This window comes from [Clostridium] cellulosi (assembly GCF_036762875.1).
GTDB classification, from domain to species: domain Bacteria; phylum Bacillota; class Clostridia; order Oscillospirales; family Ethanoligenentaceae; genus Ruminiclostridium_D; species Ruminiclostridium_D cellulosi.
On sequence record NZ_JBAIZF010000026.1, the window covers coordinates 57,672 to 115,342 of the forward strand.

The 57,671-nt window shown below is 46.7% G+C and carries 54 protein-coding genes, 7 tRNA genes, 1 riboswitch and 1 other annotated feature (2 of these 63 cut by a window edge); of the genes, 42 read left to right on the plus strand and 19 right to left on the minus strand.

Going from position 1 to position 57,671, the window contains the following annotated elements:
- A protein-coding gene (locus V6C21_RS08090; protein ID WP_479268772.1) for a D-alanyl-D-alanine carboxypeptidase family protein crosses the window boundary here: on the minus strand, positions 1–805 show its 5' portion. Its footprint begins 335 nt before the window's first position; only the first 805 of its 1,140 coding nucleotides appear in the window; the start codon lies at positions 803–805; its stop codon lies beyond the left edge, outside the window.
- Positions 806–1,023: 218 nt separating this feature from the next.
- Between V6C21_RS08090 and V6C21_RS08095 the strand changes: the two genes are divergently transcribed.
- A complete protein-coding gene (locus V6C21_RS08095) occupies positions 1,024–2,478 on the plus strand; it encodes an aminotransferase class I/II-fold pyridoxal phosphate-dependent enzyme (protein ID WP_479268773.1) in 1,455 nt (484 codons plus the stop codon).
- Between the two features lie 11 nt (positions 2,479–2,489).
- Here V6C21_RS08095 and V6C21_RS08100 read toward each other — a convergent pair whose 3' ends face one another.
- On the minus strand, positions 2,490–2,903 hold the full coding sequence (locus V6C21_RS08100) for an EamA family transporter (protein ID WP_034836631.1): 414 nt from the start codon (positions 2,901–2,903) through the stop codon (positions 2,490–2,492).
- A gap of 116 nt (positions 2,904–3,019) precedes the next feature.
- Between V6C21_RS08100 and V6C21_RS08105 the strand changes: the two genes are divergently transcribed.
- Positions 3,020–3,922 (plus strand): VanW family protein, encoded by a 903-nt coding sequence (locus tag V6C21_RS08105; protein ID WP_051492266.1) that lies wholly within the window; start codon positions 3,020–3,022, stop codon positions 3,920–3,922.
- A 116-nt stretch (positions 3,923–4,038) separates the two neighbouring features.
- The gene (locus tag V6C21_RS08110; protein WP_479268861.1) at positions 4,039–5,226 is read left to right on the plus strand and encodes an MFS transporter; all 1,188 of its coding nucleotides are present in this window, start codon (positions 4,039–4,041) and stop codon (positions 5,224–5,226) included.
- Here the strand turns inward: V6C21_RS08110 and V6C21_RS08115 are convergent.
- Both V6C21_RS08115 and V6C21_RS08120 read right to left on the minus strand, forming a co-directional pair.
- Positions 5,206–6,477 carry a M14 family metallopeptidase gene (locus V6C21_RS08115; RefSeq protein ID WP_034836624.1) on the minus strand — a complete coding sequence of 424 codons (1,272 nt, stop codon included), beginning with the start codon at positions 6,475–6,477 and terminating at the stop codon, positions 5,206–5,208. The two genes, V6C21_RS08110 and V6C21_RS08115, sit on opposite strands and share 21 nt — an antisense overlap.
- Positions 6,478–6,664: 187 nt before the next feature.
- The gene (locus V6C21_RS08120; RefSeq protein WP_034836621.1) at positions 6,665–7,999 is read right to left on the minus strand and encodes a DUF2142 domain-containing protein; all 1,335 of its coding nucleotides are present in this window, start codon (positions 7,997–7,999) and stop codon (positions 6,665–6,667) included.
- Positions 8,000–8,320: 321 nt separating this feature from the next.
- On the opposite strand from V6C21_RS08120, the gene V6C21_RS08125 reads away from it, so the two are divergent.
- The 7 genes from V6C21_RS08125 (at position 8,321) to V6C21_RS08155 (ending at position 9,858) form a co-directional block, all read left to right on the plus strand.
- Positions 8,321–8,396: transfer RNA gene (locus V6C21_RS08125), tRNA-Val, on the plus strand.
- Positions 8,397–8,400: 4 nt separating this feature from the next.
- Positions 8,401–8,477: transfer RNA gene (locus V6C21_RS08130), tRNA-Asp, on the plus strand.
- 4 nt (positions 8,478–8,481) lie between these two features.
- Positions 8,482–8,557 (plus strand) — tRNA-Phe (locus tag V6C21_RS08135).
- Between the two features lie 5 nt (positions 8,558–8,562).
- Positions 8,563–8,638: transfer RNA gene (locus V6C21_RS08140), tRNA-Gly, on the plus strand.
- Positions 8,639–8,689: 51 nt separating this feature from the next.
- A tRNA-Cys gene (locus tag V6C21_RS08145) sits at positions 8,690–8,764 on the plus strand.
- 65 nt (positions 8,765–8,829) lie between these two features.
- A tRNA-Thr gene (locus V6C21_RS08150) sits at positions 8,830–8,905 on the plus strand.
- Positions 8,906–9,060: 155 nt separating this feature from the next.
- Positions 9,061–9,858 (plus strand): glucose 1-dehydrogenase, encoded by a 798-nt coding sequence (locus tag V6C21_RS08155; RefSeq protein ID WP_034843944.1) that lies wholly within the window; start codon positions 9,061–9,063, stop codon positions 9,856–9,858.
- Between the two features lie 140 nt (positions 9,859–9,998).
- Here V6C21_RS08155 and V6C21_RS08160 read toward each other — a convergent pair whose 3' ends face one another.
- Positions 9,999–11,093, minus strand: a complete 1,095-nt coding sequence (locus V6C21_RS08160; RefSeq protein WP_479268774.1) for a S1C family serine protease — start codon at positions 11,091–11,093, stop codon at positions 9,999–10,001.
- 109 nt (positions 11,094–11,202) lie between these two features.
- Entirely contained in the window at positions 11,203–12,243 is a 1,041-nt protein-coding gene (locus V6C21_RS08165) for an HD-GYP domain-containing protein (protein ID WP_479268775.1), read from the minus strand.
- Positions 12,244–12,495: 252 nt separating this feature from the next.
- Between V6C21_RS08165 and spoIIID the strand changes: the two genes are divergently transcribed.
- Positions 12,496–12,747, plus strand: coding sequence for a sporulation transcriptional regulator SpoIIID (spoIIID, locus tag V6C21_RS08170; protein ID WP_034843941.1), 252 nt, complete (start codon positions 12,496–12,498; stop codon positions 12,745–12,747).
- Positions 12,748–12,968: 221 nt separating this feature from the next.
- Here the strand turns inward: spoIIID and V6C21_RS08175 are convergent.
- The 5 genes from V6C21_RS08175 to V6C21_RS08195 all read right to left on the minus strand — a co-directional run bounded on the left by V6C21_RS08175 (position 12,969) and on the right by V6C21_RS08195 (position 17,292).
- A tRNA-Arg gene (locus V6C21_RS08175) sits at positions 12,969–13,045 on the minus strand.
- Between the two features lie 75 nt (positions 13,046–13,120).
- On the minus strand, positions 13,121–13,831 hold the full coding sequence (locus V6C21_RS08180) for an endonuclease (RefSeq protein WP_479268776.1): 711 nt from the start codon (positions 13,829–13,831) through the stop codon (positions 13,121–13,123).
- On the minus strand, positions 13,803–14,966 hold the full coding sequence (locus tag V6C21_RS08185) for an MraY family glycosyltransferase (protein ID WP_479268777.1): 1,164 nt from the start codon (positions 14,964–14,966) through the stop codon (positions 13,803–13,805). Before V6C21_RS08185 ends, V6C21_RS08180 begins: the two co-directional genes overlap by 29 nt.
- 91 nt (positions 14,967–15,057) lie before the next feature.
- Complete coding sequence (gene trpS / locus V6C21_RS08190; protein WP_034843938.1) at positions 15,058–16,068, minus strand: tryptophan--tRNA ligase; 1,011 nt, start codon at positions 16,066–16,068, stop codon at positions 15,058–15,060.
- Between the two features lie 36 nt (positions 16,069–16,104).
- Positions 16,105–17,292 carry an aminotransferase-like domain-containing protein gene (locus V6C21_RS08195; protein ID WP_034843936.1) on the minus strand — a complete coding sequence of 396 codons (1,188 nt, stop codon included), beginning with the start codon at positions 17,290–17,292 and terminating at the stop codon, positions 16,105–16,107.
- A 192-nt stretch (positions 17,293–17,484) separates the two neighbouring features.
- Here V6C21_RS08195 and gltX point away from each other — a divergent pair, with 192 nt between their 5' ends.
- Complete coding sequence (gene gltX / locus V6C21_RS08200) at positions 17,485–18,948, plus strand: glutamate--tRNA ligase (protein WP_479268778.1); 1,464 nt, start codon at positions 17,485–17,487, stop codon at positions 18,946–18,948.
- A 143-nt stretch (positions 18,949–19,091) separates the two neighbouring features.
- Here gltX and V6C21_RS08205 read toward each other — a convergent pair whose 3' ends face one another.
- Positions 19,092–20,858 (minus strand): phosphoenolpyruvate carboxykinase (GTP), encoded by a 1,767-nt coding sequence (locus V6C21_RS08205; protein ID WP_034843933.1) that lies wholly within the window; start codon positions 20,856–20,858, stop codon positions 19,092–19,094.
- 118 nt (positions 20,859–20,976) lie between these two features.
- On the opposite strand from V6C21_RS08205, the gene V6C21_RS08210 reads away from it, so the two are divergent.
- Complete coding sequence (locus V6C21_RS08210) at positions 20,977–21,168, plus strand: hypothetical protein (protein WP_479268779.1); 192 nt, start codon at positions 20,977–20,979, stop codon at positions 21,166–21,168.
- 30 nt (positions 21,169–21,198) lie between these two features.
- Here V6C21_RS08210 and V6C21_RS08215 read toward each other — a convergent pair whose 3' ends face one another.
- Positions 21,199–21,711 (minus strand): folate family ECF transporter S component, encoded by a 513-nt coding sequence (locus tag V6C21_RS08215; protein WP_052659892.1) that lies wholly within the window; start codon positions 21,709–21,711, stop codon positions 21,199–21,201.
- A 70-nt stretch (positions 21,712–21,781) separates the two neighbouring features.
- Positions 21,782–21,883: riboswitch (THF riboswitch) on the minus strand.
- 238 nt (positions 21,884–22,121) lie between these two features.
- Between V6C21_RS08215 and V6C21_RS08220 the strand changes: the two genes are divergently transcribed.
- Positions 22,122–23,402, plus strand: coding sequence for a glycoside hydrolase family 18 protein (locus V6C21_RS08220; protein WP_045085744.1), 1,281 nt, complete (start codon positions 22,122–22,124; stop codon positions 23,400–23,402).
- Positions 23,403–23,906: 504 nt separating this feature from the next.
- Here V6C21_RS08220 and V6C21_RS08225 read toward each other — a convergent pair.
- Positions 23,907–24,413: a flavin reductase family protein gene (locus V6C21_RS08225; protein ID WP_034843922.1), complete on the minus strand. Its 507-nt coding sequence runs from the start codon at positions 24,411–24,413 to the stop codon at positions 23,907–23,909.
- Positions 24,414–24,649: 236 nt separating this feature from the next.
- Between V6C21_RS08225 and V6C21_RS08230 the strand changes: the two genes are divergently transcribed.
- The 14 genes from V6C21_RS08230 (at position 24,650) to V6C21_RS08295 (ending at position 37,719) form a co-directional block, all read left to right on the plus strand.
- Positions 24,650–25,345, plus strand: a complete 696-nt coding sequence (locus V6C21_RS08230) for a hydrolase (protein WP_479268780.1) — start codon at positions 24,650–24,652, stop codon at positions 25,343–25,345.
- A gap of 245 nt (positions 25,346–25,590) precedes the next feature.
- Positions 25,591–26,802, plus strand: a complete 1,212-nt coding sequence (locus V6C21_RS08235; protein WP_034843921.1) for an argininosuccinate synthase — start codon at positions 25,591–25,593, stop codon at positions 26,800–26,802.
- Between the two features lie 186 nt (positions 26,803–26,988).
- On the plus strand, positions 26,989–28,371 hold the full coding sequence (gene argH / locus V6C21_RS08240) for an argininosuccinate lyase (protein WP_479268781.1): 1,383 nt from the start codon (positions 26,989–26,991) through the stop codon (positions 28,369–28,371).
- 36 nt (positions 28,372–28,407) lie between these two features.
- Positions 28,408–29,361 (plus strand): N-acetyl-gamma-glutamyl-phosphate reductase, encoded by a 954-nt coding sequence (argC, locus tag V6C21_RS08245; RefSeq protein WP_479268782.1) that lies wholly within the window; start codon positions 28,408–28,410, stop codon positions 29,359–29,361.
- A gap of 43 nt (positions 29,362–29,404) precedes the next feature.
- Positions 29,405–30,625 carry a bifunctional glutamate N-acetyltransferase/amino-acid acetyltransferase ArgJ gene (gene argJ / locus V6C21_RS08250; RefSeq protein ID WP_479268783.1) on the plus strand — a complete coding sequence of 407 codons (1,221 nt, stop codon included), beginning with the start codon at positions 29,405–29,407 and terminating at the stop codon, positions 30,623–30,625.
- Positions 30,626–30,661: 36 nt separating this feature from the next.
- A complete protein-coding gene (argB, locus tag V6C21_RS08255; protein WP_034843914.1) occupies positions 30,662–31,525 on the plus strand; it encodes an acetylglutamate kinase in 864 nt (287 codons plus the stop codon).
- 27 nt (positions 31,526–31,552) lie between these two features.
- Positions 31,553–32,731, plus strand: a complete 1,179-nt coding sequence (locus tag V6C21_RS08260) for an acetylornithine/succinylornithine family transaminase (RefSeq protein WP_479268784.1) — start codon at positions 31,553–31,555, stop codon at positions 32,729–32,731.
- Positions 32,732–32,745: 14 nt separating this feature from the next.
- The gene (gene argF / locus V6C21_RS08265; protein WP_034843911.1) at positions 32,746–33,663 is read left to right on the plus strand and encodes an ornithine carbamoyltransferase; all 918 of its coding nucleotides are present in this window, start codon (positions 32,746–32,748) and stop codon (positions 33,661–33,663) included.
- Positions 33,664–33,908: 245 nt separating this feature from the next.
- On the plus strand, positions 33,909–34,199 hold the full coding sequence (yabP, locus tag V6C21_RS08270) for a sporulation protein YabP (protein WP_479268785.1): 291 nt from the start codon (positions 33,909–33,911) through the stop codon (positions 34,197–34,199).
- An 11-nt stretch (positions 34,200–34,210) separates the two neighbouring features.
- Positions 34,211–34,738, plus strand: coding sequence for a spore cortex biosynthesis protein YabQ (yabQ, locus tag V6C21_RS08275; RefSeq protein WP_051492603.1), 528 nt, complete (start codon positions 34,211–34,213; stop codon positions 34,736–34,738).
- A 59-nt stretch (positions 34,739–34,797) separates the two neighbouring features.
- Positions 34,798–35,076 carry an FtsB family cell division protein gene (locus V6C21_RS08280; RefSeq protein ID WP_479268786.1) on the plus strand — a complete coding sequence of 93 codons (279 nt, stop codon included), beginning with the start codon at positions 34,798–34,800 and terminating at the stop codon, positions 35,074–35,076.
- 52 nt (positions 35,077–35,128) lie between these two features.
- Positions 35,129–35,548 (plus strand): RNA-binding protein S1, encoded by a 420-nt coding sequence (locus V6C21_RS08285; protein ID WP_034843950.1) that lies wholly within the window; start codon positions 35,129–35,131, stop codon positions 35,546–35,548.
- Positions 35,549–35,725: 177 nt separating this feature from the next.
- Positions 35,726–36,877, plus strand: a complete 1,152-nt coding sequence (locus tag V6C21_RS08290) for an amidohydrolase (RefSeq protein WP_084228814.1) — start codon at positions 35,726–35,728, stop codon at positions 36,875–36,877.
- Positions 36,877–37,719, plus strand: coding sequence for a fumarate hydratase (locus tag V6C21_RS08295; RefSeq protein ID WP_479268787.1), 843 nt, complete (start codon positions 36,877–36,879; stop codon positions 37,717–37,719). The genes V6C21_RS08290 and V6C21_RS08295 overlap by 1 nt, the downstream gene beginning before the upstream one ends.
- A 54-nt stretch (positions 37,720–37,773) precedes the next feature.
- On the opposite strand, the gene V6C21_RS08300 is transcribed toward V6C21_RS08295, so the two are convergent.
- Together V6C21_RS08300 and V6C21_RS08305 are read right to left on the minus strand one after the other, a co-directional pair.
- Positions 37,774–38,940 carry a cation:proton antiporter gene (locus V6C21_RS08300; protein WP_479268788.1) on the minus strand — a complete coding sequence of 389 codons (1,167 nt, stop codon included), beginning with the start codon at positions 38,938–38,940 and terminating at the stop codon, positions 37,774–37,776.
- A 171-nt stretch (positions 38,941–39,111) separates the two neighbouring features.
- Positions 39,112–39,161 (minus strand) — a sequence feature (sodium ion sensor (DUF1646 type); this cis-regulatory element may regulate processes involved in with the transportation of sodium ions).
- 49 nt (positions 39,162–39,210) lie between these two features.
- The gene (locus tag V6C21_RS08305) at positions 39,211–40,026 is read right to left on the minus strand and encodes a hypothetical protein (protein WP_479268789.1); all 816 of its coding nucleotides are present in this window, start codon (positions 40,024–40,026) and stop codon (positions 39,211–39,213) included.
- A gap of 354 nt (positions 40,027–40,380) precedes the next feature.
- On the opposite strand from V6C21_RS08305, the gene trxA reads away from it, so the two are divergent.
- Positions 40,381–40,692: a thioredoxin gene (gene trxA, locus V6C21_RS08310; protein WP_479268790.1), complete on the plus strand. Its 312-nt coding sequence runs from the start codon at positions 40,381–40,383 to the stop codon at positions 40,690–40,692.
- A 212-nt stretch (positions 40,693–40,904) separates the two neighbouring features.
- Positions 40,905–41,579 (plus strand): orotate phosphoribosyltransferase, encoded by a 675-nt coding sequence (pyrE, locus tag V6C21_RS08315; RefSeq protein ID WP_034841569.1) that lies wholly within the window; start codon positions 40,905–40,907, stop codon positions 41,577–41,579.
- A 174-nt stretch (positions 41,580–41,753) separates the two neighbouring features.
- On the opposite strand, the gene typA is transcribed toward pyrE, so the two are convergent.
- Positions 41,754–43,583, minus strand: a complete 1,830-nt coding sequence (gene typA, locus V6C21_RS08320; protein ID WP_034841574.1) for a translational GTPase TypA — start codon at positions 43,581–43,583, stop codon at positions 41,754–41,756.
- A gap of 645 nt (positions 43,584–44,228) precedes the next feature.
- Here typA and cysK point away from each other — a divergent pair.
- On the plus strand, positions 44,229–45,158 hold the full coding sequence (gene cysK, locus V6C21_RS08325) for a cysteine synthase A (protein WP_034841576.1): 930 nt from the start codon (positions 44,229–44,231) through the stop codon (positions 45,156–45,158).
- Between the two features lie 733 nt (positions 45,159–45,891).
- Here the strand turns inward: cysK and V6C21_RS08330 are convergent.
- Together V6C21_RS08330 and V6C21_RS08335 are read right to left on the minus strand one after the other, a co-directional pair.
- Positions 45,892–46,104 carry a hypothetical protein gene (locus V6C21_RS08330; RefSeq protein ID WP_034841580.1) on the minus strand — a complete coding sequence of 71 codons (213 nt, stop codon included), beginning with the start codon at positions 46,102–46,104 and terminating at the stop codon, positions 45,892–45,894.
- A gap of 146 nt (positions 46,105–46,250) precedes the next feature.
- Positions 46,251–47,402: a nucleoside recognition domain-containing protein gene (locus tag V6C21_RS08335; protein ID WP_479268791.1), complete on the minus strand. Its 1,152-nt coding sequence runs from the start codon at positions 47,400–47,402 to the stop codon at positions 46,251–46,253.
- Between the two features lie 132 nt (positions 47,403–47,534).
- Here V6C21_RS08335 and V6C21_RS08340 point away from each other — a divergent pair, with 132 nt between their 5' ends.
- The 11 genes from V6C21_RS08340 to pgsA all read left to right on the plus strand — a co-directional run.
- Positions 47,535–47,864, plus strand: a complete 330-nt coding sequence (locus V6C21_RS08340) for a YabP/YqfC family sporulation protein (RefSeq protein WP_052659891.1) — start codon at positions 47,535–47,537, stop codon at positions 47,862–47,864.
- A gap of 66 nt (positions 47,865–47,930) precedes the next feature.
- Positions 47,931–49,145, plus strand: coding sequence for a sporulation protein YqfD (gene yqfD, locus V6C21_RS08345; RefSeq protein WP_034841586.1), 1,215 nt, complete (start codon positions 47,931–47,933; stop codon positions 49,143–49,145).
- A gap of 122 nt (positions 49,146–49,267) precedes the next feature.
- Positions 49,268–50,227, plus strand: a complete 960-nt coding sequence (locus V6C21_RS08350) for a PhoH family protein (RefSeq protein ID WP_034841588.1) — start codon at positions 49,268–49,270, stop codon at positions 50,225–50,227.
- 1 nt (position 50,228) lies between these two features.
- The gene (ybeY, locus tag V6C21_RS08355; RefSeq protein ID WP_034841591.1) at positions 50,229–50,735 is read left to right on the plus strand and encodes an rRNA maturation RNase YbeY; all 507 of its coding nucleotides are present in this window, start codon (positions 50,229–50,231) and stop codon (positions 50,733–50,735) included.
- The gene (locus V6C21_RS08360) at positions 50,728–51,210 is read left to right on the plus strand and encodes a diacylglycerol kinase family protein (protein WP_045085732.1); all 483 of its coding nucleotides are present in this window, start codon (positions 50,728–50,730) and stop codon (positions 51,208–51,210) included. The genes ybeY and V6C21_RS08360 overlap by 8 nt, the downstream gene beginning before the upstream one ends.
- A 38-nt stretch (positions 51,211–51,248) precedes the next feature.
- Positions 51,249–52,133 carry a GTPase Era gene (era, locus tag V6C21_RS08365; RefSeq protein ID WP_034841593.1) on the plus strand — a complete coding sequence of 295 codons (885 nt, stop codon included), beginning with the start codon at positions 51,249–51,251 and terminating at the stop codon, positions 52,131–52,133.
- 322 nt (positions 52,134–52,455) lie between these two features.
- Positions 52,456–53,217: a DNA repair protein RecO gene (recO, locus tag V6C21_RS08370; protein WP_479268792.1), complete on the plus strand. Its 762-nt coding sequence runs from the start codon at positions 52,456–52,458 to the stop codon at positions 53,215–53,217.
- Positions 53,218–53,258: 41 nt separating this feature from the next.
- Positions 53,259–55,640: an endonuclease MutS2 gene (locus V6C21_RS08375; protein ID WP_034841598.1), complete on the plus strand. Its 2,382-nt coding sequence runs from the start codon at positions 53,259–53,261 to the stop codon at positions 55,638–55,640.
- 102 nt (positions 55,641–55,742) lie between these two features.
- Positions 55,743–56,006 (plus strand): hypothetical protein, encoded by a 264-nt coding sequence (locus V6C21_RS08380; RefSeq protein WP_045085731.1) that lies wholly within the window; start codon positions 55,743–55,745, stop codon positions 56,004–56,006.
- A gap of 255 nt (positions 56,007–56,261) precedes the next feature.
- Positions 56,262–57,605: a 30S ribosomal protein S12 methylthiotransferase RimO gene (gene rimO, locus V6C21_RS08385; RefSeq protein WP_479268793.1), complete on the plus strand. Its 1,344-nt coding sequence runs from the start codon at positions 56,262–56,264 to the stop codon at positions 57,603–57,605.
- Between the two features lie 2 nt (positions 57,606–57,607).
- Positions 57,608–57,671 carry the 5' portion of a CDP-diacylglycerol--glycerol-3-phosphate 3-phosphatidyltransferase gene (gene pgsA, locus V6C21_RS08390; protein WP_034841606.1) on the plus strand. The gene runs 476 nt beyond the window's last position, so the window shows 64 of its 540 coding nt (coding positions 1–64); the start codon lies at positions 57,608–57,610; its stop codon lies off the right edge, out of view.

A 57,671-nucleotide genomic window follows, 5' to 3' on the forward strand; every position in this document is an offset into this window, starting at 1 on the left:
GGAAAAGGGGGCGCGGTTTTAAAACGCTGAAGCCGTAATCCAGTAATGCCTTGTGCTCGTCCAGATCGTCGTGGCAGTTCAGCGTTGCCGCGATGAGCGTTACGCCGTTGCGTTGGGCGCATGAGACAAGGCACCGGCCGCTTTTTTTGATATAACCCGTTTTTATGCCGATTGCCCCTTCATAGGTTCTGAGCAGGGCATTGTGGTTATATAAAACCCGTCCGTCTTTGACGCCGTTTAATGTGACATATTTTTTAGTTGTCGATACGATTTTCCTGAACTCCGGGTTATGCATGGCATAGGCGCCGAGCCGTACCAAGTCGAGCGAGGTTGTATAGTGGTCCTTGCCGTCCAATCCGGAAGGTGTCGCAAAATGGGTGTTGTAAAGCTTTAGCTCCGCGGCCTTTTTGTTCATTTTATCGACGAATGCGTCAACTGAACCGGAAAGGCAGATTGCAATAGTATTCGCCGCGTCATTGCCCGATTCCAGCATAAGGCCGTATGTCAGATCCCGCAGCGTTATTTTTTCGCCGGGGATAAGATACATGGACGACCCTTCGACCTTAGTTGCCTCCTCCGGTACAGTGTATATCTTATCAAGATTGCCCGATTCACAGGCGAGAATGCCCGTCATAATCTTTGTGGTCGAAGCCATTGGCAGCCGTTGATTGATATTTCTTCCGTCGAGCATCCTGCCGGTTTCCATTTCAATAAGGGCATAGCTTTGTGCTTTATAGTTATATGCGTTGCAAGGTATCGTAAAAATCATGGCTGACACAATCATCAGCGCGAGTTTTTTTAACATAAAAAACACCTGCTTTGCAAGTTAAGCTGCAAACTTCATTATTTGCACTGCGTTTTTAAATATGAGTTTAAAAATTTTCTATATAAATTGCTTTATGGAATCAGGGTATCATACAAAAATTAACAAATAAACAGGAAAAAATATATAATGTATTGCTATTGCCTCACCGACAGACATTTGCTGTCGAATAGCAGGCTTGACTACTTTTTGAAAGGTCCATGATTCCATTGAATTTAGATCAGAATTCAACACCACTTTTTGACGCCGTAAAGAAGTATGTTGATGATAAGGTCATACCGTTTCATGTGCCCGGGCATAAGCAGGGAGCAGGGCTGCGCGAATTTGCAGCTTACATAGGAGACCGGATTCTGCAGATGGACGCCAACGGGATGGACGATCTGGATTATGCCAACAATCCATCCGGCGTTATCCTTGAAGCGGAAAAACTGATGGCCGACGCCTATGGGGCGGGCAACGCGTTTTTCCTTGTCAACGGGACTACGTCCGGGGTGCAGGCGATGATACTTGAGGCTTGCAAGCCCGGCTCAAAGATATTGATACCGCGCAACGCCCACAAGTCGACAATCGGCGGGATTATACTGAGCGGGGCAATCCCATGTTATATTCAGCCCCAGATCAATAAGGAACTGGGAATCGCCATGGGTGTCACATTGTCGTCGGTCAAAGAAGCCATTAAGAAGAATCCCGACGCCGAGGCGCTGTTCTTAATTAACCCCACCTATTACGGCGCGGCCTCGGATTTAAAGGCCCTTGTGCGGACAGCCCATGCGAACGGGATTAAGGTGCTGGTCGACGAGGCCCATGGCGCCCACATGCCGTTCCATGAGGATTTTCCGCTTGCTGCTATGGAAGCCGACGCGGACATGAGCGCAGTAAGCCTCCACAAAACCGCAGGCTCCATGACCCAGAGCTCGGCCCTTCTCACAAATAAGAGAATAGACAGTGAGCATGTCCGACAAGTCCTGAACCTGACATATACGTCCAGCGCGTCATACATACTGATGTGTTCCCTTGACATAGCGAGGAAACAGCTTGCTACACGCGGCAATGAAATGCTAAGCAAAGCTTTGCGCCTGGCGCGCGCCGCGCGCGAAGAGATTAATAAAATAGAGGGGCTTTATGCCTTTGGCAGGGAACTTATCGGGACGCCCGGGTGTTTTGATTTTGACGAGACAAAGCTGGGCATAAACGTCAGAAAATTGGGATACACCGGGTATCAGATGGAGAGGAAACTGCGCGAAGGATATAACATTCAGGTGGAGATGGCGGATCTGTATAATGTACTGGCGCTGGTGACGCTGGGCGACAGCGAATCTAACCTTGACGCCCTTGTGTCAGCGCTGAAGGATATTGCGAGAAAGACATATGTGCGGGAGATAAAAAACAATACGATTATCCCTGTGAACCCGGATTTAATTGTCCCGCCACGGGAAGCGTTCTACAGCCCTAAAAGGTCGGTCGGGCTTGATGAGTCGGTGGGCGAAATTTCCGGTGAGATGATTATGGCGTATCCTCCGGGTATTCCTGTAATTGGCCTTGGGGAGCGCATAACGCGGGAGATAATTGACTACATAAAGATTTTGAAGTCGGAGAAATGCCAGCTTCAGGGCGCGTCCGACCCGAATGTTGAGTATATAAAGGTGATTAAATAATGCTTATGTAATTAAACAAGGATAATTATGCCGATGATAATAAGCGCCGCGCCAATCATGTTTGAAACGGTCAGCCTTTCACCGAGAAGAAACACCGAGGTGATTATGGTGACGAGCGGGGAACAGGACATAATCAGCATGACTATGGAGGCCGAGCCCCGCTTTAAAGCGGCGAAATAGGCAAGGTCGCCGATAACGGTCGCCATAATGGCCTCGGTGATGATAAGAAGAACCGATTTCACGGGTATAGTCTGGAGGGTTTCGAGATTTCCCTTAAAGCACAGCCAAATGAATATGACTACAGCCGTAAAAACTGTCCTAACGAAAAGTCCCGCCAGCGGGTCAATATCCTTAAGGCCCCATTTTGCAAAAAGCGGCGAAACACCCCAGCACACCATCCCGATAAGGGCAAGAATATAAACCATCGCATATTCCTTTCTGATTTTAAAAAATTTGGTTTTTATGGATTACTTTCATCAGCTTAAATTAAAAACAACTGCAAAATATAAATGGCAGGATAAAAAAAGAAGGAGCATGAAAGTTGAAAAAGCATTTGAAATCTTCAATAGCTTTTATCCTGCTAACACTTTTTGTACTCAGTTGCGCAAGCGCCGCTGCACCGTCAAAGGGGACAAGCTCCGGAAATGAGAACACTGAATTTGACCCATTTATGAAAAAGACATTGGAGTCAGGCCCCACAACGGAGGTTCCCTGGGAAAACGACCCTGCTTTTTTGGCGGCCAAAGAAAAATATGACTGTCCGATTTTGATGGCCGCCTATAAAACGGTGCTCCACGACCCGCTGCCCGGCGAGGAATTCAATGTTCATCTCGCCGCAAAATATATCTGCGGTTGCGTTGTTGAACCCAATAAGGTTTTTTCCCAGAACAATACCGCGGGCCCATATACAAAGGAAAGAGGATATCAAAGCGGCCCTACTTATAAAGGCACAGAGGTCAGCGAAACGGTGGGCGGCGGGGTCTGCAAAATAGCTTCAACGCTGTTCAATACGGCGATTTTGTCCAATCTTAAGATAGTCGAGCGCCATACCCACAGCATGCCGGTGCCTTATGTGCCTTATGGTCAGGACGCGACGGTGTATTACGGAGCCAAGGATTTTAAGTTTATGAACAACACAAGTTCACCGGTGCTTATCTGGGCGAAGGGCATTGACAATATCCTTTATATCGGTTTTTACGGAAAAACAAAGCCGCCTAAGGTCGAGTGGAAACATGAAGTAATAAGTGTGACCAAAGCGCCGGTATATACGAAAAAGAATCCAAACCTGCCGCCAAATACGGAGAAAATAACGCATGAGGGTATGGACGGCGCGGTTATCAACTCGTGGATTATCTTGACTTATCCCGACGGCAAAACGGTAAAGAAGGCTATGGGAAAAAGTTATTATAGCCCGTTACCATATATAAAAGAAATAAGCGGGTAATATTACCCGCTTGTATACTTTTTTTAAAACTTTTTCATAAGATTAACTATATAAAGCTATAATCGCAGACCTCAGAACAGGGGGCGGAGTATATACATAACCGAAACAAGCTGTTCATAAACAGGAATTTCTTTATATTTTTCATAAGTCAGGTTTTGCTCAACTTCGGCGCGTCAGTGCAGCTTATCGCCGTTTCATCGCTGCTTATAAAGGTTACAGGCTCCGGCACTGTAACCGGGTTCAGCATTGTATGCGCACCGCTGCCCGGCATAATTTTTTCGCTTTTCGGCGGGAAAATCGGCGACAAGTTCCGGGCAAAAAGGCTGCTGGTCGCTTTCGACGTAGCAAGAGGGCTTACAGTTAGCTTGTTTATTTTCTGCAAGTCTGTAGTGACGGCGTTAGTCCTGCTCCTGATTTTAAGTATAATCGAGACGCTGTACTATCCGTCGAAAAACAAGATTATTGCGATGATTCTTAAAAAAGACGATTTGGTTTCCGGCAACGCGCTGCTGAGCGGCGGCATCGGCGTCGTCAACCTGCTGACGCCCGTTCTTGCCGGGGTTGCCATCAGCTTTTTGGGTGTGAATGCCGCCTTTTTGGCAATTGGGGCGTCTTATCTGCTCTCCGCCGCCTTTCTGTCATGTATCAAAACGAAATATTTTAAGAACCGCACAGTTAAAACCGGCGGCAGGAAATCAGACGCTGCCGAGAGTTTCAGAATCTGCTTTAATAACAAATTGCTCAGGAAGGTTATCTTGACGGCGGCGGTCATTGACTACTGCACAATTGCCGTAAATATCGCCTTTTACTCCTTTGCATTTGATTATATGAAGGTTTCCAGCGGCTATTGGGGCGCTTATCTGTCCATCCTCTACGGGATGAATATTGTTTCAATGCTTATTTTGATGAGATATAAGAGTTTTTTCAGGAAAAAGGAGATTGCCTCGATAAATGTTCTGCTATTCTGCCTGTCGGCCGTATGGCTTTTTTACAGCGCAACGCAAAGCAGAATATTTGTGCTGGCGGCGGGCGCAGTTGAGGGCATCTGCAATTCGCTGTGCGTCACGCTGATAACCACCTGCATACTGGAAAACAGCAAAAAGGGGTATACGGCGAGGATATTCGGCGTTCAGTATGTCCTGTCAAGTTTTGCAAAGCTCATTGGCGCAGTTTTTACATATACCCTGCTGCGACGGTTCAGTTTCAGGTTTATCTTCATATCCAGTGCGGCGATTATCGCCGCCTATGCGTTCTGCGCTATCCTGACGCCAGCGGAAAGGCTGTCAGACCAAGCTGCCAAGTAGTAAAATCTCCTCGTTGTCTTCATAGATTTCGGGGAACTGGGTAACCGGCAGCGGGTTTACGCCAGAGCCCAGCTCTATCGTAAACCCAGGCCTGTTGTAGGTCTGGATGAACCAGTCCTTATACCCGGCATACGAGGCTTCTCCCGGGTTTTCCGAGATTGTGTAACCGCTTACATCTGAAAATAGCTGCGCGATTCTCTCGGCGTCCGGGGGATTGTAGTCGCTGAACCTGTAGAATATTAGTTTGCCCTGGGTATGATAGGCGATGACGAGCCGGAAATTGTGCTGGGAAGTGAAAGTGACCATCGCGTTTGATTCTGGTTCCGTAAGGGGTGCAGTGCCGCCGAAATCCCGCGGCGCCGGCGCAGTTATGCCCTGTTCAATCTCCAGTTGGTGCTCCTTCTCCCACTCTGCGGGATAGTTGAGGTTTAGATCCACCCCTCTTATGTTGGCCTTCCAAACCCGCGGCAGGGGCAGGCCGGTTCTGTTGAGCTGGGCCGCCTGCGTATAGGCGTCGTTTGTATATACAGGCCAGTAGTTTACCAAGTTGACACCGTCGGGATTGACCATCGGTATAAGATATATGCTGCTGCGGTTCCAGATCTCGGTTGTGCTATAGCCCCTGATGCTGCCGCCCACCGAATAGGCTTTTGAGAAATTCTCAATGAATTTCATAAGCAGCATGGTGGTTATCCACTCGTTGGCGTGGTGCGAGGCGTTATAGGATACCTCGTTCGGGCCAGTGCCTATTCTGATCGAGAATAGATTTTTGCCCATGACGCTGTTGCCGATACTGCCAACCTGCAAAAACGGATAACGGGCCTTGAGCCCTCTTATCTGGCGTTCCATGATTTCGTATGTATAATCAATGTCGGTAAAAATAAGGTCGTACCCAAACGGGATTATAATCCTGCTGCCCACTGTAAGGTTGTTCGGGTCGACGTTTGGGTTCGCTGTGGCAATGGCAGTCGGAGTCGTGAAATAGCGCCTTGCCAGATTGTAAAAGGTGTCGCCATTTCTTATCGTATATGTAAAATATCCGAGCAGCAACCGTTCAAGCACATTCCAGGTCGCTGGGCCCACGATACCGTCTGGAACAAGGCCATAGTCTCTCTGGAATGCCTGAATGGCGGCATAAGTTGCAGCTCCGAAGATACCGTCGACGGCGCCGGCGTTGTACCCAATCTTGTTGAGCAGGCTTTGGATGAGCTTGACGTTGGGGCCGGTTGAACCAAAAAATAGTGTTTCCATCTTATCCCCTCACTTTGTCACTTATATACTATTTAAAAGCGCAGGGGAGTGTGAAAAACCGGACTGACCAGAACGTTTTGGTCAATCCGGCAAGATTTTGCGGGTCAAAAACCAAAGCCGCCCCGGATAATACTACAGCACAGCAGTACAAAGGGCGGCCATTTTATTAAATCAAAAGTAGCTCAAGTTATTTTATCAGGTTGACCGAGCCGATAAAAATAAACGAATACAGTGACATCAACCCGGTTATAAGGATAATTGCGTTAAATGCGGTGTTTTTAAGAATCCGTTTGTCGAGTGTAAAGCAGTAGGCAAAGGGAATGAGCATAGGCAGTAGGTACCTGCCCTGGGGCTGAAAGTCGACAAACCATGAATTATAAACTGAAAGCCCAACCGACAGCAGCAAAATAGCGTTCATAGCAATAAATTCGATAATGACCCGCCGGTTTCTCGACTTTACGCAGTAATAAAAGATTATCGCATACAGGGCAAGATAGAGAAACAGCATTAAATTGATATAAGCAGCCGGGCCCATATACTGAAGATACCCGTAACTGCCGATAAACGATACAAAGGATTTCTGGAAGAACTGCTTTTCTGTCAGGATGGTTTTTAAGGACACATTCCTGTCATGCAACTGCATGGTGCTCCACTTTTCGTTCACAGGGGTTGACGGCTTAAATGCCTTATCCGCTTTTTCTTCTTTCAGTTCCTGCACAATCTGCGCTTTGTTGAATCCGTATTGGGCGAGGTCAACGCCTTTCCTTATGCCAAAAATGGCGAAAGTACATAAAAGCAAGGCAAGGCATTTGATAAAGAATTCTTTCTTGTTTATTTTGTCGTCGGAAACGAGCCTTATCAGTAAGATAATAAAGGCCATGACAAGGGTGACGAAATAGTTCGGCTTAGACATCAGCTGAAGTGCAAAAAGCAGGGAGGCCAATAACCCGAAAAGAACGCTCTTTTTTGAGATTGATGTACCCAAATATTTGTTGAGCATGCTGTCAGGATTTACGATTTGATAGAGAATAAGTATTGAGAGGAATAAGTCCCAAGCGTCAGATGTCCCATAGGAATAAAGGTACCAGGCTTGAGGAGTGAGCATCAACATCGGCAGCAGAATTCGGGCTTTTTTATTGCGGCAGGCGGCAAGGCCTATTATAAACGCCAAAAGCAGCAGGTTGAAAATCCTAAATTCAGTCTGGTAATTTAGAACCCATGAAAACAATGCCCCCACTTTGCCTGCAATGTAGTAGTAGGGATTGAGTTCAGCCATCCTTGTTGTGCCGTATATGGAGAAATAAACAAGAGGGTCGCGGATATCAGCTATATTCCAATGCGTATAGTAATACTGTATCGCTTTATATGTTTCCTGCTCATCGGGGTGGGCATTGATGCCGCTGAAAATGCTGATAAGCGATGCAACGATAAATGCGGCGGCAAGGATGGCCGCAAAAAATATGCCTGCCGTTTCAACAGGGAATCTGTTCGTTTTTCCTATCGTGCCGTTTCCTTTTGCCATAAAAACTCCTTTTGCTTTACTAAGTATCAATTATACAGTATTATAATAAATATTACTATAAATCCGTCGGCGGGAAACTGAAGCTATAATCTTATCGGTACGTGCCATATCAAAGTCTTAACCGTCAACATCAAAGGGGCGCCTTAATTAATTATTGGGCAGGCGCGGGCTTTTTAAGCAGCAGATTGTTGGGCATTTACGGTTTTGCATTTCCAAAAACATGAGGATGAAAAAGAAAAAATTTTTTAGAACAAAAGGTTGACAAAAGTACTATAGATGTAGTAAAATAATCAAGCGCCGTGAATACTGCGCAACACAAATGGGAGCATAGCTCAGCTGGGAGAGCACATGCCTTACAAGCATGGGGTCATAGGTTCGAGCCCTATTGTTCCCACCAAATTGGCCCGGTAGTTCAGCTGGTTAGAACGCTAGCCTGTCACGCTAGAGGTCAGGGGTTCGAGCCCCCTTCGGGTCGCCATTTTGCCTCTGTAGCTCAGTCGGTAGAGCAGGGGACTGAAAATCCCCGTGTCGGTGGTTCGATTCCGCCCGGAGGCACCAATAATGCGGATGTAGCTCATCTGGCAGAGCGCCACCTTGCCAAGGTGGAGGTAGCGAGTTCGAGCCTCGTCATCCGCTCCACTTTTATGACGGAATGCTTTATAGCATTCCGTTAATAATATTACTATTTTTGGCGCCATAGCCAAGCGGTAAGGCCAAGGTCTGCAAAACCTTTATTCCCCGGTTCGATTCCGGGTGGCGCCTCCAAGCTTATTTAGGGGAGAGCAGCGCTGATTGCGCAGCTCTCCAGTTATAATTTTTAAGATCTTTAGGCTGGTGTAGCTCAGTCGGTAGAGCAGCTGATTCGTAATCAGCAGGCCAGCGGTTCAAGTCCGCTCACCAGCTCCAATTAAAACCTGTAATCGTTTGATTACAGGTTTTTTATTTTGCCTGCCTGTGCGTCTCTTCCTATGTGATGATTGCCCAAACGATCCTGTCCTAATAATCCGCCTAAAAAAGGGAATTCTAAAAAAGCAAAAATTTGATAATGAGGGGATTTAAAAATGGAACTCGGATTACGTGGACGTACTGCCGTTGTCACCGGGGCTGCAAGCGGCATAGGAAAGGCCATCGCGACAGCATTTGCTTCAGAAGGTGCAAATCTTGCAATATGCGATATAAACATGGCAGGCCTTGAAAAGGTTGCGTCTGAGCTGAAGCAGAAAGGCATTAAGGTGCTTGCGGAAAAAGCGGACGTGACGGTGCAGGCGGAAACGGATAGCTTTATCAATCATACCGTATCGCAGTTTGGACGCGTTGACATCCTGGTCAACAATGCGGGCACAGGGCGCCTCTGCGATATTATGCAGTTGCCGGAGGAAGAATTCAGACGGAATATGGACCTCATGCTTTATGCGACAATAAGGCTTATTAAATCGGTTGTGCCCCATATGCAAAAGGCAAAGTGGGGGCGGATAATCAATATCTCATCGATATTCGGCAAACAGCCGGGAGGCCTGCTTGACTATGACTCAATCAAAGCCGCAATTATCATGATAAGCAAGGAGTTTTCGAATTACCTTGCAAAAGACAATATTTTAGTAAACTCAGTATGCCCCGGTCCTATCCGCACGCCGCTTTGGGAGGCGCCGGGACAGTTGGGTGACCAGTTGTCCCAAATGCTGGGGAAACCCATTGATGAAGCAATCGATTTTTACGCAAAAACCAATATTCCTCTCGGACGTTATGGCAAACCGGAAGAAATAGCCGATATGGTGGTTTTTCTTGCTTCCGACAGGGCTAATTATATCACGGGACAGGCCATAAATGTCGACGGCGGCATGGTCAAGACGGTAATTTAGTGAAGTTGCTGTCATCAAAATTTTAAGTGAGTATTGCTTTTTTAGCTTACAAAATTTTAGAACAGAAATTGTTTTGCCACTTATAAAAAGAGGCGGGCGCCCTATGGAAAGCGCCCGCCTCTCTTTATAGGATTCAACTGTTACCAACCGGCTGTATCCTCAGTTTCAGAGGCATACCCCCTGTCCTCCATAAGCCTTACGTTAAAAATGAGGGTCCCGCTGGTTCTGCGGCGGAATACGGTAAGAGTAACTATATCTCCGGGCTTATGCTTGTCGCGTTCCGTTAAAAGCGCACGTGTGGATGTTACTCTAACGTTGTTTATAGATGTAATGATATCCCCTACCTTTATGCCGCTCATTGAGGCGCTGCTCTTGGGATCCACAGACTCCACAAAGGCGCCGACCGGAAGATTATTCGCCTTTGCGGTGACCCCTTCAATCATACGGCAGTTGAGGCCTAACTTGACGCGGCCTTTTACATAGCCGTATTTTATAAGGCTTTCGATGATAGGCCTTGCTGAAGAAATCGGGATAGAAAAGCCTATGCCTTCATATCCCTGACCTGATATCTTTGCGGAATTTATGCCGATAACCTCGCCGCGCATGTTGACGAGTGCCCCGCCGGAATTGCCGGGATTTATCGCGGCGTCGGTCTGCAATAGATTCATGGGGCCGTTTCCCACGTCAATATCACGGTCTATTGCGGAAAGTATGCCCTGAGTAACAGAGCCAGCGAGTTTTAACCCAGACGGGTTTCCGACTGCAACCACCTTTTCGCCGACCTTGCAGGCGTTGGAGTCACCGAATTTGGCTGTGCGAAGCCCTGTCGCGTTAATTTTAATAACCGCGAGGTCGGTGCGCGAGTCTCTCCCCACGGTTTTTGCCTGATATCTTTTGCCGCTTGAATTTACAACTTCAAGTTTGTTTGCGCCTTCAATCACGTGGTTATTTGTCACAATATAACCGTCTGACGAAATAATAATGCCGCTGCCCTCGCCGGATTCAGTAACCCTGTCACTTCTGTACTGAATTACCCCGACGATACAGGGACATATCCTTTCAGCTACCTGTTCTGTAGTCAGTGGCTTTTCGTTTACATAATGAACGGTTGCAGCGCCGGCAGTTAATATTGCTGTAGCTGAAATGACTATAACCGTTGTCTTAAATCTTTTATAGAACTGATTATAGTTTTTTGGGGAAAAGTTGGTTTCATTTTTGCAGGCTGCAGTATCCATACTAACAAGCCTCCTTATGCCGGCACTTTAAGAGGTAATCGGTCTTTCTAATTCTATGTGGAAAATCAGCATAAAATAACGGATTGACCTAAAAACGGCCAACCCGTTATTAAATCATTTCAATAATTCTTATATTGCTTTTTTTCATATCGATGTATTCACCGTTTGAATAAACTATCGGGCAAAGAAGATTATTCGGGGGTATATATACTATTTTCCCATTCTCACCGTTATTCAATTTGACAGAGGAACCTATTAAGTATGTGGCCATATGGTTTATGAATTCTGTTGTAAGGTAAGCATCAAACCCAGAATATCCTTCTGTTATAAACATTTCAAATGTAGTAAAGGGTGTTACTTTCTTTTTGTAAACCCTGTTGGAAGTCATAGCGTCGTATACATCCGCAATTGATACAATACGCGCCAAAAGGCCGATTTTTTCGCCTGATATGCCGAAGGGATATCCAGAGCAGTTTATGCGCTCATGGTGGAGAAGTACGGCGCGTTTTATATCGAGGTCGCTAAATTCACTCTCGGAGAGGATATCATAACCGTAAACTGGGTGCTTTTTAATTATTTCAAATTCTTCATTGGTAAGCTTTGCTGGCTTGTTCAGGATACTGGTTGGAATTCTTGATTTGCCGATATCATGCAAAAGCCCAGCCTGAACGGCTTTTTTTATTTCGTATTCAGACAAGTCGATCCATTTTGCAAGCAGCATACAATAGAACGCTACATTAATGCTGTGCAGATATGTATATTCATCGGTTACTTTAATTCTGTCGAGGAAATTTAATAACATGCAGATATCGTTTTGATGGATATGTTCATAAATCAGTTCTGTAGCTGATGTAACCTTATCAATATTGAGGGCCTTGCCGGTAGATAAATCATTAACTATATCCTTAACTAATTGAATTGATTTCTTGTAGCCATATTCGAACTTTTCGTAATTGTACCTGTTTTTCTTTATATATTCCGGAGGGTAAATTACTTTGACATTATTGATTTCAAATTGCTTGAGTTTTTCTATAATATAATCATTTAAAGTAGTGCCGCGGGATACAAGTTTTACGCCGTCTTTATTTACTATGTCACACGCCAATATGTCACCGCCGCGGCATTCGAAAATGTTTATGTCAATTGTCATTAATATCACTCTCCGATATTATTGCATAAAAAGCATAATCTTGATGCTTTTTGGTACAATAGGAAACTAAAAAAGGTAATTTGCCAAATATAACCCATTATTAATATACACTTTAGTACAATAGAATTCAAGACATCCTCTTTCAATAAAACCATAACCTGGATTTTACCCAAGATAACTGTTTGTCAGCATTACATACCGGACAATAACTTTGCATATACATTTAGCGATACGGTTTTAGGAGGGGTTTTATTGAAAGGGATCGTGGAAGAGCGGGCCGTAGAGCTCGGTGAATATATCATTGCGAATAAATCCACGGTGCGTGGGGCCGCAAAAAAATTCGGGGTCAGCAAATCAACCGTACATAAAGATGTTTCAGAACGTCTAAAAAAACTTAACCCCCAACTTTATGTGGAGGTTAAGCATGTTCTTGATATAAATAAAGCTCAAAGGCATATAAGAGGGGGGATGGCTACCCGCAGAAAGTACAGACATGACGTCTAACTGTGAAAGGGGTGACGTGTGGATAGAGATAGTTTAATGCAATTTAAATATAAGGACAAAATATATTAGGGTAAAATTAATCCCCGCCGGCCTTGACCGGCGGGGATATTATGTTTTACAAAATGAAAAGCCCCATACCCTGTTGGGTACGGGGCTTTTCATATGGTATAAATAAAAACACGAACAGCCCCATGAACTCATGCTTCATGGGGCTGTTAGCTTGGTGACCTCGGGCGGATTCGAACCGCCGGCCTTCCGCTTAGGAGGCGGACGCTCTATCCAGCTGAGCTACGAAGTCGGATATGTGGATAACTGCTATAAATTGCGGTACACCGGTTTCAAGAGAAGAACTTATTATTGAAGCTTTTCTATATTACACTAATAAAGCTGTTTTGTCAACCCTATCATTGATAATGGTTTTATTTTCGCACGTCAGTAATTTATATCTGCAAATGTCGCTGAGCGGACATCCGCTGCAGTCGGGCACCTTTTTGCAGTGCTCTTTGGCAAGCCTGACAATCAACGCATGATATTCGCCGAACAGATCGGCGTCGCGTTCAAGACTATTTTCAAACAGGCTGCGTATTTCTTCATAGCCGTCAGGCAATTCAAAACCCAGCCTTGAGAAAATGCGGCGGGTATATGCGTCGACAACAAAATAGGGAAAATCAAACGCATAGAGCATGATGGAATCTGCGGTCTCGGGGCCTACACCGGAGATTGACAAAAGCTCCTGCCTTATGCTTTCGGGGTCAAGGGACTTAATGCGGTCTATATCGAAATCATATATTTTGAACCATTCTGCGAGGTGTTTTAATCGCTGTGCCTTCTGATTGAAAAATCCGCTGGGCCTTATAATCTGAGCAAGCTCTTCTGTGTCTATGCCTAACACAAATTCTGGTGAGAGTCTGCCGCCAAAATTCAGGATAGCCTTTTCGACGTTTGACCATGCGGTGTTCTGCGTTAAAATCGCCCCGGTCATCATTTCAAACGGCGTTTCTGCCGGCCACCAGTGCTGGGGGCCATAAGCTTTGTAGAGTTTTTCGAAAATGTCTTTAAGATTCATCACGGTTGTTCTCGTCAATCCTTCCAGCCACATTGTCTGTATTGATAATTTCCCCACCCGCCTTGCCATCAGTGTCAGGGACGATGTTACTTTCGTCATTTGCATTTTTGCTATTCGGTATGGCGAGAATGCAGATTTCAGCGATAAGCCCGACTGCACCGAGCAGGAAAAGCCAGCCTGTCGAGGAATCAAAGGCTGCGAATATGATAGCCGAAATACCCAGTATGGCGCTTACACAATACAGCAGACCGACAGCCTGTTTTTGGTCAAGCCCTTTATCGATGAGCTTGTGATGTATGTGGCAGCGGTCTGCGGCAAACGGCGATTTGTGCTCCTTGAGCCGCCGAACCACGGCGGCGCATATATCAATAATCGGCAGTCCCAAGACAAGGATAGGAACCGCGAACGAAACAGCGGTATATGTCTTAAAGAGCCCCTGAATTGAGATAACAGCGAGAGTGTACCCCAAAAATGTCGCGCCCGTATCCCCTAAAAACACCTTCGCGGGGTTTTTATTGTAGGGAAGTATGCCGAGACAGCCGCCGGCAAGGGCTGCTGTCAGGATAGCAACGCTGTATTCATTGGGGTCGACAGACATTTTTATGATGGCTACAATCAACATCGAAATTGAGGCTATCGTGGAAATACCTGCTGCAAGCCCGTCGAGCCCGTCAATGAAGTTTATGGCATTTGTTATGCCGATAATCCACAATATTGTCACCGGGATTGCGAAAGCGCCGAAATGTATTGTGTTAATTCCAAAGATGTTGAATCCGGAAATGGACTCGATGACTATCTTAGGATTGACGGCAATCGGCAGAGCAGCCGCAACGCACTGAACCAGAAGTTTAGGCCATGCGGGAAGAGGGTGTTTGTCGTCAATAATACCGAGCAAAGCGATAATGAGCGCTCCGGGCAATATCTGCCATAAAAGCCGGTGATACCGCATCATTACCGTCGCTGTGATGAGAAAAGCCACTATTATGGCCAATCCGCCCAAGAGCGGGATTGGCTTGCTGTGCATACGCCGGTTGTCAGCCGGAACGTCGACAGCGTCTATTTTGCGGGCGAATTTTATAGCTAAAGGGGTGGATAAATAGGCGATGATTGATGATAGGAATAGGGACGCTAATATAACAATTGACTGCTTCACACTATAACTTAATTGAGCAATAGCAGATAACATTAATTACCACCTTGCGAAGCTTCATATTCGGACATATTTAATGTCCGCTAATTGTCCCTTAAAATTCCCGTTTTACGAATCCAACCTTTTTATAGACTTTATTCAGAGTTTTGGTTGAGATATAAAGCGCTTTTTCGGCGCTCTTGGTATAGACGTCCGCAAGATAGTCTTTGTTCTTCATGTAGTCGTCATATTTTTCTTGAATGGGTCTTAAGAGTTCGACGACGGCCTCACCGACTGCCTTTTTGAAGTCTCCATATCCGCGGCCTTCAAATTCAGCTTCAATCTGTTCAAAGGATTTGCCGGTGGCGGCGTTATATATAGACATCAGGTTGTTTATTCCGGCTTTGTGTTCGCGGTAAGCAACAACGGCTTCTGAATCAGTTACGGCCCTTTTGAATTTGCGCATGATGTCATCAGGGCGGTCAAGCATTGAGATAAAGGCGTTTTGGTTTTCATCAGACTTTGACATCTTTTTGGTGGGGTCCTGAAGCGACATTATGCGGGCTCCAACCTTCGGGATAAGCGGTTCGGGCACTTTAAATGTGTCGCCGTAAATCCCGTTGAATCTCTGAGCCAAGTCGCGGGCAAGCTCAAGGTGCTGTTTCTGGTCAGCTCCGACAGGCACTGCGTCCGCCTGATAGAGCAGGATGTCAGCCGCCATAAGCGTAGGATAGGTGAACAGCCCGGCGTTTACATTATCGGCGTGGGAAGCTGCTTTTTCCTTGAACTGTGTCATGCGGGAGAGGACGCCAAATTGAGTGTTGCAGTTTAAAACCCAGGCAAGCTGTGCATGGGTCGGCACATGGCTCTGGATGAACAGAAGGCTTTTATTCGGGTCAATGCCGCAGGCGAGCAGGAGTGAAACCAGCTCAAGGGTCCTGTGCCGCAAGGTTGCCGGGTCCTGCCTTACTGTTATCGCGTGCAAATCGACAACTGAGTAAATGCAGTTGTAATCGTCCTGAAATTTGCACCAATTCTGAAGCGCGCCGAGATAATTGCCCAGCGTCGGTATACCGGACGGCTGAATGCCGCTGAATATCGTCTTTTTATTTTGAGTTTCTTCCATCGAATCACACCTTAAATAAGAACAAATTTATACCAATCAATAGTAGCTATCAAGAACTTTGCCTAGGATTTCGCAGCCTTTTACTATCTGCTCGTCGGACGGAGTGGAATAGTTAAGCCTTATGGAGTTGCAGTAGTCGTCGGGAGATACGCAGAATGCGATTCCGGGGACGACGGCCACCTTGTTTTCGGAGGCCTTTTTGCAGAAGTCCAGCATCTTTACGTTGTCGGGCAATGTGCACCACAGGAACAGCCCGCCCTGCGGGTGTGTTATTGCCGCCCTGCCGGCCAGCGCCTTTTCGAGGCTGTTTATCATAAGCGAGGATTTGTGTTTATACAGTTTACGTATTTTATCAATATGTGTTTCCATACCGTATTGGGTCATGAAACGATAGGCAGCCATCTGGAAGAACAGGTTGGTATGAACATCAGAAACCTGTTTTGCGACGACCATCTTTTGTATGACTTCGCTTGGAGCAAGGACGTAACCGACGCGGATACCCGCGGAGAGGATTTTTGAGAAGGAACCGCAGTAGATAACCAGCCCTTCGGTATCAAGTGACTTTAAGGTCGGGACTTCCTCACCTTCAAAGCGCAGGTCGCCGTAGGGATTGTCTTCAATAATCATAACGCCATATTTTTTCGCAAGTTCATAGATGGCCTTTCTTTTTTCAAGGGTAGTGGTTATGCCCATGGGGTTTTGGAAAGTTGGTATCAAATATAGAATCTTGACATTTTTTTCGGTTTTTAACGCATTTTCAAGTTTTTCAATATTAATGCCGTCGTTCTCAAGTTCAACGCCGCGCAGGTTAACATTATATGAGCGGAAAGCATTTTCTGCTCCTATGAAGCTTGGATTTTCGCAGAGGACCGTATCACCTTCGTTGCATAAAACCTTGCACGCCAGTTCAATGCCCTGCTGACCGCCGGAGACGATAATGAGGTCGTCAAAATCCCTGCCGGAATTGAATTTTTTCTTCATACGTTCTTTCAGCGCGTCCCTAAGCGGGGTATAGCCCTCAGAAATGCCGTACTGGAGTGCGGTTGTCGCGTCGTCATTAAAAATTCCGTCGGCTATTTCCTTCAAGGCCTTTACCGGGAAAGATTCAGGCGAGGGATTTCCGGCGGAAAATGGGATCACATCGGATCCTGAGGTGTTTTTCAGTATCTCGCGGATAAGCGACGGTTTTAAAGAAGATATGCGGTCGGAAAACCTATAATCCATGCTATCAAGTCCTTCTCATAAAAACTAACATAGAAAACTATGTAAGGAGATTATTAAACATTATTTTATCACATTGGCATTGTCTTGACAATAACACACCCAGAAATGTATTATATTAAGTATGCTGATTTTAAATTGTGAAGTATTAATATCATAATTGCTGTAAAAGAGGAAGATTTCGGAGGGAAAAGAATGTTTAACAAAGACGAGGTGCGAACCAGATTTGCGCCGAGCCCCACAGGCTATATGCACGTCGGCAATCTTCGCACAGCGCTTTACGCATATCTTATTGCAAAGTCAAAGGGCGGAAAATTCATTCTGCGCATTGAGGACACCGACCAGGAACGCTATGTCGAAGGCGCGGTAGACATAATCTACAAAACGCTGAAGGATACGGGACTTATCTGGGACGAAGGCCCTGATATCGGCGGCCCGGTTGGCCCGTATATCCAGAGCCAGCGGCGCGACATCTACAAAAAGTATGCCGAGGAGCTGGTTGAACGCGGCGGCGCTTATTACTGCTTCTGCACAAAGGAACGCCTCGAAGAGATACGCCGTATTCATGAAGCGTCCGGTATGCCGAACAAATACGACGGGCATTGCCGCCACCTTTCAAAAGAGGAAGTTAACGAACTGCTGGCAAAGGGCGTGCCGTACGTTATAAGGCAGAAAATCCCGGAGACAGGCGAAACTACATTCCACGACGAGGTTTTCGGCGATATCACTGCGCCTAATGAAACATTGGACGACAATATTCTTATCAAAACGGACGGCCTGCCGACTTATAACTTTGCAAACGTTATCGACGACCATCTGATGGGCATAACCCATGTCGTCCGCGGTATCGAGTATCTCTCATCGACACCGAAATACAACCTGCTTTATGAAGCCTTTGGCTGGGAGATTCCGACTTATATCCACTGCCCGCCCGTTATGAAGGACGCGACCCAGAAGCTGTCAAAGCGCAATGGCGACGCGTCGTATGAAGACCTTATAAACAAAGGGTATCTCACTGAGGCTGTCTTAAATTATATTGCCCTGCTCGGGTGGAGCCCAGGAGGAGAACGGGAGATATACACACTGCCTGAAATGGTCAAAGTGTTTGATATATCAGGTATTTCAAAATCGCCGGCTATCTTTGACAACAACAAGCTCGATTGGATAAACGGCGAATATATCCGCGCGATGAGCCTCGAAAAGTTCCATGAAATCGCCCTGCCGTGGATAAAGAAGGGCGTAAAGTCCGAGACTGACACAAAATTGATTGCAGAGGTGCTTCAGCCGCGCTGTGTAAAGCTTTCGGACATTCCAGAACAGCTCGACTTTATTGACAAACTCCCTGATTATTCTGCCGACCTTTATGTCAGCAAGAAGATGAAGACCAACTATCAGAATTCGCTTTCCTCGCTCAAGGAAGCAAAGGCTGTTCTTGAAAAGCTGACCGACTGGACGCGTGACAACATACACGAAGCTTTGTTCGGGCTTGCCGCGTCGCTTCAGGTTAAAAACGGCATAGTGCTGTGGCCTGTGCGCGTAGCTCTTTCCGGCAAGCAGTTTACTCCGGGCGGCGCTGTTGAAATCGCCGTCATGCTGGGCAGAGACGAATCCCTTTCCCGCATAGACAAAGGCATTGAGCTTCTTAAAAAAGTGCAGTAATGGACTTTAAAGTGTTGCGCTTGCCGCAGTAAAACCTTATATCGCATAAAATAACGGTCTGTATTATTTTTGGTAATACAGACCGTTATTTTATAAGGGGTTAAGCCTATCTATTTGAGGTTTTCCAGTGATAAGCGAAAGAATTATTCAGCCTTGTTAATTCTGTCTTCAAGGGCCTCGAGCTGTTTTAACAGTTCTTTCGGCAGCCTTGAGCCGAATTTCGCGTAGAACTCTTTGATACCCTTGATTTCTTCTTTCCAGAGGGCGGGATCGACTTTCAAAAGCTCTTTAATCGTATCAGTGCCGATTGAAAGCCCCTCGGTTTCAATGTCCTCAGGCAGAGGCTCATATCCGATAGGTGTTTCGACTGCTTTGGCTTTGCCTTCGCAGCGGTCAAGAATCCACATCAGGACTCTCATGTTGTCGCCGTATCCCGGCCAGATGAAATTGCCCTCGTCGTCGGTGCGGAACCAGTTGACGTTAAAGATTTTTGGCGGATTCGGAATTTTTTTGCCCATTTCAAGCCAATGTGCAAAATAGTCGCCCATGTGATAGCCGCAGAACGGAAGCATAGCCATCGGGTCGCGGCGCACAACGCCGACCTTTCCTGCGGCGGCGGCTGTTGTCTCAGACGCCATTATTGAGCCGACGAACACGCCGTGCTCCCAGTCAAAGGACTGGTAAACCAGCGGGGCAGTTTTGGCGCGGCGTCCGCCGAAAATAATGGCTGAGATCGGAACGCCCTGCGGGTTGTCAAACTCAGGGCTGATGCAGGGGCAGTTGCGTGCCGGCGCAGTAAAGCGGCTGTTGGGGTGGGCGCCCTTTTCGCCTGAAGCAGGATCCCACTTCTCGCCCTTCCAGTTGATAGCGTTCTTCGGCGGGTCTTTGTCAAGGCCTTCCCACCAAACAGTGCCGTTATCGGCGTCATAAACGACGTTTGTGAAAATTGTGTTGCGGCGCGTGGTTTCAAGGGCATTCGGATTAGATTTGGCGTTTGTGCCGGGCGCGACGCCGAAGAAGCCGTTTTCGGGGTTGATAGCCCAAAGCCTGCCGTCAGGCCCGATTCTGAGCCACGCAATATCGTCGCCGACACACCAAACCTTGTAGCCCTGTTTGCGGTATATCTCAGGCGGGATAAGCATTGCAAGGTTAGTTTTGCCGCAGGCAGAGGGGAATGCGGCGCAGATATATTTGACTTCGCCTTGAGGATTCTGGATACCGAGGATAAGCATGTGCTCAGCCATCCAGTTTTCTTTTTTACCGAGGTATGACGCAATGCGCAGGGCAAAGCATTTTTTGCCCAGCAGAACGTTTCCGCCGTAGCCAGAGTTTACACTCCAGATTGTGTTGTCCTCGGGGAAGTGGCATATGTAGCGGTTTTCAGCGTCGAGCTGTGCCTTTGAGTGGAGGCCCTTTACGAAATCGTCGCTGTCGCCGAGTGCTTCAAGGACTTTTTCCCCGATTCTTGTCATTATGTTCATGCTGAGCACAACATATATAGAGTCAGTCAGCTCAACGCCTATTTTCGCAAACGGAGACCCAATCTGTCCCATTGAATAGGGGATTACGTACATCGTCCTTCCGGTCATTGAGCCTTTAAAGAGCTTTCCGAGCTTTTCATAGGCTTCCTTCGGGTCCATCCAGTTGTTTGTAGGTCCAGCGTCATCTTTGCTGCGGGTGCAGATAAAGGTACGATCCTCAACGCGTGCCACGTCGTTTTGTGCAGAACGGTGCAGATAACAACCCGGCAGCTTCTCTTCATTTAATTTTATAATTTCGCCTGAAGCAACTGCTTCGCGGCGCAGAGCTTCGAGCTGTTCTTCACTGCCGTCTATAAGTACAACTTCTTTCGGGTTCGTCAAAGCTGCCATATCTTCAATCCATTTTTTGAGGTAACTGTTCTTAAGCATTCTGCGTCTCCTTTCGAATAGCTGTTAGCATAATTATATATTAACGTTTCACTTTTTGCAAGATTTAATATGCGATTATTCAAAAATTAAACTGATTAGTCGGACTTGTCGGGCAATTTTGATTGATGAGTGCAATAGATATATCATAAATATTCTTTGGATAAAAATTGCAACCTCAAAGAAGTATGCCCGCGGGTTTGCATATATTGACGCTAAAAATGTCGTTCCAAGGCTTGCCTTTGCACCTCTTAATACTGTTTATGCTGTGTTGCCGTTAATATTTACTGAGGGCAAAAAAGATCCGGTTTAAGTTTTAAACCGGACCCGGCAGATATTTTTCTTAAAGGCTGACGCGGCTAAATACCTTTGTCCGTTCTTTAAGCTGCCACATACCGTAGATGACGACCGTTTCAATCGGCGTCATAATGAGGCATTTTATGATTCTTGTGATAAAAAGTGCGGAAAATGTATTTCCCGGGATAGCGAGGTACAGCCAGAACGTTGTCAAAACGCCGCTTATAACGAGCTGGTTTATTGCCGCTGCTGTGAAAGTTCGCCAAAGGGCGGGGCGCTTTTTATGCAGCAATAATCCATAAACTGCGCCTGACAAAAATGAATCGAGGGTTATTCCTGGAATAAAGGCACCTGAGGGGAATAACAAAAACTGCACGACGTCTGCAATCCCCGCACCGATGCCGCCGAGCAGCGGCCCGAATATCAAACCCGTAAATGAAACGGGTATGAACGATGTGCCTATTCTCAGATATGTCATCTTGATGGTCAAAAAAGATGCCGCAATGACATCAAGGGCGATAAGAAGCCCCATTAAAACAATTTTTTTGGTTTTTTTCAAAAAAATAACGACCTCCCTCATCAAAGTGGTAATTACCACAAATAGGAAAGTTGTGCCTATCCTTAATTGTGGCAACGGAATGCGAAAGCTGCACCGCAAATCACGAGGATTTTTCGTCCGGACGGCAACTTCCCGTCCATCCGGCACTTAACGCGCAGCAATCTACTTTGCCTGTGTATTATTATAGGGTTTATTTTTCTATATGTCAAATAAAAGCGCTTTGCCTGAATTTACATAATAAGAAGGTTCGGCAGCAGGAAAGCTGTTTGTAACTATTTGTCGAAAAGTTTTAAAGGCATTTCTGTAGCAAAACCGGGCAGTGTTTCATATGCTACTAAAGACGTATATCATTATGTGCAAATTAAACTGTTTTTTTCATAAAGATTTTTTTGCAAAGGACAGTGATTATTTTGACCGTTTATGTCGTAAGGCCGGGTGACAGTATCTATTCAATTGCAAGGGCATTCGGGGTAACGCCCCAAAGCATTATAGAGCCTAACGGGCTGCTCAATCCGTCACAACTGGTTGTAGGCCAAACTTTGGTCATTCCCACAACAGACCAAAACTATACGGTCCGCAGCGGAGACACAATCTATTCAATTGCCAGAAGATTCGGCGTCACCCAAAACGCAATCTTCAGCGCAAATCCCAATATCGGGGCGGACGGGCGCATTTTTCCGGGGCAGGTTATAGTCATTCCCGGTACCGAGAGAAAACTGGGGACCATTGAAGTAAACGGGTATATCTTCCCCGGCTCCGACGAGAGTGTTGTCAGGCCGGCGCTTCCTTTACTTACATATCTTTCGATTTTCAGTTATCAGGTAAATTCCGACGGCAGCTTAACCAATATCGACGACGAAAAATGGATACAGATTGCGCGTGAAAACAGAGTCGCACCGATAATGGTTATCGCGAATATCAGAGAATCCGGCGGATTCAGCAGCGATATCGCAAGCGCAATCTTCGCGAGTGAAAGCGTGCAGGATACCCTTATAAACAATGTGGTCAATACTTTGCGCGAGAAGAATTACTATGGGCTCAACATAGATTTTGAATACGTTTACCCGAGCGACAGAGAGAATTACAATAACTTCCTGCAAAAAATCACTGAACGCTTGAACGCTTTGGGCTACATAGTATTGACGGCGTTGGCGCCGAAACTGTCAGGGGATCAGCAGGGCCTTCTGTATGAGGCACATGATTATCCGGCCCACGGAAGAATTGCTGACCGCGTTATACTTATGACCTATGAGTGGGGATATCTCGCCGGGCCTCCGCAGGCGGTGGCGCCGCTGAGAGAAGTACGGCGGGTTCTCGACTATGCCGTAACCGTAATCCCGCGCAATAAAATACTGATGGGCATACCGAACTATGGCTATGACTGGGTTCTCCCGTACAGGCGCGGTACCCTTGCCACTACATTCTCGAATATCGAAGCGGTAAACCGCGCTTTCCGCAACCGGGCAGAAATCAAATTCGATGAGTCGGCCCAGTCACCTTACTATAACTATTACGACGACCAGCGCCGCCAGCATGTTGTCTGGTTTGAAGATGCCCGCAGCATAAGGGCGAAACTGATGCTGGTAGACGAATATAACCTCGCCGGAATAAGCTACTGGACAATTGAGCGCCCATTCCCGCAGAACCTGCTTGTACTTAATTCGATGTATAATATAAGGAAGGTAATTTAATTCGACATCTATTGACGATTTTATATGTCAATATTGAATATATTTTTATAACAATTATTGAATTTATTATTGACAAATCACAAATCGAGTGATATTATGGAATCAGAAAAAAGGTAATACAGATTGGTTGGAGGCGAGTCCCATGGATAGTAAAGAAGGCGAGCGAAGAGCCCGTGAGAACATGGAATTTTGCCTGTCCCATCTGTAAATATCAGCTTTTTAAAAAGACTGAAGACAGGGCGGTAAGTACCGCATATACAGGCTAATGTTTGACCGGGCTCTTCGGTCGCAGGCAAATGCGATTAGAAGGAGGTTTAAAACAATAAGCCTGTGTTCTGATTGAACTTGCTGTAGAGGTTGAAGCATTATCGTGAAATGAGGCTCTATTTGAATCCCAAAGGATCAAAATTCAGCGATTTGCGGTAGTGTTTCAACCCATAAGTTAATAATATTAAAGAGCCGCTCCCGGAGGGGCGGCTCTTTAATATTATTAACTGCAATTTATTATTCTTTAATAAGAACCCTTTCAATTTCGCCGATATAGGTACGGTGCAGATCGGTGCCAGAATATGTGCGAGCAATTTCCTTGTCGATGAAATTGTCAAGGGTCAAGTCCTGAGCGTAAAGTTTTCTGCAAATAAATACAACGCTCGCCTCATCAAAGTAAACTGCGTCGCCGATGTCCACCGGGGTAAGGCCGGTTTCCTTGACCTTGTCAGTGTCGCGCCCAGAGCGGGAACCGCATATGTTGAGCGCCTCGCGGTATTCCTCTCCGAAGAAGCTGAGTGTGTAGTGGTTGTACTTTTCCATGAACTGATATGTGTATCTTTGCGGACGAATAAAGCTTATTGCCACAGTTTTTCCCCAAAGTATGCCGGCGCCGCCCCAGCTTGCGGTCATCGTGTTGAAGTCCCCCGGTATTCCGGCTGTTATGAGCATCCATTGGCGGCCTATCATATCAAAAATATTGCCCTGCAGTTTTTGAGGCTTAATTTCGTTAAATATTCCCATTTGATTTTCCCCCAATTATTTCGTATCATTAAATACATTATATGCAAATCTATTAGCGATTTAAAGAATTTATCAGCGAAAATATTTATATAGCCGTGAAAATTCTTTATTTAGCAGACATTTCATGATATAATTAATGGCAAATAATGTATATTGAGCCAAAATTACTCCTGCAGCGCTGTACAGGCATAGCCGGAATTAATCTGAGTATAGGAATAATAAGAAGGAGGAAAGTTATGCAATACGATGTGCCGGAATATGAAGGAAATCTGAGAAAATTCATGTTGAAGGTACCGGAAGTAATCTACCGTGCGTCAGGGATAAAGATTTTTGGCAAGAAAATCAGATCCCTTGTATTTACTACAGATGTTTGCATTATACGGAACGTCAATGCAGACGCAGTTATTGCCGTCTATCCTTTTACTCCCCAGCCCGTTATAACGCAGGCCATCCTGCTTACAGCCGACAAGCCCGTATTTTGCGGCGTCGGCGGAGGCCTGACCACCGGCAAAAGGGTTGTCAATGTGGCGTCCCATGCGGAGTTTCAAGGGGCGATGGGGGTTGTGGTCAACGCGCCTACTACAAATGATATAATTGCGGAACTGCATGACTCCCTCGACATACCCATTGTTGTGACAGTTGTTTCGGAAAACGATGATATAGAAGGAAGAATAAAGGCGGGAGCGGCTATATTCAATGTCTCAGGAGGACAAAAGACCGTCGAGATAGTGCGAAAGATACGCGAGAAATACCCCAAACTGCCTATTATCGCCACTGGAGGCCCAACTGACGATACTATTGCGGCGACGATAGAGGCCGGAGCCAACGCGATAACATGGACGCCGCCTTCAAGCTCTGAAATCCTCGGCAAAATTATGGACCAGTACCGCGAATCCGCGGCTAATAATATGGAACTGAAACTATTCCATTAATGCTGGCAGTATTTTATACTAATTTTGAAGAATCTGTTTGAGGCCTTTTAGGCAAACAAACAAAATATACACAAAAACGAATAAATATACACTAAAAGCTTGATTTTATGCAGATTTAGTGTATAATAATAACATCACATTCAAAAATGGCTAATAATCCGGCATATAAGGGTTTACGCGAAAGTTTTGCGTTGCCGTGCATTTGAGAGTTAATATTGTTAATTAATGGCTGCATGGAGGTTAATATGAAACAGTATAAGAAGGTTGTTTTGGCGTATTCCGGCGGACTTGATACATCGATAATCATTCCGTGGCTGAAAGAGAATTACGGCTGTGAAGTCATCGCGGTTTCCGCTGACGTCGGACAGGGGACAGAACTTGACGGACTTGAGGAAAAAGCGATTAAGACCGGTGCTTCAAAGATTTATATTGAAGATTTGAAAAAAGAGTTTGTTGAGGATTTCATTTGGCCGACGCTTAAAGCCGGAGCCAAATATGAAAATTACCTTTTAGGTACGTCATTCGCAAGGCCTCCGATAGCAAAGCGCCTTGTTGAAATCGCCAAAAAAGAAGGTGCAGACGCAATATGCCACGGCTGCACAGGCAAGGGCAACGACCAGGTGCGTTTTGAGCTTACCATCAAAGCGCTGGCTCCTGAAATGGAAATCATCGCCCCATGGCGTATCTGGAATATAAAGTCCCGCGACGAGGAGATTGATTACGCGGAGAAGCACAATATTCCACTTAAAATTACCCGTGAGACAAACTATTCCAAGGACAAGAACCTGTGGCATTTGAGCCATGAGGGTTTGGACCTTGAGGATCCGGCCAACGAGCCTAAGTATGACAAGATTCTTGAGCTCGGCGTTTCGCCTGAGCAGGCTCCAGATAAGCCTACATATATCACAATCTCATTTGAAAAAGGTATTCCCGTCGCCCTTGACGGAGAAAAGCTTGACGGCGTTACGTTGATTCAGAAGCTCAACGAGCTGGGCGGAAAGAACGGAATAGGCCTTCTCGACATTGTTGAGAACCGCCTTGTGGGCATGAAGTCACGCGGCGTCTATGAGACACCGGGCGGAACGATTCTCTATCATGCACACGAGGTACTTGAGACCTTGACTCTTGACAAAGAGACAGCACATTACAAGGCACTTGTGGCGCAGAAATACGCCGAGCTTGTCTACAACGGACAGTGGTACACTCCGCTGAGGGAGGCTATCGACGCATTCGTCGACAAGACTCAGGAGACTGTTACCGGCGATGTTAAACTGAAGCTCTATAAGGGCAATATTATAAACGCCGGCACTACATCGCCCTACTCACTCTACAGCGAGGATATCGCCACATTCGGCGCCGATGAAGTCTACAACCAGAAGGACGCTGAAGGCTTCATCAACCTCTTTGGACTTCCGCTCAAAGTCAAGGCTATGCTTGACAAGAAAAACAAGCACTGATTAGGATTGCTTGAAATAAGTGGATCAGTCCCATGCGCTCACACACGCATGGGGCTGATTGCAATTTTTAAGGGTAAAAATATAAGGTTATCCTGATGAGCTTTAAGAAGATAAATAAAGCTTTAGGGCAATAAAAAGGCAGATTAATCCGCGTCTTTGCCGCATGCAGTAATAGGGGGTAATTAAGTGAAACTCTGGGCAGGGCGTTTTAAAAAAGAAACAGACGAACGTGTCAATGACTTCAATTCCTCAATTAGGTTTGATTCGCGCATGTATAAAGACGATATCGAGGGCAGTATCGCCCATGCGACAATGCTCGGCGAATGTGGCATTATAGCAATGCAGGAATCGCTTGAGATTATCGGCGGGCTTAAAGAGATACTTGCCGACCTTGAGAGCGGAAAACTCCAGTTTGACCCGGAAGCCGAAGATATTCATATGTTTATCGAAGCGGAGCTGACGAAAAGGATAGGCGATTCGGGCAAACGTCTTCATACTGCGAGAAGCCGGAACGACCAAGTTGCACTTGACATAAGGCTTTACCTAAGGCATGAGATTGCGGATATTAAAAAGCTCCTTGTAAATCTGCTTGAAACCATCCTGCAAAAAGCGCAGGAGCATACAAAGACAGTAATGCCGGGCTACACCCACCTCCAACGGGCACAGCCGATTACATTCGCGCATCATCTTCTCGCCTATGCTCAGATGTTTAAACGGGATATCACCCGGCTCGAGGACTGCGCCCGGCGCATGAATGAATGCCCGCTCGGCAGCGGGGCACTGGCGTCAACCACCTATCCTATAAACCGCGAACGCACGGCGCAGCTTCTGGGGTTCAGCACACCGACGCAGAATAGCCTCGATAGCGTCTCAGACAGGGATTTCTGTATTGAGCTGGCGAGCGCCCTGTCAATTATAATGACCCACCTTTCGAGATTTTCTGAAGAGATTATCCTGTGGTGCTCGTGGGAATTTAAGTTCATCGAACTTGACGACGCTTTTTCAACCGGCTCGTCCATTATGCCGCAGAAGAAGAATCCGGACGTCGCGGAACTCGTCCGCGGCAAGACGGGACGCGTCAACGGCGACCTTGTGGCTTTGCTTACAATGATGAAAGGGCTGCCCCTTGCATATAACAAGGATATGCAGGAGGATAAGGAAGCGATTTTTGACGCCGTAGATACGGTTAAGCTGTGTCTTAACACGTTCATGCCGATGATAGCGACTATGCGCGTCCTGCCGGAGAATATGCGCGCTGCGGCGGCTAAAGGGTTTATTAATGCGACCGACTGCGCCGATTATCTTGTCAGAAAGGGGCTGCCCTTCAGGGACGCCTATAAGATAACGGGACAGCTTGTCGCTGCCTGCATAGAACAGGGCAAAACGCTCGAGACGCTCGAAATCGGGGAATACAAAAAGTTAAGCCCGCTGTTTGATACAGACGTTTACGAGGCTATCTCCCTTGATACCTGCGTCAACGGCCGCAAAGCTGATGGCGGACCCGCGGAAGAACCGGTTAAAAAGCAGATAGATGCGCTTAAAGGCTTCTTGGCAGAAATGAAAGAATAATAATTGACATACAAACTGACAATGGGGATGAGACTTTTGAAATATAAGGTGTTTGTCGACGGTGAAGCGGGAACAACAGGGCTTGAGATACGTTCAAGGCTTTCATCACGGGACGATATAGAATTGCTGCAAATCAGCCCCGAACTGCACAGGGACAGGGACGAAAGGCAGCGGCTTCTCAATGCGGCGGACATCTGCTTCCTCTGCCTTCCCGACGACGCGGCGAGAGAGTCTGCCTCACTTGTTACCAATCCCAATACGCGCATAATTGACGCGTCGACCGCCCACCGGACGAATCCCGACTGGACATACGGCTGGCCGGAGATGAGCAAGGAACAGAGGAAAAAGATAGCATCATCAAAGCGCGTAGCGGTTCCCGGGTGCCACGCAACCGGGTTCAACGCCGCGGTCTATCCTCTTATCGCCGGCGGGATAATGCCCACCGATTACCCGGTTGTCGTGACGTCCGTTTCAGGATACAGCGGCGGCGGCAAAAAGCTTATCGCGCAGTATGAGGACACGCGACGAGGGGATCCCGAAATGCAAAGCCCCCGGTATTACGCGCTGACGCTGCACCATAAGCATCTGCCGGAGATGATGAAGATAAACTCCCTCCGGTACGAGCCGGTTTTCACGCCGCTTGTCGCGAACTTTTACAGAGGTATGATAGTTACGCTGCCGATAAACAGGCGGCTGCTCTCAAAGGATATGGACGCCCACGCGGTATGGGAGTACTACAGCGAATACTATAAGGGCGAAAGGTTCATAAAGGTTATGCCTTTCGGCGGCGAGGATTGCCTCGATGGCGGCTATCTCGGAGCGCAGGGCTGCAACGGCACGAACAGACTTGAGATTTTCGTTTTCGGGCATGATGACCAGATCCTTGTAATGTCGAGGCTGGATAACCTCGGCAAAGGCGCTTCGGGAGCGGCAGTGCAGTGCATGAATATCATGCTGGGACTCGATGAAGGTACAGGACTTGCAGAATAATACAATGGCTAAATCAACTATACAATAACGTAAGGTGAAAACGATGAAATATGAGGAAATAGAAGGCTCCGTTACGGCGGCGCTCGGATTCAAAGCTGCTGGTATCCACTGCGGCATCAGGAAAAATCGCACAAAGAAAGACCTTGGTCTGATTGCTTCCGACGTTCTCTGCAATGCGGCGGCAATCTATACGACAAACAAGGTAAAAGGCGCACCGCTCATAGTTACAAAGGAACACCTTAAAAACGGCAAGGCGCAGGCCATAATCTGCAACAGCGGCAACGCAAACACCTGCAATGCCGACGGCGTATTTATAGCAACCGAGATGTGCAAGGCGACAGGCAAAGCCCTTGGCATCGACCCGACAGATGTCGTCGTCGCGTCCACCGGCGTAATTGGGCAACCGCTTCCGCTTGAGCCGATAACAAATGCCATCCCGGTCCTTTCCGAAAAGCTTTCAAAAGAGGGCTTCGACGACGTGGTCGAGGCGATAATGACGACCGATACCCGCAAAAAGGAAACAGCGGTAAAGTTTAATTTAGGCTCAAAAGAATGTGTCATCGGCGGAATCGCCAAAGGCAGCGGCATGATAAACCCGAATATGGCAACAATGCTCTGCTTTATCACGACTGACGTCAACATAAGCTCTGAAATGCTGCATGAGGCCCTTTTGGAGACTGCCGCGGAAACATTCAATATGGTGAGTGTCGACGGCGATACCTCTACAAACGACATGGTGGTTATTTTGGCGTCGGGCTTGTCAAAAAATGATGAAATAAAAACAAAGGGCGCCGACTATGAAACCTTCAAAGAGGGGCTAAAGATAGTTATGACCTATCTGTCCCGCGAGATCGCCCGCGACGGCGAGGGCGCGACAAAGCTCATCGAAGCTGTGGTGAACGGCGCGCCTGACATTATAACCGCAAGGACGGTGGCAAAGAGCGTTATCTCTTCCTCACTTTTCAAGGCCGCGATGTTCGGTGCGGACGCAAACTGGGGACGGGTGCTCTGCGCAATCGGTTACAGCGGCGCCGATGTGGATGTAAATAAGATTGACGTTGAATTCGAATCCACCGGCGGCAGGATACTTGTCTGCAAAAACGGCGCAGGCGTTGAGTTTTCCGAGGAACTTGCGCGGCAGATACTTGTTCAGGATGAGATAAAAGTGATAATCAGCCTTAATGACGGCAACAGTTCTGCCACGGCGTGGGGCTGTGATTTGACATATGACTATGTAAAAATAAATGGAGATTATCGTACTTAAAGCAGAAGCAGTGAACAAGGCGGAAGGGGTGCAATCATGGGACAAATATCAAATCTGGATACGGCAAGGGTACTTGTCCAGGCACTGCCATACATCCAGAAGTATTATAACAAGACCATTGTCGTGAAATACGGCGGAAACGCTATGGTTGACGAAAAGCTCAAAAACGCTGTTATGACCGACCTTGTGCTGCTTTCTCTGGTCGGAATCCATGTTGTGCTGGTACACGGCGGTGGGCCGGAAATAAGCGAAATGCTCAAGAGATTAGGCAAGGAGAGCCGTTTCGTAGGCGGGCTCCGCTATACCGATAAGGAGACAATAGAAATAGTCCAGATGGTGCTTGCCGGTAAGGTCAACAAGGACCTTGTCCGTCACCTCCAGCAGAACGGCGGCCAATCAATCGGCTTGTGCGGCCTTGACGGCGGCATGATAAAAGCAAGAAAACTGTGCAAAACCGGTGCGGACTTGGGGCTTGTAGGTGAAATAACACAGGTCAACAGAAAGCCTATCGACGACGCCATCGGAAACGGATATATACCAGTTATCGCCACCATTGGATGCGGCGAAAACGGGGAAGTCTATAACATAAACGCAGACACGGCGGCCGCGCGCATCGCAGCGGCAATCGGAGCGGAAAAGCTCATGGTTCTTACAGATATAAAAGGCCTGCTTAGGGACAAAAACGATGAAAGTACGCTTATACCTGTGGTCAATGTAAGCGATGTCCCGAACCTGATACGGCAGGGCATTATTTCAGGCGGCATGATACCTAAGGTGGACTGCTGTGTCGAAGCAGTGCGGCGTGGGGTCAGCAGCGCGAGTATCATAGACGGCAGGGAGCCCCACTCGATACTCGTTGAGATGTTCTCCGACGAGGGTATCGGCACAATGTTTCAGTAATAAAATTAAAGGCGGAGGTGTTCGGGAATGGATTTCAGCGCGGTTAAAGAAAAAGTCGACAAATACGTTATGAACTCTTATTCACGCTTTAACGTAGCTCTGGAGTCAGGCAAAGGCGCAAAAGCATATGGCTGCGGCAAAAGCTATATAGATTTTGGAAGCGGAATCGGGGTCAATGCCCTCGGTTACTGCGACGACGGATGGGTCAAGGCGGTGTCGGAACAGGCGGCAAAGCTTTCCCACTGCTCAAACCTCTATTACACACCGATACAAGGGGAACTCGCCGAGCTGCTCTGCAAGCGCACAGGTTTTAAAGGCGTATTCTTCTGCAATTCCGGAGCAGAGGCCAACGAGGGCGCGATTAAACTCGCCCGCAAGTACAGCTTCGATAAGTACGGCAGCGGCAGGGCGACGATTGTAACGCTGAAAAACTCGTTCCACGGGCGCACCGTAACTACCCTTTCGGCGACAGGACAGGATGTCTTTCACAACTTCTTCTTCCCGTTTACTGAAGGCTTTAAGTTTGCCGAAGCGGGCAACTTTGACAGCGTAAAAGAGGCCTGCACAAAGGACGTCTGCGCAGTTTTGATGGAACCTATTCAGGGTGAAGGCGGGGTTTTGCCGCTTGACACCGAATTCGTAAAGAAAGTCGCTGACCTGTGCCGGGAGAAGGACATACTCCTGATGTTCGACGAGGTACAGACCGGCATAGGGCGTACAGGAAAGTTTTTGGCCCATGAACACTTTGGGGTCAAAGCGGATGTTGTCTCCTGCGCCAAGGCCCTTGCGGGCGGGCTGCCGATGGGCGCTGTGCTGTGCCGCGGCGGGCTCGAAAACGTCCTCTCGGCAGGCACGCATGCCACTACCTTCGGCGGCAACCCGATAGCCTGCGCCGGGGCGTTAGAGGTTGTAAAGCGCGTCAGCGATGAAAAGTTTCTTAAAGAAGTTACCGAAAAGGGAGAATATATTAAAGCCCGCCTTTCAAAAATAGATGGTATCGGAGAAATCCGCGGCAAAGGGCTTATGCTGGGCTTTGACGTCGACGGGGTATCGTCAAAAGACGTCGCCGCAAAGGCGGCAGAAAACGGCCTTCTTATACTGACGGCAAAAACCGCGCTGCGCATGCTGCCTCCGCTTACCATAACGAAAGAAGAAATTGACTGCGGTCTCGATATCCTCGAAGACACGATTAAAAGCATGAAATAAGAGGGGGATTTCCAGTGAAGCATTTATTGAAAATGCTCGACCTTACGAGTGAAGAAATCATAGAGATACTCAACCTCGCTGACCAGCTTAAGTATGAAAAGAAACATAATATTCCTCACCCGCGCCTTGCCGGCAAATCTCTGGGCATGATTTTTGAGAAGTCATCAACGCGTACGCGTGTTTCGTTCGAGGTCGGCATGTATGAGCTGGGCGGCCATGCGCTGTTTTTGAGCTCGCGTGACCTCCAGATTGGGCGCGGCGAACCGGTTGAGGATACCGCCCGCGTACTTTCACGTTACCTTGACGGCATAGAGATTCGTACATTTTCTCAGGAAGAAGTGGAAAACCTCGCAAAGTACGCTACTATCCCGGTAATCAACGGCCTTACCGATTTTGCCCACCCCTGTCAGGTTCTCGCGGACCTGATGACCATTCGTGAGTTCAAGGGACGCCTCGAAGGTTTGAAGATGTGCTTTATTGGCGACGGCAACAACATGATGAACTCCCTTATCGTCGGCGGCATAAAAACCGGCATGACAGTATCTGTCGCCTGCCCGAAGGGCTATGAGCCGGCGCAGCAGGTGCTGGATTTCGCAAACGAGGCGAACAAGAAAAAGCCTGTGTTTACACTTTGCCACGACCCGATGGAGGCGGCAAAGGACGCCGATGTTGTATTTACTGACGTTTGGGCATCTATGGGGCAGGAGGCGGAGGTCGAGAAGCGCCGCCGCGATTTCAAAGGCTTCCAGGTCAATGCCGAGCTTATGAAAGTCGCAAAGCCGGACGCTATGGTTCAGCACTGCCTGCCTGCGCACAGGGGAGAAGAGATTACCGCCGAGGTTTTAGAGGCGCATGCAAACGAGATATTCGAAGAGGCTGAAAACAGGCTCCATGCTCAGAAAGCGGTTATGGTAAAGCTGATGGCGGACTGATATCGCGAATATATAAAAAATCCTGCTTCTATTATTGAAGCAGGATTTTTTTGCGCAGTTTTTCTTATTGCCTGACTTGTGATATTAAGCTATATTTATTTTTCTTAATCAACGGCCGTCAAATTGAAATACAACCTTACTAATTGCATACTCGCCGTAATATTTTGTCCATGAGCGGCATATAGTCTGATAGAAAGAAGCCGTTTATGAGAACATGCCGCGTTGCTGCGGCGGGAGGGATTGCAATGCCGATGCAGGATGATAAAAATACGGTCAAAAAGGTACACAACATTATACTTGAAGACAGACGGTCGCTTACTGTCTCGGGCGTTTCCGATGTCGACAGCTTTGACGAGCAAACCGTCATGCTGTATACAGAGCTTGGTGAGCTTACCATCCGCGGAACCGACCTGCATATGAACAAGCTCAATGTAGAAACCGGTGACGTCAGCATAGAGGGCAATATCTCCTCACTGTCGTATCAGGATGAGGTTCCTCGCGGCTCTGGCGGCTTTATGGGCAGACTTTTTAGATAGGATGAACATTTATGGGGATAACGATTTCGGGACAGACGGGGCTGCTTATTTCGGCGGCCCTTCTTGGTTTTATGCTCGGCGGCCTGTACGATGTATTCCGGTTTATAAGGGTGGCTACTAGGTGCGGGCGCGTGGGGTTGGTTTTTCTCGATATTTTTTACTGGCTCATCTGTTCTATTGCGACATTTGTTTTTATCCTGCTGGAAAATGAGGGAAAAATCAGATTTCTTGTTTTATTGGTTGAAGCATTGGGAGCGGCGCTGTATTATTATACAATAGGCGCTATTTTTATAAAAAGGGCTGAGGAAATCGACAGGGCTGTAAAAAGACATGTAAAACAGGCGGGCAAGGCAGTTATGGGGCCGGTGCGCAAGTATGGCGGTGAAGCGTTTTCTAAAATATCCAATAGTTGTAATAAGGCATACAGGAATATTAAAAAAGATTCTAAACTTTTGAAAATACGCTTGAAAGTTAAGTCTAAGATGATGTATAATTTAATACAACCAGCAAAGAAGCCCAAGCCTCATAAAAAACGATAATCTTCAATAAGAAGCGGGGCTCTTTGAAACTACCGCTTTTTTGGTTGGAGCGTGACTTGATGAAAAAGCGCAGGAATAGTTTGATATTAAAAATAGCTATCCTTTCGTTCGCGGTGTATATCGTGGCGACGCTTATCTATCAGGCAGTTCAAATCAAAGAAAGCAATAAAAGGCTGGCTCAGGTGAAATCCCAGTATGCGGCTACGCGAGCAGAAAATGAAAAGTTAGAAGCACTTCTGAACGAGAGCGACGAGGAATTTATGGAAAGTGTCGCAAGAGAAGAGCTGGGATATTCAAAACCTAATGAACGTATTTATGTCGACGCATCAGGAAACTGATTTAACCTATAATCACGCAGAGTAACACTTTTTAGGAGGATTATTGTTTTTTATGCAGCTTGAGGTTGGTGCTGTTTTAGAAGGAAAAGTCACCGGCATAACCAAATTTGGGGCTTTTGTCGAACTTCCAGGCGGAAAAACGGGTATGGTTCACATATCTGAAGTTGCGCCGACATATGTAAAAGAAATTAAAGATTATGTCAAAGAAAATGAAACCGTAAAAGTCAAAATTCTCGGCATTACGCCCGAAGGCAAGATAAGTCTTTCAATGAAGAGGGTTGAGCCTCAGGCAAAACGCCAGTTCGGCGGAAGACCGGATAACTTTGAATGGCAGCCGAGGCGTAATGAGAACATGACGTTTGAAGAAATGATGAACAAGTTTAAACAGTCGAGTGAAGAAAAGCTGTCAGATCTTAAAAAATATATTGATCCGAAACGCGGAAATCTTTCAAGACGCGCTTCTACAAGGTGAAAATTTAGAACGGAGTGTAGTGTTACACTCCGTTTTCATTATTGGTTGCATATGCTTTAATGCGGCAAATGAAAGGTTACATTTAAATAGAATCCAAAAATACTGCTTATTGCTGAAAGACAGACAGTACATACTGCTGACGAACAAGTCTAAAATTTCAATTGAAGGGTGAATAGGTTGCTTATTAAGAATGCGAAAATTTATACTATGGAAGGCCGTCCGATAGAAAACGGATGGCTCAGAACGGAAAACGGCATTATACATTCTCTGGGGGAGGGTGAAGCCCCAGATTATTCAGGGGAGATAATAGATGCAGGCGATGGGGTGTTGCTGCCGGGCCTTATTGACGCCCATACACATATAGGGATGTGTGAAGACAGCCTTGATTTTGAAGGCGAAGACACAAATGAGGATACCGACCCCTCAACCCCGCAGTTGTCTGCTGAGGACGCGATAAACCCTATGGACAGGTGCTTTGACGACGCGCTGTCGGCCGGCGTCACTACAGTCATCACAGGGCCGGGCAGTGCCAACCCCATCGGGGGACGCCTTATCGCCATGAAAACCTACGGCAAGCGTGTCGACAAAATGGTGTTCAAAAATCCTGTCGCTGTGAAATTCGCCTTGGGCGAAAACCCAAAGACCTGCTATCATGCAAACCATGAGACGCCGGTCACTCGTATGGCCACTGCGTCGATTATCCGCGAACAGCTTTATAAAGCTCAGAAATATATGGACAAACTCGAAAAAGCCTCTCAGGATGAGGATGAAGAAGAGCCGGATTTTGAATACAAGTGCGAGGTGCTCATCCCTCTGCTCAAAAGGGAGATACAGGCGCATTTTCACGCCCACAGAGCCGACGACATATTCACCGCTATCCGCATTGCAAAGCAGTTTAACCTTGATTATGTCATAGTCCACGGAACTGACGGGCACATTATTGCTGACGAGTTGAAAGAAGACGGCGCAAGGGTGCTGTCCGGGCCTTTCCTTTGCGACAGATGTAAGCCCGAATTGCATAACCAGACGCCGAAAGGCCCCGGCATTATGTCAAAGGCCGGGCTTGAAGTCGCTATTATCACCGACCACCCGGTCATTCCGATTGAATATCTGTCGCTTTGTGCTGCACTGGCGGTCAAGAACGGGATGGATTATGAAGAAGCGCTGAGGGCTATAACGATAAATCCCGCACGCATAACGAAAATTGACAACAGGGTTGGTTCGCTGAAAGCCGGCAAAGACGCCGACCTCGTAATTTTTGACGGCGACCCCTTGCAGCTTTATACGAACGTCAAATTTGTTGCAGTAGGCGGAAAAAGGGTGAAATAATGCGCGAAATTAAGGTGGGTTTAATAACCGAAACAGTAAAGCGGCTCTGCATTGACGCAAACCACGAGCTTTCATGCGACATGGAGGAAAAGCTCCGGGGCAGTCTGGAAAAAGAAAAATCGCCGCTCGGAAAAGAGGTTCTGAGCGACCTTTGCCGCAATCTTGACGCCGCGAGGGAAATCAAGGTGCCTATCTGCCAAGACACCGGCATGGCCGTCGTCTTTGTTGATGTGGGACAAGATGTCCATATTGTCGGCGGCGCACTGAACGACGCGATTAACGAGGGGGTTCGCCGCGGGTATGTCGACGGGCTGCTGCGGCTGTCGATTGTGTGTGACCCGCTGCGCCGTGTTAATACCGGGGACAATACCCCGGCGGTCATTCATACGCGTATAGTCCCCGGCGATCAAATCAAGATTACCGTCGCACCGAAAGGATTCGGCAGCGAGAACATGAGCGCCATCCGTATGTTTACCCCTGCCGCTTCCCGGGACGATATTATTGATTTTGTCGTCTCGACGGTTGAAAAAGCCGGCAGCAAGCCCTGCCCGCCCGTTGTGGTGGGAGTAGGCATAGGCGGTGACTTTGAATATGCAGCGCTGCTGGCAAAAAAGGCCCTTTGCCGCCCCTTTGACACACCCCAACAGGATGAGTTCTACAGGCAACTTGAAGAAGATATCTTAAGCAAGATAAACGCTTTGGGAATAGGCCCACAAGGGTTCGGCGGAACAGTAACGGCGCTTGCCGTCAACATCGAGTTTTTTGCGACCCATATCGCCGGACTGCCGGTTGCCGTAAATATGGGCTGCCATGTGACAAGGCACAAGACTGCGGTAATTTAATACACCCACAGTATTTGATGACCTGTAAAGCGCAAATAAAAACGGCTCGGAATTTTACCCGAGCCGTTTTTCAATTTTGCGTGAGAAAGAGAATTTCAAAAGCACCGGCGTGATAATGGTAGTCAAAATAACCACAAGGATGATGGAAGTAAACATGCCGTTTGAGATTATCCCGTTTTGAAGCCCGATATTTGCGGTTATTATAGCGACTTCGCCGCGGGAGACCATTCCGACGCCGATTTGCAGCGCCTCGCTTTTCTTCATCTTAAAGAAGCCGGCAGGCGCGCCGCAGCCGAAAACTTTACCGATGACGGCTATGACGAATATGACAATGATAAAGAATATGTTGTCCGGCGATATACCTTTAAGATTTGCCTGAATCCCGACACTTGCAAAGAATACAGGGGCGAGGAATCCCGAAGAAATCGCCTTGACATTGCGTTCAAGCCATTCTTTGTGGCCAAATTGCGACAGCAGCAGGCCGCACAGGTAAGAACCGGTTATAGCGGCGATGGAGAGGCTTTCGGCTGCAAAGGCGCACAGCAGCACAAGGGCAAGCGTCAAGGACAGCAGCGCCGGGCTGGGCTTTAGTTTGTCAACGTACTTTTTTGCGAATCTCGGCAGGAATGCAATCACCAGAAATGATACAACGCAGAATACCGCAATGCTGATTAATGTCACAGGAAGGGAGGCGCGTTCCGCACTTTTCGTGCCTGATAATGCAAGCGTTATTGAAATTATAATTAATCCCAGAATATCGTCGATTACGGCGGCACCTAAGATGTTGATACCGGCTCTGGTGTTGAGCTTACCCATCTCATTGAGCGTTTCCGCGGTGATACTGATACTTGTAGCCGTAAGTATCACGCCGATGTAAACGCTTTCAATAAGATTGGGGTTAAACAGGTTGGCACAGAGAGTCCCAAGCATGAAAGGCAGCGCTATGCCTCCGCAGGCGATGGCGAATGCGGAAAGCCCCGCTTTTTTCATTTCATCTAAGTTTGTTTCAAGCCCGGCCAAGAACATCAGCGTTATGACCCCGAGTTCGGAGAGCAGTTTAATGTTATCGGTATAATCAACAAAGTGGAGCACAGTCGGGCCAATTAAGACACCTGCTGCTAGCGCCCCGAGCACTTCGGGCATTTTTATCTTCCGGCTTAAAGCTCCGAGCAGTTTTGTTGCGATGAGTATAAGTGCGATTTGAAGCAGTATTTTTTCCACTGTTGAACCTCCATAAATATTGTTTCCAGATGCTGTTTTGAAAATTAATCCGCGACAGGCAAGGTGCATTGATGGTTTTGTGATAATGTAAGCCGCGGCCTGACAGCAGATAACTTGCAAACAGCTTCTTGAAATAGCAATATTGGACATAAAAAAGAGAAGCCTCAAAAAGGCTTCCCACCCAAGAAGCAGAATCTTGAAAACGTATAAAACGTCCAACCGAACTGCGATATTGTCTATATTATACCATATTTACGGGGGATTTCGCAACTATAAAAGCCCTACGCGCTGCAGTTGGCGCAGCAAAAGCGTTCTCAGTTCAGACGGCACCTGAATTTTAAACAGGTAACGGGCGCTGTTGGGTATCCTTTCGATGGCAAGAGCCTGCGGGCTGTTCGGCGCGACAGTAAACATTCTTTTTTTCCCGTTGTTATCCATTGCCGTCACAGCAAACGGCGAGTTGGCGCCAGCGGAGGTTCTGTCCGAGCTGCCGAACAGGGGAGCTATTTCGGCGCTTAGGGCCTCGGGAACATGTAAGGCGTCGGACAGCTTTTCCGCTGCGGCACGCAGCGCCTCTGGAACATGTAAAGAGTCGGACATCTCAATTGACGCTGCGCGGTTAAGGCCGAGGGGGTCAAGGGCAAAAACGGTTGCAGGTAAATTGCTGTTTGTATTGCTAAGGGCGTCATGCAGCGCTTTAATTGAGTTTGTGGACCACTCAAGGAGCCTTGTCGGTATATTATGAAACGCCATCTGCAAAAGGACTTCCGGATAGGCATATGCCCGCCCCGCGCCGATACCTGCGACAAAGTTCGATATGTCTGCAGTCTCGTCAAATGGGTTACCGGAGCTAAGAACCTGAGGCAAAAGTGTCGGAATATCAGTGGTTAGTCCAATAAACCAGAGGGTATTTTCCGAGTTTCCAAAAACGCTCCTGTAAAAGAAATCTATGGCGGTTATGTATTCCTGTACGTTATGCACGATAAAGGCGGTGCCGTCAGCGTCAGGGTAATACCATCTGGGATAGGGACGTGAAGGGTCATCTTTGCCTGCCGGGCCGCTGTAAGGATAAAAGCCTCTTTTCATATCTTAAGCCCCCAATTAAGACATCTTTTAAAAGTCAAAAAGTCAGAATTTAATTAAAACATCAGTATATTATATTCAAAGTTTTAAAAATGAGCATAAATTTTCAAAATTTATTAATTTTACTTTTTGGTTTACGCAAAAAATTTTTAAGTCACAGCTTTTAAGCGGATAATTTACACAGTTAAAAATTTGTGTTATAGTGATAACTGAAATAAGTTGGGGCAGATAGCTATAAAAGATGGTTTAGTATTATTCAGTACATTTGCGTTATATTAATAAAGGCCTAATGTAATAAAAATCACAGATATTTTGCGCGTGGCAGTGTAGTATATAATCAAAAAAGGGGGACTGAAAATGCCATTAACTATTACTTCAGAAAATTTTGATACTGAAGTTTTGAATTCAGATAAACCTGTTCTGGTTGACTTTTGGGCGACATGGTGCGGCCCGTGCCGTATGATTGCGCCGGTTATCGATGAAATAGAAGCCGAATACGGAGATAAAATCAAGGTCGGCAAGGTCAATGTTGATGACGAGCCGGAAATCGCGTCCAACTTCAACATCATGAGCATACCCACGCTTCTGTTTTTCAAAGACGGAAAGGTTGCCGCTTCATCTGTCGGGGCCCGTCCAAAAGAAGATATCATTCAAATGCTGGGGATTTAACACAAAAGCTGTCGTCGTTCTGACGGCAGCTTTTTTTAATAGTGTATGCCGAAAATAAAAAGTAAATTCAGAATAACTTTATTTTGCCGCCAATTGATTGAACTTTTCAGCACGGTATTAATTGTATATTGCTGTAAACACCATCAGCACTTGCTTTACAAAATTTTTCATGGGGGTTATAATTTTAACAAAAACAGCGAAAGGGTAATCATATGGAGGCCTATAAAAAGGAATTTATTGAATTTATGGTGAGGTCCGGAGTGCTCACTTTCGGCGACTTTGTGACCAAGAGCGGACGCAGGACGCCTTACTTTGTCAATACAGGGAATTATGTTACTGGTGAGCAGATGCAAAAGCTCGGCGGATTTTACGCTGAGTGCATAAAGGCAAATATCAAAGAAAAAATTGACGCGCTGTTCGGACCGGCATATAAGGGAATCCCGCTGTGCACTGCGGTTTCTATGGCTCTATACTCCAAATTCAATGAAAACGTAAACTATTGCTTTAACCGCAAAGAAGCCAAGGACCACGGAGAAGGCGGCAAAATGGTCGGATATAAGCTGAAAGACGGCGACAACGTCGTAATAATAGAGGATGTCGTCACAGCCGGAACGTCGGTGAGGGAATGTCTGCCGCTGCTGAAAGAACAGGCGGACGTAAATATTGTCGGACTGATAGTTTCCGTTGACCGCATGGAAAAGGGGACGGGCGATAAAACCGCGAAACAGGAGCTTTTTGAGCAGTATGGCATTAAGACATACCCGATAGTCACTGTCAGAGAGATTATCGATTCAATCTACAACCAGCCGATCGACGGCAAGGTCTATATCGACGACGATGTAAAACAGCGCATGGAAGAATATTTTGAAAAATACTGCGTGCAATAAACAGCAAAAAAGGACGGATTATTTCCGCCCTTTATTATTAAGAAGCAGCAGGGCACCGAAAAAAGTTTGTGAAAGTGTATACTTGCTGTATAAAAGTTACACTATAGAACAAAATGGAATAGGATTCGACAAAATAAAAGGCCGTCCTCATTTCGAGGGCGGCTTTTAAAATCATTACTGATTTTGTTGCTTTTTAGCGTTTGCCTTCATACGGGCGGCGTGGTCAAGAATACGCTTGCGCAGACGCAGGCTCTTCGGAGTAACCTCGAGCAGTTCGTCGTCAGCCATATATTCGAGCGACTCTTCAAGGCTTAACTTATGCGGCGGCACAAGGCGGAGCGCCTCGTCACTTGAAGAGGAACGCATATTGGTTACATGTTTCTTTTTGCAAACGTTGACGACGATATCATCGCCCTTAGGTGAACAGCCAACCACCATACCGCCATATACCTTTGTGCCTGGTTCAATAAACAATGTCCCGCGGTCCTGTGCATTGAAAAGGCCGTAAGTAACAGCTTCACCGTCTTCAAATGCAATCAGTGAACCGTAACTGCGGGATGGGATTTCACCTTTATACGGCTCGTAGCCGTGGAAAACCGAGCTTATAATACCTTCGCCCTTTGTATCAGTCATAAATTCGCTTCTGTAGCCGAAAAGGCCGCGTGAAGGAATAAGGAATTCAACGCGCATGCGGCTTCCTTGCGGCTCCATGTGCTGCAATTCGCCCTTGCGCATGCCCATCTTTTCCATGACAGAACCCATGTAGTCTTGAGGGACGTCGATTACTACTTCCTCAATCGGCTCGCATAAAACGCCGTCAATTTCCTTGAAAAGCACACGCGGTGTGCTTACTTGGAACTCATACCCTTCCCGGCGCATTGTCTCTATTAATATGGAAAGGTGCATTTCACCGCGTCCGGATACCTTGAAGGAATCCGGCGATTCAGTTTCCTCAACATGCAGTGAAACGTCCTTGAGAAGTTCTTTGAACAGTCTCGCGCGGAGATGGCGGGAAGTTACATACTTGCCCTCGCGGCCGGCAAACGGGCTGTCGTTAACCGAGAATGTCATTTCGATTGTGGGGTCGGAAATCTTGACAAACTTCAGTGGCTCAACGGTTTCTGGATCGCAAATCGTATCGCCGATAGTTATGTTTTCAATTCCGGATAAAGCGACTATGTCGCCGATTGTCGCAGTTTCGACAGGAACGCGCTTTAATCCTTCAAACTGATAGACATTTGTAATCTTGGCTTTATACGGGGTATATGTGTTGTGATAGTTTGCGACAACTATGTCTTGTCCCTGCTTCAAAGTGCCGCGCTCAATACGGCCGATAGCTATGCGCCCGACATAATCGTTATAGTCAATTGAAGAAATGAGCATCTGAAGCGGGCCTGTTTCGTCGCCCTCAGGCGCCGGTATATATTCGATAATTTTCCGGAAAAGGGGAGCAAGATCCTTGCCTTCCTCGTCCGGATTCAATGTAGCAGTTCCATTTCTGCCGGAACAGTAAACGAAAGGACTGTTCAACTGCTCCTCGTTTGCGTTCAGATCAAACAAAAGTTCAAGTACTTCGTCTTCAACTTCCTTAATTCTTGCATCTGGCTTGTCTATTTTGTTAATGACAATGATGACCTTGTGGCCGAGGGACAATGCCTTTTGAAGCACGAAGCGCGTCTGCGGCATAGGCCCTTCTGCGGCGTCGACGAGAAGGAGAACCCCGTTTACCATTTTGAGAATACGTTCAACTTCGCCGCCGAAGTCAGCATGGCCAGGGGTGTCCACTATATTTATCTTAACGCCGTCAAACTTTGCGGCGGTGTTCTTAGCCAGAATGGTTATGCCGCGTTCACGTTCAAGCTCGTTCGAGTCCATAACGCGCTCCTGCACAACCTGATTTTCTCTGAATACGCCTCCTTGTTTAAGCATTTCGTCGACCAATGTTGTTTTGCCGTGGTCGACATGGGCAATTATTGCGATATTGCGGAGATCGCTGCGTACCAATTAAACCTGCTCCTCCCGAGATCGGGCCGCAAATGTATTATGCGGCTAAAATTATATATATTTTCGTAAAATTCCATAACATTATTATTTTACGCTTTTATTGATATGCTGTCAAATTAAAAAAGCAATATTAATCTTTCTTTCATACTAATGTGAGAATAGTGTCGGTTTTGGTCTATTGGTTGTATAAATTTCTGCTGAATGAATTTTTTCAAATAAAAAACCGCCTGTAAAATCAGGCGGCCAAACAGCGCTTATACTTATTTGAAACTTGGCAATAATAAGCGGTGCCTGTGGGGGGCACCGCTTTCTAATTACTTTTTCTGCGTTATTTAATCATTCTTTTGAATTGCCTGCAATACAATTAAACATAAAAATATGCTGACAGCATGAACATAATTAAAAATTAAATCATAAAACTGAGTTCCAAAACACAATAACGCTTAAATATTCTTGAAAAAAGCTCTTTATAAAAGTATATTCGTCTGCCGCAGAAAATGTGAAAGTAAATATGTTTATAAAAAAATATTATTATTCCTATCAGAATTAGTATAAATTTTTGTTGACAAACGGCTATACTGGGAATATAATAAAAGCATAGTAAATATGTATGAATAATATGGATTAACGATTGGAGGAATAGATATGGCGAAAATCGCAAAGAATTTAACGGATTTAATCGGAGGCACTCCGCTGCTTGAACTTTCAAACTACAATAAAAGCAGAAATCTCGGGGCTACTCTCGTAGCAAAACTCGAATATTTTAACCCCGCAAGCAGCGTAAAGGACAGAATCGGGTATGCGATGATAAAAGACGCTGAAGAACATGGACGCCTTAACAAGGACAGTGTTATAATAGAACCCACCAGCGGCAATACCGGCATTGCGCTTGCATTTGTCGCCGCGGCAAAGGGTTATCGGCTGATACTTACAATGCCTGACACGATGAGCATTGAACGCCGTAACTTGCTGAAAGCTCTTGGGGCAGAACTGGTTTTGACCCCCGGGTCAAATGGCATGAAAGGTGCCGTTGAAAAGGCAGAGGAGCTTGCAGCTTCCATTCCGAATTCAATAATACTGCAGCAGTTTAAAAATCCAGCGAATCCGGCTATTCATAAAGCGACGACCGGACCTGAAATCTGGAACGACACCGACGGAAAGGTGGATATCTTTGTTGCCGGTGTCGGCACAGGCGGCACAATAACGGGCGTTGGCAAATTCCTTAAAGAAAAGAACCCAAATGTCAAAATAGTTGCAGTCGAGCCGTTCAGTTCACCTGTCCTTTCAGGCGGAAAACCCGGCCCGCATAAAATTCAGGGTATTGGCCCCGGCTTTGTTCCGGATGTTTTCGATCGCAGCGTTGTCGATGAAATCATTACTGTAAAAAATGAGGATGCCTTTGAAACATCCCGCAGTATTGCAAAGAGTGAAGGGCTGCTTGTGGGCATATCTTCCGGCGCTGCCGCATTCGCTGCAACACAGGTTGCTGAAAGGCCGGAGAACAAGGGCAAATTGATTGTAGTTATGTTCCCGGATTCCGGTGAAAGATATCTTTCAACTACACTTTTCGGATAAGAACACGTGCTCTGCAGGACTGCCTTTGGTTGAATTAAATCAGAGGCAGTTTTGCTGTTTAAGTACTCAATTTGCAAGCAAGCCGCTTATATGTAAATCTAACGGGTAATGACAAAAAAAGAAACCAAAATTTAGGTAAAAAGGCAAATATTAATGGAGCCAATTGGAATAATTCTCTTGATTTTTACATCTAATTGGTGTAAAATAACATAAAGGCAAAGGGTATTTAATGGGCGGTTAATCACTCTCCTAAGATGGGGGGTGATATTGTGGAGTACTTGGCGGCAATTATACTTATACTTATATTTGCCACAGGATACGTAAAAACAATAAAAAAATAGCCGCCCCGTGCTCAATGGATGCGGCTATTTCGCGGACATTGGGTTAACCGCTGATGCGGGTACCCTTTGCCTTACCTTTTAATTATATAAAATAAAAAAAATTAAGTCAATAGGTTAATTTAGGGAGAGACAAAAATTAATATAAATTAGAATAAACCACCAAATATACATTGATTTTTATGGTGCGTGTTATTGAAAAAGCCAGTACATGAGCATTGAGAAGTCGCATAAAAAGGAATTGAGAACAAACGAAATGAATGTTATGGCATATGCAAAAGCCGGAACAACCAAAACCAGAAGGTCAGGTTGTTCCGGCTTTTTTGAACCAGCTTCTCAGCAGAAGTTGATTTTTAAACCAAAAACTGCCGCAGTCACATCTGTTCTGCGGCAGTTTATAGTTCAAAGTCGCTTTTATCAAATTCCGGAAGAATAGGCGCGTGTGAAGGGACGCGTTTTAAAGGGTCATATTTGTAGCTGCGGCAGCAGAACGAGGCATCGACCACGCCTTTTTTCTTGCAAAGAATCTTGATTCCGTCGTTTGCGGGTCTGCCGTGCATACAGATTGAACAGTTGCCGTCTTTTGTCTTTGAAAACAGGCTTTTCAAAACAGTTCCCTCCGATTAGATAACCTACTTGCCGCTTATAGGTAGCCATACCAGAAAAATCGATTTATTTCACATATAAGTATAGCAAATAAACGGCAAAAATCAATCTTCGGAGTGGCTTGGCTGAACATATATAATTTTCCAGTTCAGACATTTGCAAGAGACAGGAGCAGAATAGCGATAATGAACAGCATTGCGCAGACGGCGGGTATGCTGTGGCATGAAACTATCAGGTTGTTTTGGTATGTGGCAAAAGCAGTTACCACGCTGCTTGTCGGTATGGCGGAGGGGAATATTTTAAACAGCACAAGGGCAAACACTGTGGAAAAGAATACATGCAGGATTCTGGTTAGAATGAAAAGTTTTGCGGAAATACCGGATTCCTTTATCAAGGATATCACCTGAAACTGGACAGATAATCCCGAAAAACCGAGGATTGCTGCTGTGAGCAGTATTGCCGGCAGCCCAACAGAGCCAGAAGCGGCGGCGCACCCGTTTGTCACTTCAAGCAAACCGACGGCTGCGCGGCTGTAGAACGATGGGTCGGATGCCGGAGGCGGGATTATATGTGACACGGTGTCGGCCAGAAGCTGTATGGTTCCTGTGTAATTCAAAAGGCTGTTCAGCGCGGAGAACAGGATGACAAAGGCACAGATTGTGACTATGCTTTGGGCAGAACCGGTCACAGACTTGACAAAGGCCGCGGACAGATTGTCAGTTCTCCTTGTAACATGGATATGTTTGCCCCTGCCCGATTCCCTGCGTTTTTGCCCTATACGCATGACAAGCCCTATTGTAAAAGAGGCCAGCAAATGTACGATATAAAGCAGTATGCCGGCCTGCACATTCTTGAAAAAGCCTGCCCCAACTGCGCCGATGATAAACGCCGGACTTGAATTTATGGCGAAACACAAAAGCCTTTCGGCCTCCCGTTTTGTAAGCGACCCGTTTTGGCAGAGCTTAGCCACTGCGTCCGCCCCGACAGGGTAGCCGCCTATTGCCCCTAATACAAGTGCAGCTCCGGAGCTGCCCGGCAGGCGGAATATCAGTTCTGTCACCGGTTCCAGAAAGCGCCCGCACCAGTCGGCTGTTCCTGAGCTTATGATGAATGAGGAAAGCACAAGAAACGGGAACAAAGACGGGATAATTGTACTGCCGCAGAGCAGCAGCCCTTTTCTGGCACCCTCCAGTGCAGGCTGAGGTACAAACATGAGCAGCAGCATAAGTATTGCGGCTAAAATGGCGGCTACAATTTTTTTCGTGCGCCTTAACATGATTGTGGATGTATTCTTGGACATTTTAATTCCTCCCCCGTAATGTATATGTGGCAAAGCTGTGACAGCATGTATTTTTATTGGAAATGCCTCATAAATTTAAAACAGCGATTTATGTAAAAATCAGGCTTTGATGACAGCTCGGGGGTGCTTTGATTGGCGCGTCATAAAATCCGAAAAAGGCCAGAATCTGAAAAGAGAAAGCGAAGATCAAATAGAGCCGAGACAATGGCAATAAAAGCGGCAAGGGCGGTTGAACTGCCCATAGATTTCGTTGCCGGAATGGTACATTTAGACTTTTCGGGGAACCGGGAAGTAGTGGTTGAGGGCTGCCGGGGAGTCCTTGAATATGACGAGAACATTGTGTGCATAGACACCGGAAAAATGAAAGTCCGGTTTTTGGGCAGGGACCTTGCCATCAGAAATTATATTGATAAATCAATAACTGTCAGTGGTTTTATCAATTCGGTAGAATTTTTGACTTAGTGCGGCTTAACAGTTAAAGCCGCATTAAAGCGGGAACAGCCGTATTGATGACAAATCGGAGGAATTATGTTTTTTTTAAGGCTAATCCAGATATTTCTCGGATATATTAAATTCAGAGTCGACGGGGCAAGCTGTGAGAAGTTTTTAAATCTTGTGTCGAGGGCCGGCATAGTTTTATGGAATATAAGGCGCGATAAGACGGGCCTTTATGCAAACGTGCTCTTGTCAAAATATAAAACCGCAGAACAGCTCGCGAAAAAGGCGGGGGTAAAGCTTACAATTGTTAAGCGAAAGGGTGTGCCGGTATACCTTATAAAGCTGAAGAACCGGCTCGGTTTCGTGTTAGGTATAGTCTTGTTTGCCGCGATTATCGTATATTTTTCAGGCTATGTGTGGATTATTAAAATCAGCGGCAACAGCACAGTTTCTTCCCGCGAAATAATGTATGCGCTCAGTGACCAGGGGCTTGAGCCGGGGGTGAGAAAAAGCACATTTGACAGAAAAACAGTAGAGCAGCAGGCGTTAGAAAAGATACCTGAGTTGTCATGGATTCATATAAATTTAAGCGGCTCGGTCGCAAATGTTGAGGTGGGTGAGCGGACAAAGCGTCCGGAACTGGTTCCGGACGACAGGCCCTGCAATATAAAGGCGAGTGAAACCGGGCAGATACTGCAAATGGAGGTCTATGAAGGGCAGACCACGCTGAAGGTCGGCGACACAGTCCAAAAAGACGAGCTGCTGGTCAGCGGCGTAATTGAGGAGCCGATGACCATGCTCACCAGATACGTCCACGCGAGGGCGAAGATAATAGCCTCGACCTCCCGGGAACTCAGCGTAAAGGTGCCGTTCAAAACAACAGAAAACAGGGATACCGGCAAGGTGATAAAGAAATACTCAATAAGGTTTCTGAATGTTTCTATACCCTTTTATTTTGGGGTGCCGAGCGGCAACTACAGACGGCTTGCCTATAAAAATCCGCTGGTGATAGGCGGTACGCAGCTTCCCGTTTCGTTTAATACGACCGCCTTTCTGGAGTATAAAAATGTTCCGGTAACGCTTAACAAGCAGCAGGCGCTTGAAAAGGCGAAAAAATTGATTGCGGACAAAGAAAGAATCGAGTTTTCAGGCATTAAAGTAACTGCCAAAGAATATGAACAGAAGTTTGAGCCGGATGGAATTACATTGATAGGGAAATACAAATGCGAGGAGAACATTGCCGTATCAAAGGAGGTGAAAATCGGCGAAACGGGCGGCAAAAGGATAATTAGGCAAGAAAGCTGATAATTTTAGTTAAAATGATAATATGAAAATAGGATATTTTGTGGTACAATATTATGGAAATTAGCGGTGTGATAAACAAGCGGCAAAAATCCAGGTATTAAATTAAAATTAAGGGTGAGGAAATGGCTGAGCAATCAATTAGCATCGAAAGAATCGACCAGATAACAGGGCTCTTTGGAAATTTCGATGAAAATATACTTGCAATCGAAAAAGAGTTCAATGTTAATATTCTCAACCGTGGCACGGACCTGCGGGTAACCGGCGAACCTGAGGATGTTGACAAAGCAGTCAGAACAATTGACGAACTTATCAAAGCGATGAACCGCGGCGAAACAATCAACAGTCAGAACCTGAGCTATCTTATGACACTGGTTGAGGAGGGTAACGAAGACAAATTTGAAAAGCTCAGCGGCTGTATCTGTATAACGTCCAACGGAAGGCCAATTAAGCCGAAAACCATCGGACAAAAAAACTATGTAGAGGCGATAAAAGAAAATACTATTGTGTTCGGTATCGGCCCCGCGGGAACCGGTAAAACCTATCTCGCAGTAGCTATGGCGGTAGCCGCGTTCCGCAACAAGGAGATAAACCGCATTGTGCTGACCCGGCCGGCGGTTGAAGCTGGTGAGAAGCTCGGCTTTTTGCCTGGAGACCTTCAGACAAAGGTTGACCCTTATTTAAGGCCGCTTTATGACGCTCTTTATGATATGCTCGGCAGTGAGAGCTTTCAAAAATACCAAGAACGGCAAAGCATAGAGGTAGCCCCGCTGGCTTACATGCGAGGCCGTACTCTTGATGATTCTTTTATAATTCTTGACGAGGCTCAGAATACAACACCCGAACAAATGAAGATGTTTTTAACACGGCTCGGATTCAACTCAAAAGCAGTTATCACAGGCGATGTAACACAAATTGACTTACCCGACGGAAGAAGGTCAGGGCTTATCGAAGCGTCTAAAATACTCAAGAATATTGAGGGCATCCACATCAACTATTTTACTGAGAGGGATGTAGTAAGGCATAAATTAGTGCAAAAGATTATCAAGGCATACGAGAAGTACGAAAGGGAAGGAAGACGATAAAATGGATAAACTAAAAGTATATATAGAGAATCGGCAAAAGAAAGTAAAAATTCCTTCAGGGCTGAGGCTCCTTGTGCGGCGCTGCTGCAACGCAACGCTTGTAGCTGAAAATTTTGAGGGAAGCGCAGAAGTAAATGTGACATTTGTCGATGATGAACAGATAAAAGAACTTAATCAGCAGTACCGGGGCAAAAATACATCAACGGACGTGCTATCTTTCCCGATGGGCGAAAACGGGAAGTTTGACATAAATCCAGATACAGGCGCCTATGTGCTCGGCGACATTGTCATTTCCCTTGAACATGCCGCGGCACAGGCTGAAAAATACGGACATTCATTGCAGCGTGAAGTCGGATTTCTGACCATTCACTCAATGTTGCATATACTGGGCTATGACCATGTGAACGGCGGAATTCAGGCGATGCGCATGCATGAGCGTGAGGACGAGGTTATGGCTGCACTCGGCCTTGACCATGATGTTTACGAGGATAATTTAAACAATGGTTAAGAAAGTAAAAAACCTTGCCCAAAGTTTCAGGTACGCGATAAGGGGAATTGTCCACTGCGTAAAGAATGAACGCAATATGAGGATTCATATTGTCGTCGCCGCTTATGTACTGATATTCTCTGTGTTTTATAACTTTTCAGCTACGCAGTACCTTATCCTGCTCCTGACTATCGGCATGGTCTTTTTTGCTGAGACGGTTAATACTGCGATTGAAGCGCTTGTTGACCTTGAAACCCAGAGCTATGACAGCCTTGCGCGCATAGCAAAGGATGTAGCCGCGGGCGCTGTGCTTATCTGCGCTGTATTCGCCGTTGTAGTGGGCATTATATTGTTCTTTAAACCCGCAGTTATTGCACAAATTTTTAGCTTTCTAATACACAACATATTATATGGTGTATTATTTTTATTATCTTTGCCGGCGTCTGCTTTCTTTATCTTTGGCTTGCCGTCCGGCATCAAGTTTTTAAAAAAATAAATTTGAGCCGTTAAATTTAATCGGCAGGGGAGAGCAACTTGGAAGTAACACGATCCGGATTTATCGCGATAGTAGGACGCCCGAATGTGGGCAAATCCACACTACTCAACGCTATGATAGGCGAAAAAGTCGCCATTGTTTCAGCAAAGCCCCAGACTACGCGCAACAAGATAACAGGGGTGCTGACGGACGGTGACGTCCAGCTTATATTTCTTGACACTCCTGGGCTTCACCGCTCACGTAACAAACTCGATGACTATATGCGCCGCACTATTGACGATTCGCTGACTGAAATTGACGCCGCCGTCCTTGTAGTTGAGCCGCAGGTCAATGCAACTGACTCCGAAATGGAGCTTATCAAAAAACTGTCGGCGAAAAAGGCTCCGGTTTTGCTCGCTGTCAATAAAATTGATACAGTAAAAAAAGAGAGCCTGATGGAAGTTATCAGCGAATGGTCAAAACGGTATGATTTTAGCGCAATTGTTCCGCTCAGCGCAAAAACCGGAGACGGTGTCGAAATTTTAAAGGATGAGCTGAAAAAGCAGATGCCCGAGGGCCCGCAGTATTTCCCCGACGATATGCTGACCGACCAGCCGGAAAGGCTTATCGTCGCTGAAATCATCAGGGAAAAGCTCTTATACCTGTTGTCGGACGAGGTTCCCCACGGCACCGCCGTTTCGGTCGAAAGGATGAAAGAGCGCCCTCAAGTTATGGACATTGAGGCTACAATCTATTGCGAAAAAGAAAGCCACAAAGGTATAATTATAGGCAAAGGCGGGCGCATGCTCAAAGAGGTCGGCATCAAAGCCAGAGCCGATATTGAGGCATTTCTCGGCTGTCATGTCAATCTCCAGCTCTGGGTAAAAGTCAAGGACGATTGGCGCAACAGGGAAAATATCCTAAGAACGCTGGGGTATGACTGATATTGATTTATCATATTAAAAAGTCAATGATAAACTAATGGAACTTGAAGTATATATTACCGGACATATTGCCGTCACCTTCGTGAAAAACTTTAACAGGAAGCGTTGATAAAGTTTAACTGGAATGTTTGAAAAGATATTTTTCAGACATCCGCAATTTCAGCGTTTCAAAACAAATGGGGCAGCCCATTAATCGGAGGGATTTTGGTGGACAGAAACGCCGTTTGGGCATTATTCGAAAAGACAGGCAATATTGGCGCTTATATGTTGTACCATAACATGGGTATGTCCGGCGCTTTAGATAACCGGGAGGCAGCAGCTAATGCAGATAAAAACCGACGGACTGATCATTCGCGATCTGAATGTCGGTGAAGATGATAGGTTAGTAACAATATTGACACGTTCCCGAGGCGTCGTAAGAGCCTCGGCACGTGGGGCACGCCGCGTCAAGAGCCGATTATCGACTGCAACGCGGCTGTTTTGCTATTCGGATTTTACTCTGTTCAAAGGCCGTGAAAAATACATAATCGACGACGCACAGCCAATTGAGTTCTTTCTCGGCATAAACAAGAACCTTGAAGGGCTTGCGCTGGCGCAGTATTTTGCTCAGGCTGCGGCGGCTGTTGCGCCTGAAGAGGACAACGCTGAGCCATTTCTGCGTCTTATGCTCAACTCATTAAACTTTATCAAGAACGGCAACAAAAAACTCGTTCAGATAAAGGCCGTATTTGAACTGCGTATTCTGACAATGGCGGGATATATGCCTGACCTCGTCGCGTGCAGAAACTGCGGCGCATATGAAGCCGACACAATGTATCTTGACCCGATAACCGGCACGCTCCTTTGCGGTGACTGCGCAGCTTTGGGGCATGGCGCGGCTGTGTCCGGCAATCCCAAACTGTCAAAGGGCGCCCTCGCCGCTATGCGCCATATCGCTTATTCAGACTTTGAAAAGCTGTTTTCGTTCTCACTGCCCGACGCTACATTGAAAGAACTCGGCGCGGCGTGTGAGTCATATTTCAAAAGCCAGTTGGAGCGCAGTTTCCCGACACTGGATTTTTATAATTCCATCGCGGGTAAATAATTATTTCTGACTGCAAAACCAAGATATCGGATGTGGTGATATTGGATTTATCCCAAAAATCAAGGAAAGCGCTTGAATATGATAAGATAACCGAAATGCTCGCCCTTGAATGTTCATGCGAAGAAAGCGCGGCATTGGCAAGAGCGCTTGTTCCTTTTGACGATATAGAAAAGGCAAGACACGCAATGCGTGAAACCGAGGACGCCTGCAGGCTGTCATTGCGTTTCGGCGGCCCGTCGTTTTACGGGCTTAAAAATATTAAGAATCAGCTTCACCGGGCAAAGATCGGCAGCTCACTGAACCCGCGGGAGCTGCTCGATGTAAAGTCGGTGCTCTATGCTATCCGCACGCTTTCGCATTACCGCGAAACATCTGAGAGCATGGAGACCTGCCTTGACGGGTATTTTGACAACCTTGCGCCGAACAAATACCTTGAGGACAAGATCGACAGCGCGATAATCTCCGAGGACGAGATCGCCGACACCGCCAGCGAGGAGCTTCTGCGCATACGCAGGGCGAAAAAGCGCACCGAAGAGCGCGCCAGAAACCAACTGGAAAAGATAATCCGCTCCCCGCAGACACAGAAATATCTGCAGGAAGCGATAATTACAATCCGCGGCGGGCGTTTTGTCGTTCCGGTAAAAGCGGAGTGGCGAGCAGAGATTCCGGGGCTTGTTCACGATACGTCTGCCAGCGGTTCGACCATATTTGTCGAGCCTATGGGCGTGGTGGAAGCAAACAATGAGCTCAAGGTGCTGTCTTCCAAAGAGGAGAAAGAGATTGAGCGGATTCTCGACGAGCTTTCCAAAGAGGTCGGCACCTTTGCAGACAGCATAAAAGACAGCGCCGATACCGCGGTATTACTGGATTTTATATTTGCAAAGGCACGCTTGGCGTTTAAGATGAAAGCTACCGCCCCAAAACTTGAAGCCGACGGCGGCATTGAACTCCATAAGGCGCGGCACCCGCTGCTGGACCCTAAAACGGCGGTTCCGATAGACCTGTACCTCGGCGGCAACTTTGATACCCTCGTTGTCACCGGCCCTAATACGGGCGGCAAGACCGTTGCCCTCAAAACGCTCGGGCTACTGACGTTGATGGCGTGTTCGGGGCTTATGATACCAACCGCTGAATTCAGCCGGGTCGTATTCTTCGAAAAGGTGCTTGCCGATATCGGCGATGAACAGAGCATAGAGCAGTCATTGTCCACATTCTCGGCACATATGACGAATATAAGGGATATCCTTGATGAGTGCGGCGAAAACAGCCTTGTTTTGCTGGACGAGCTGGGGAGCGGAACCGACCCCGTCGAAGGGGCAGCGCTTGCGGTAGCTATTCTGGAATATTTGAAGCAAAAAGGCGCAAAGACCGCGGCGACGACCCATTATGCTGAGCTGAAGGTTTACGCTCTTCAGACGGACAGGGTTGAAAACGCCTGCTGCGAATTCAATGTTGAGACTCTTAAACCGACTTATCGACTGCTTATAGGTGTGCCGGGGCGTTCCAACGCCTTTGCTATTTCCAAAAGGCTTGGTATAGACGACGCGATAATAGACAGGGCACGGGAGCTTATCTCAAGCGAGGATTCGCGGTTTGAGGATGTTGTGCAAAAGCTCGATACCACCCGCCAGAACATGGAGATCGAGCGCGGTCGGGCAATGCTGGCCCGAACCGAGGCCGAAAAACTCAAAAAGCAGGCGGAGGAGCTGAAAAAATCCGTCGAAAGGGAAAAGGAGAAGGAACTCGAGAAGGCAAGGCGGGAGGCAAAGCGCCTTTTGGAACAGTCCCGCGCACAGGTGCAGATGATTTTGAATGAGATTGAGGCACTGCGCAAAATGAAAGACACGCAGGATGCCGCCGAGTTGCGGGAACTTGCTAAAACCCAGATTGGTTCGCACTTAAAGCAGTTTGAGCGCATAGCCGACCCCGTAAAAGAGAAGCCTGCGGAGCCTTACAAATTGCCGCGTCAGTTAAGGCCCGGCGACTATGTGCTTATTACGGATATCGACAAAAAGGGTACGGTTCTGAAAGCTCCAGACTCGTCTGGATTTGTTGAAGTACAAGCGGGTATTATCAAAACCCGCGTCAGGATTGAGAACCTGCGTCTTTTGGACGAGAATAAACAGCAGCAAAAGCTGCAGTCAAGCATAAAGACCAATATCGACCGCTCAAAAATCCCTGCGAAAAATGAGCTTGACCTGCGCGGATATACCGTTGAAGAAGCACTTATTGAGGTCGATAAATTTATTGACAACGCACAGCTTGCAGGCATCGGCGTTCTTTCGATAATCCACGGAAAAGGCACAGGCGCTTTAAGAAGCGCCATCCAGCGGCACCTCAAGAGCCACCGGGCTGTAAAGTCCTTCAGGCTGGGGCATTACGGTGAGGGCGAAGACGGCGTTACTATACTCGAACTTAAATAAATTTACAGTTATTTTGGAATAGCTGGCATAAACCATTTTTTTGTGCTAAAATAAAGGAAACTTGTGAACAGTAGCATATTGCAGCTATGCCGGGAGGTTAATATGAAATCTTATTATTCGATTATGCTGGTTACCTTATTCGCTGTGGTTATGGCATTGATCGGTGTGGTGCAAACCGCTATGCTGCATCAGGATCTCTCGCCGGCTGACGGCGCTGTTGTAGCGCTGGCACTGCTGGCTGGCATGCTGGCTTATCGTCTCTCACTGGCGGAGAAGCGCATTGCACATCTTGAAGATAAAATAGAGGAGAAAGATGAGCACGCCTCTGGTGGGCTTCCTGATAAAGATGAAGAACATTATATGTAAGATGAGGGGATGGTTTTGACAGCCATCCCATTGATTTTTTATTTTGTCTATGCTGCTAAAGCGCTAAAATTCGGGCTTGTTTAGAAAAACGCGGCGTGATACTGATAAAAAAGACGGCAGCGTCAGCAGGTTCATTTTATATTTATTTAAGAAATTAAACGAACGAAACTTAAATTCTAACCAATAGCCTTTTTGACCTGTTGTAAAAGTGTTATAATAGAAAAGTCCGATAGAAATTTTGAACGGAGTGAAATAATGCCAATAAGAGTAGGCATGATATCTCTTGGATGTCCGAAAAATCAAGTCGATGCCGAAATAATGCTTGCACGCCTGCATGATGAGAATTATGTACTGACGCCGGACGTAAGCTCGGCAGATGTAGTTGTAATAAACACCTGCGGATTTATTGAAGACGCTAAGAAAGAATCAATTGAAAATATACTCGAGATGGCCCAACTGAAAAAAGAGGGGAAAATAAAGGGCATTGTAGTCACCGGATGCCTTGCGCAGCGGTATTTTAAAGAGATGGAGCAGGAATTCCCCGAGGTCAGCTGTATCCTCTCGGTTGGCAGCGCCGGAGCAATCGCACAGGCTGTCAAAGCTGCATATGAAAATAAAAAGCTGAATTTGTATGAAGCACCGGAAAAGCTTGAAATCAGCGGCAAACGCGTTAAGACGACGCTGCCGTTCTATTCATATTTGAAGATTGCGGAAGGCTGCAATAACCGCTGCTCCTACTGCATTATCCCCTATCTTCGCGGAAGGTACAGGAGCCGCCCGATTGAGGAGCTGGTAAACGAGGCAAAGGAACTTGCCGAGGGCGGCGTTAAGGAGCTTATCCTCGTTGCGCAGGATACGACCCGCTACGGCGAGGATCTGTATCACAAACTGGCTCTGCCGCAGCTTCTGCGCGAACTTTGCAAAATTGAAAAGCTCAAATGGATAAGGATTCTCTACTGCTATCCCGACATGGTGACAGATGAGCTTATTGACGTCATTGCGAACGAAGAGAAGATAGTCAAGTATATTGACTTGCCGATTCAGCATGTGAGCCCGAGGATTGTAAAGGCGATGAACCGCCGGGATACCAAAGAGGACCTTGAAGCGCTCATAAAGAAGCTTCGGGAGAAGATCCCCGGAGTAACCCTTAGAACCACGCTGATTGTCGGTTTTCCTGGGGAGACAGAAGAGGATTTCGCACTTCTTGACGAATTTGTCAGGGAGATAAAGTTTGACAGGCTCGGCGTTTTCACTTATTCTCAGGAAGAGGGGACGCCGGCGGCCGTTATGCCTAACCAGATTGATGAGGAGGTTAAGGCGCGCCGTCAGGAAATTATCATGGAAACCCAGTCCCAGATTGTTGAATCCAAGAACAACGCCATGATAGGCAAAACCATAGAGGTTTTATGTGAAGGGTACGACAAACATACGGGGTACTGTTACGGCAGGAGTGCCGCAGATGCCCCGGAAATTGACGGAAAGGTATTTTTCACGGCAGAAAAAAGGCCGGCTGCGGGCGAATTCGTCAACGTCAGAATAACTGATGTCTGCGATTATGACCTCACCGGTGAAGCAGTCTTAGAAAAGTGGAGGGAATAACAATGAATACCCCCAATAAATTAACGATATTGCGAGTCATTATGGTGCCGTTTTTCATGCTGTTTC

Excerpts from the sequence above, each read along its gene's own strand:
- V6C21_RS08095 (WP_479268773.1), top strand. The coding sequence starts at position 1,024 with ATGATTCCATTGAATTTAGATCAGAATTCAACACCACTTTTTGACGCC.
- V6C21_RS08100 (WP_034836631.1), bottom strand. The coding sequence starts at position 2,903 with ATGGTTTATATTCTTGCCCTTATCGGGATGGTGTGCTGGGGTGTTTCG.
- V6C21_RS08115 (WP_034836624.1), bottom strand. The coding sequence starts at position 6,477 with ATGGAAACACTATTTTTTGGTTCAACCGGCCCCAACGTCAAGCTCATC.
- V6C21_RS08120 (WP_034836621.1), bottom strand. The coding sequence starts at position 7,999 with ATGGCAAAAGGAAACGGCACGATAGGAAAAACGAACAGATTCCCTGTT.
- V6C21_RS08155 (WP_034843944.1), top strand. The coding sequence starts at position 9,061 with ATGGAACTCGGATTACGTGGACGTACTGCCGTTGTCACCGGGGCTGCA.
- V6C21_RS08160 (WP_479268774.1), bottom strand. The coding sequence starts at position 11,093 with ATGGATACTGCAGCCTGCAAAAATGAAACCAACTTTTCCCCAAAAAAC.
- V6C21_RS08165 (WP_479268775.1), bottom strand. The coding sequence starts at position 12,243 with ATGACAATTGACATAAACATTTTCGAATGCCGCGGCGGTGACATATTG.
- trpS (WP_034843938.1), bottom strand. The coding sequence starts at position 16,068 with ATGGAAGAAACTCAAAATAAAAAGACGATATTCAGCGGCATTCAGCCG.
- V6C21_RS08195 (WP_034843936.1), bottom strand. The coding sequence starts at position 17,292 with ATGGATTATAGGTTTTCCGACCGCATATCTTCTTTAAAACCGTCGCTT.
- gltX (WP_479268778.1), top strand. The coding sequence starts at position 17,485 with ATGTTTAACAAAGACGAGGTGCGAACCAGATTTGCGCCGAGCCCCACA.
- V6C21_RS08205 (WP_034843933.1), bottom strand. The coding sequence starts at position 20,858 with ATGCTTAAGAACAGTTACCTCAAAAAATGGATTGAAGATATGGCAGCT.
- V6C21_RS08225 (WP_034843922.1), bottom strand. The coding sequence starts at position 24,413 with ATGGGAATATTTAACGAAATTAAGCCTCAAAAACTGCAGGGCAATATT.
- V6C21_RS08230 (WP_479268780.1), top strand. The coding sequence starts at position 24,650 with ATGCAATACGATGTGCCGGAATATGAAGGAAATCTGAGAAAATTCATG.
- V6C21_RS08235 (WP_034843921.1), top strand. The coding sequence starts at position 25,591 with ATGAAACAGTATAAGAAGGTTGTTTTGGCGTATTCCGGCGGACTTGAT.
- argJ (WP_479268783.1), top strand. The coding sequence starts at position 29,405 with ATGAAATATGAGGAAATAGAAGGCTCCGTTACGGCGGCGCTCGGATTC.
- argB (WP_034843914.1), top strand. The coding sequence starts at position 30,662 with ATGGGACAAATATCAAATCTGGATACGGCAAGGGTACTTGTCCAGGCA.
- V6C21_RS08260 (WP_479268784.1), top strand. The coding sequence starts at position 31,553 with ATGGATTTCAGCGCGGTTAAAGAAAAAGTCGACAAATACGTTATGAAC.
- yabP (WP_479268785.1), top strand. The coding sequence starts at position 33,909 with ATGCCGATGCAGGATGATAAAAATACGGTCAAAAAGGTACACAACATT.
- yabQ (WP_051492603.1), top strand. The coding sequence starts at position 34,211 with ATGGGGATAACGATTTCGGGACAGACGGGGCTGCTTATTTCGGCGGCC.
- V6C21_RS08280 (WP_479268786.1), top strand. The coding sequence starts at position 34,798 with ATGAAAAAGCGCAGGAATAGTTTGATATTAAAAATAGCTATCCTTTCG.
- V6C21_RS08285 (WP_034843950.1), top strand. The coding sequence starts at position 35,129 with ATGCAGCTTGAGGTTGGTGCTGTTTTAGAAGGAAAAGTCACCGGCATA.
- V6C21_RS08295 (WP_479268787.1), top strand. The coding sequence starts at position 36,877 with ATGCGCGAAATTAAGGTGGGTTTAATAACCGAAACAGTAAAGCGGCTC.
- V6C21_RS08305 (WP_479268789.1), bottom strand. The coding sequence starts at position 40,026 with ATGAAAAGAGGCTTTTATCCTTACAGCGGCCCGGCAGGCAAAGATGAC.
- trxA (WP_479268790.1), top strand. The coding sequence starts at position 40,381 with ATGCCATTAACTATTACTTCAGAAAATTTTGATACTGAAGTTTTGAAT.
- pyrE (WP_034841569.1), top strand. The coding sequence starts at position 40,905 with ATGGAGGCCTATAAAAAGGAATTTATTGAATTTATGGTGAGGTCCGGA.
- cysK (WP_034841576.1), top strand. The coding sequence starts at position 44,229 with ATGGCGAAAATCGCAAAGAATTTAACGGATTTAATCGGAGGCACTCCG.
- V6C21_RS08335 (WP_479268791.1), bottom strand. The coding sequence starts at position 47,402 with ATGTCCAAGAATACATCCACAATCATGTTAAGGCGCACGAAAAAAATT.
- yqfD (WP_034841586.1), top strand. The coding sequence starts at position 47,931 with ATGTTTTTTTTAAGGCTAATCCAGATATTTCTCGGATATATTAAATTC.
- V6C21_RS08350 (WP_034841588.1), top strand. The coding sequence starts at position 49,268 with ATGGCTGAGCAATCAATTAGCATCGAAAGAATCGACCAGATAACAGGG.
- ybeY (WP_034841591.1), top strand. The coding sequence starts at position 50,229 with ATGGATAAACTAAAAGTATATATAGAGAATCGGCAAAAGAAAGTAAAA.
- V6C21_RS08360 (WP_045085732.1), top strand. The coding sequence starts at position 50,728 with ATGGTTAAGAAAGTAAAAAACCTTGCCCAAAGTTTCAGGTACGCGATA.
- recO (WP_479268792.1), top strand. The coding sequence starts at position 52,456 with ATGCAGATAAAAACCGACGGACTGATCATTCGCGATCTGAATGTCGGT.
- V6C21_RS08380 (WP_045085731.1), top strand. The coding sequence starts at position 55,743 with ATGAAATCTTATTATTCGATTATGCTGGTTACCTTATTCGCTGTGGTT.
- rimO (WP_479268793.1), top strand. The coding sequence starts at position 56,262 with ATGCCAATAAGAGTAGGCATGATATCTCTTGGATGTCCGAAAAATCAA.